Source organism: Candidatus Symbiopectobacterium sp. 'North America' (genome assembly GCF_015762685.1).
Taxonomy (GTDB): Bacteria; Pseudomonadota; Gammaproteobacteria; order Enterobacterales; family Enterobacteriaceae; genus Symbiopectobacterium.
The window spans coordinates 1-57,671 of sequence record NZ_PEHF01000011.1; the positions used below are offsets into that span (position 1 = coordinate 1).

A 57,671-nucleotide genomic window follows, 5' to 3' on the forward strand; every position below is an offset into this window, starting at 1 on the left:
AATACGTTAGCTACGAATAAGTCGCCCTGTTTCTGATTCAGCATGTTAACGATAACATTAAGTTTAAAATAGACCTCTTTCGTCGTATAGCCTATGCCTATCTTCTCGGCAACAACGACATGCACTTGCGTAATTTCGGCCTGATCCATCCGACGACAGGTGTACCTGAACTGGCCCCTGTCTATGATTTTGTCTCCGTGGCTCCGTATCAGGCCTATTTTTCCAGCTGCTATTTGGCATTGCCCTTATTGGCCAGTGAAGAAGGTGATAACGAACTCGCTCCAGGTTTTAAAACAGAGCATGGCGAGTATCTGGGGATGGATTTTTTAGCGTTTGCTCAACGTATAGGGCTGAGTAACTCGCTCACAAAAAAACTTCTGAAGGATTTATCCTAAGAGGCCGAACTTGTTGAGTCAACCTATCGAGACTCGTTTATGCCCGCCGATGCCATTGAGGCCACACTTCAGTGCTATCGCCATCGTCTGGCACGACTCCAGGTGATGAAAGCCGAGTTTATTTAGGGTTTAGCTATCGTGCACAAAAAACCGCGGCGGCGGCGCGACGCTTGCTGGCACGCATTTCCTGCGCCAGCGTGATAGCGGCGGTGATCAGCATGAAAATGACCGCAGACCAGAAAATGGCATGGGGATGACCATTATCCAATAACCAGCCGAACAGCACTGGACCTGCAGCCCCGCCGATATTGAACCCAGTGGACACGATACCGAACACCCGTCCTTCCGCGCCTTTCGGTGATGCAGCCCGCACCAGCATATCCCGCGAGGGTGCAATCATGCCGGAGAGGAATCCCTCTGCCGCCAGCAGTGGCACCAGCACCATCGCTGGCAACGGATAGATAGCGACAATCGCTACCAGTACGGCGGTGACGGCTAATGCGCCAGTGGCAACCAGACCGTGGCGCTCGGTTTTATCGGCCAGAGCACCGCCCGCCAGCACGCCAAAAGCGCTGGCAAACAAAAATGCGGTCAGCACCGCATTGGCATCGGATAAGGGCAGATCGTAGCCAGTAACCAATGCGGTAACCGAGAAGTTCTGGATCGAGTTAGTGCTCAGGTTCAGCATCAAAAAGAGACCCAGCAGCGCCAGGATAGGCAGCGAAAACAGTGCTTTGGCGCTGGTTTGTACCGGGGCGGCGCCGCTTTTAGGGGCTGCTGATTTAAGCCGCGCTGGCTCGTCTTTATGCATCAGCAGCATCACGACAACCAGTAATCCCACCACGCCAGACACAATGAAGGCGGCATTGATGCCGAGCCATGCTGCTACCGCGAGTAAAACCCCCGGCGTAATGGCGTTGCCTAAAAAGCCGGAGAAGGTGTGGATCGAGAACGCGCGCCCCATGCGTTTGTCATCAATGCCGCGCGAGAGCAAGGCGTAATCTGACGGGTGATACACTGCGTTAGCCACACCGGCAAACCCCATCGCGATCAGCAGCCAGAGGTAGTGCGGCGTCAGCCCAAACGACATAAAGCTCAGGCTACCGAGTGTCAGTCCGGCAACCAGCGTGCGTCGCGCACCGATACGGTCAACGGCAAAACCGATGGGCGTTTGCACGCAGGCGGAGACGATGTTGAAGACGCTGATCGCAAGCCCAAGTTCAACGAAGCTGATGCCGCGTTGGGCAGACAGCAACGGGATCAGCACCGGCAGCACCATAATGTGAAAATGGCTGACCAAATGCGCACAGAAGATCTGGGCGAGCAGAGGAAGTTTCATCGTTTTCATGTTTGCGTTACGACATCAATGCGGGCGTTGAGTGGCGCTGCTGAGTGGAAAGCGGCGAGATCACGTCCAGAGGGCGAAATTATGACAAGCGTAACATATTGTTTGCGTTTGTCGCACTTTCTCTCGTGTAGTTTTTGACCTCAGGCAGACCGAGGGATCTCGGCCTGCCTGTGTCAGATCAGGATAAACGAAACACTTTGACCGTGAGCGCCAGTTGGCGCGCCTGTTCATCCAGCGAGGCGGCGGCAGCGGTGGCTTCCTGCACCAGCGCAGCGTTTTGTTGCGTGACGCCATCCATTTCATATACGGCTTGCGTTACCTGGCTGATACCGCGTGATTGTTCATCGGATGCAGCAACAATGTCATCTATGATGGTTTTAACCGACGCGATGGCATCCAGCATCTTTTCCATGATGTGACCGGCATTTTGTACCAGTTCGACGCCGTTTTTAACGCGCGAAGAGGATTCTCCGATCAGTGTCGTGATGTCTTTCACCGCCGCGGCGCTGCGCTGTGCCAGATTGCGCACTTCACTGACGACCACGGCAAAGCCGCGCCCCTGCTCGCCTGCGCGGGCGGCTTCCACCGCTGCGTTCAGTGCCAAAATGTTGGTCTGAAAGGCAATGCCATTAATAATACTGGTAATGTCGGCGATTTTACGTGAACTGTCGTCAATATCACCCATAATTCTGACGACTTGCTCGACGATGGTATTCCCCTGCTGAGCGATGTCAGTCGCGTTTTGCGTCAGCTCGGTGGCGCTATGCGCATTGTCGGCATTCAGTTTTACCGTTGTGGTGATCTGCTCCATGCTGGCGGCCGTTTGTTGTAATGCGGCCGCCTGTTGTTCGGTGCGTGAGGCCAGATCGATATTGCCTGCGGCGATTTCTGTGGCGGCGAGGCTTACCGATTCGCTGGTGGTCAGCAATTGCTGAGCGATATCGCGCAACTGATTTTGCATAGTATGAATCGCATAGAACAGGCTGCTGGTATCTTTGGGCTACACCTGGATGGCGTTGGTGAGCTGCCCATTGGCAACGGACAACGCGATGCGTGCCACTTCTGCCGGTTCGCCACCGATGGGGCGCAACACCTTGCGCGTAAAGATGACGCCCAGTACGGCAGAGACCACGATAATGCTGATGACCATCAGCAGTAACGCGATATTGCGCTGATGCTCCGTTTCAGCAAGCACGACATCAATGGGAGCAGACAGGCCCTATATCCACGGCGTACCGGTGTTACCAATGGTCACCGGAATGGTGAGGTCGTAAGATGCAGTTTTCAGTACCGGTTTTTCAGCGCTGGTGCGTATCGATACTCCTTGAGACACCGCTTTTAGCAAACTGTCAGCGTGAGCAGCGGGTTTGGTCACCTGCGCCTGGTCGGGGTTGGCGATATAGGCGCCGGACTGCGATAACAGTTCAGCGTAGTCCGTGCCTTTATAGGGTTTGATGGCATTGATGAGTTGTTGAAGCGTATCCAGTGAAAAATCTGCCGTTACCGAGCCAAGAAAGGTGCCGTCAACCACGATGGGCACCGCAATGGAGGTGAGCAACACCTCTACGCCGTTATAGTAGGGGTAGCGGTAAGGCTCAAGAATCACTTCCTGTTTCATCTTGCGCGGCAGCAGATAGTAGTCGCCGCTGCCGGGAGTTTCATAATCCGTCAGATTGTGAAGCACCACGTTACCCGCCGTGTCACGGTCGACGTAGCGTACATAGCAGCCGTTCGGATCGTTCTCGGGTTGTCCGGCAAACTGCGCATCGTTGCCATCATAGGCGTTAGGCTCCCACGCCAGCGACATCGACAGGAAATCCGGGTTATTTTGCAGCGCATTTTTCAGCAGGGTGTCCGCCATGCCGCGATCGGCGTGGCCGCTATTACGCAGGCTGAGTACGTTTTGCCCCAGATTGCGCGCCACCGTTAACGCCAGATCCAGTTTGCGCTGCACCAGATAGCTATTGGTGTAAGCGGTTTGGGTCAGATACTGCTGCGCATCGTTTTTCTGTTGCTGTGTGGACTGCCAAATCAATAAACCGATGGTGATGGCAAAGCCAAGGCCGATAGTTACGATGCCTGCCAATAGCATGAGCATCTGCGTCGAGAACGTTTTTTTTTATTTTCAAAAGGGGTGTGCGATGTTTGAGCATGAAGCGCGGTGTGTGAAATCGGTGTAGAGGGCGCTGGTGGTGCATAAGGCTGTAGGGATTTAGACATGGTGGTTATCCTCCCAGGGATAGACATTGTGTCAAAAATCTAACTTAGTGTTCAAAAATCAATAAGTTAGTTTTCATTTTTGCGCTGTATCCCTTCATGAAAAAGTCTGTTTTGTGTGATAAGGATCACAGCATGATCATCGGCAGAACTCCGTAAATCTTTATCCTTCACTGGCTCACGGCGATAACTCGCGTTAGCATGCAAAAAAACCATTACGGTAGGATGAAGCATGACGATAAAGCTGATTGCAATTGATATGGATGGCACATTGCTTAACCCGCAACATCAGATTTCTCCCGTAGTAAGCGCGGCGATTGCGGCGGCGCGGAATCAGGGAGTGCACGTGGTGCTGGCGACCGGGCGGCCCTTTATTGGCGTAAAACGCTATCTGGAGATACTCGGGCTGGATAAAACCGGCGGCTATTGCATTACCAACAATGGCGCGTTGGTTCAGCGTACCGATACCGGAGAATGTGTGGCGCAAACGCCGATGAGCTTTGACGATTATCTCTACTGTGAAGCGCTTTCCCGCACCTTGAATGTGCACCTGCACGCGTTGGACTTCAACACCGTCTATACCGCCAATAAAGACATCAGTCGCTATACCGTTTATGAATCTCATCTGACAGGCATGCCGTTGAAATACCGGGCCGTTGAGCAGATGGACAGCACCCTGACCTTCCCGAAAGTGATGATGATTGATGAGCCAGAGCTTCTGGATAACGCGATTCGCCACATTCCTGACGAAGCACGAGCGCGCTACACCATTATCAAGAGCGCGCCCTACTATTTAGAAATTATGGATAAGCGGGTTAACAAAGGCGAGGGTGTGCGTTTGCTGGCGAAATATCTTGGACTGACCGCGGAAAACGTGATGGCGATTGGCGATCATGAAAACGATCTAGCCATGATTAGCTATGCGGGCACTGGGGTCGCCATGGGGAACGCCATTGATGAGGTCAAAGGGATCAGCCAGTTTGTCACCCGTCCCAATACGGAAGACGGCGTTGCCTACGCGATTGAAAAATTTGTCCTGAAAACATCGCATTGAGTTGTTCTGATTATAAAAAAACGGCGCTTTTCCTCACGGAGAAGCGCCGTTTTTTTGGCTACAGCGGGTAATTATTTGTAGATAATCGCCGTGCCGCGCAGCAGATCGCTACCGGTGGTGTTGTTGAAAGAGCATGTCTTTCGATGAAGGGAATGTTACGCCCATGCTAAAAAATTAAAAAACGGATGTTATTGAGGAAATCATTCAATAAATTTGAATGTTATTTATATTGTTTTTTTAATTTTATTGTTTTAAATCATTGTGTTGTATTTGTTGGTTTTTTATATTGATTTTATTTGTTATGGTTTTTTTGGTTTTGTTTTATATTGTTTTGTGATTTTTTGTACTGTTTCTATTGTTTTTGTCAGGTTTTTTATTTGTTTGGTTTTCTGATTTATATCTGTTTATCTTGTTTTGTTGTATTGATGTACAAGAGGGTTCAGACCTGTACATGACAGGTCTGAATATGGTTTTTTGATGGATAATTAACTATTTTATCAGAATATTTTGTTAAACTCTTTTACATAAACAAGTGTGTCTTTTATCTGCTGCGGGGTAAAGGTGAGGGGATGCTTACTTTGGAGCCCGTTGGTGTTTGCTGCATTCCGTTTTGCTAAAACAGCGTTGAGTTCACTCATAAGAGATACGGGCTGATGTGTTGTCGTTGGCCGTTTTTGTACTGGTGTTGGCGGCAGCGGCGCAGGTCGTAACAGGGGAGGTGATATTTTGCTACCCGATTTTGGTATTGCTGGAGTAACTACCCATTTATTGTAGGCCTCTGTCTGTGATAATTGAAATTCGCGTAGCGATTGTGTCAGAAGTTGGGAGAGATCATGGTGAGGCTCAGATAACGGTGGGTGATAACGATTTATTTTCAACGTCTTGTTTGTAAACCTATCTTGTGCGGTTACTCTCGATGAATGATTTTCTACCAGCATGCTGGGTAGATTTTTTCTTGAAATATTCACTGTATTTAATTCTTTGTTTTGTTTTCTCCAGTATTATTTGCAATTAATAATTTCTTTAAAAGTAATAGCGTATTTTTTGGGCTTACCTCTAATTGTGAGTAAACAGCAGAAAACCCTCTGACTAAATAATTTGTATTTATATTCATAATACAGGCTTTTAGGTAAAGAGAGTAGTCTACTAAAAGCGTGAGGAGGAGCATTCAAAAAAACACATACCCCCTAAGCTCTGTTTATAAAATGTCATTATTTTATATTTCAAATCACTCGAGCGCTTATTTTGTATTCTATCGCACAGAGGCGAGAGCCTACCTTATAAAAAACAGGCCGGATTTTGTTATCTAATTGTTAGCAGATGCCAAAATTAACCTGATTACTTTCAATCGGTTATTTTTTGTACCTCGATCAATCTCACAAATCAGGGAGAAACCCGTTGAGTCTGCGTTTACCTTGAAATAGATTACTAACTCGAGTTAGCAATGAGGTTAACGCAATGAATAACGCAGATTTCAGAGAAAAAATCGTTATCAAAAAAGGAGTTAACCCCTCTTCAGTGAGCTCCGCGTGCTTTATCGGCGTGGATGTCGGATCTGCCAGCGTCAGGGCCGGTGTCTTCGACAGTCACGGCCAGCGGTTAGCGTTTGCCGTCCACCCCATCAGCCAGTTCCATCCTCGCGCCAATGTGGTTGAACAATCTTCTGCTGAGATCTGACAGAACGTCTGCGCGGTTATCAAAGAAGCGGTAGCGCTGTCCGGTGTTGCGCCGCAACGCGTGCGTTCGATTGGCTTTGATGCCACCTGCTCGCTGGTGGTGGTGGGCGCAGGGAGAGAGTATTTCCGTTGCCGAAGACGTGGAAGCCGCGCGCGACATCATCATGTGGATGGATCACCGCGCCGCACAAGAAACCGCTGACATCAATGCGACCGGCGATGACGCACTGCGCTATGTTGGCGGTGAAGTCAGTATCGAGATGGAACTGCCAAAAGTGCTGTGGCTGAAGCGCCATTTCCCCGAGCGTTATCGCCAGGCCTGGCGGCTGTTCGATCTGGCTGACTATCTGGTATGGCGCGCCACCGGGGCCGATGTTGCCAGCGTATGTACCCTGACCTGCAAATGGAACTACCTGGCGCACGAGCAGCGTTTCAGCCAGCCGTTGTTACAGGCGGTAGGTCTTGATGATTTGCCGGAGAAAATCCCCGCCACCATTTTGGATCTGGGCTTTAAAGCCGGGCAGTTGCAGCCTGATGTGGCTCTGGCGTGTGGCTTGAGCACCGATGTTGCTATCGCAAGCGGCATGATTGACGCCCATGCGGGCGGGTTGGCGCTGGTGGGCAGCCAGCCCGAGGGCAGTCTGGCGCTGATCAGCGGCACGTCCAACTGCCACATGTTGATGAATCGTGAACCGGTGATGGTGCCCGGCGTCTGGGGACCCTACTGGGGTGCGATGTTGCCCAACGGCTGGCTGAGCGAAGGCGGGCAAAGCGCCGCCGGTGCGTTGGTGGAGTGGACGCTGCGTCAACATGCGGGCTGGATCGACGCGCAGCAGCAAGCGGAACAGCAGGGCATCAGCATTTATACCCTTTTTAATCAATGGGTTGATGATCTTGAGCAGAGTGAGCCCTTCCCGACCCGACACTTGCATGTGCTGGCTGACCATCATAGTAATCGTTCACCGCGCGCCAACCCACACGCGCGCGGCGCGGTCTACGGGTTGACGCTGGAACAAGGGCCGGATGCGCTGGCGCGGCTCTATCTCGCCACCTTGCAAGGCATTGCCTACGGTACGCGCCATATCATCGACAGCATGAATCAGGCCGGGCATCAGATTACCCGTGTGGTGATGTGCGGCGGGGCCACCAAGAATCCGCTCTGGCTGCGGGAATACGCCAATATCACCGGTTGCGATATTCATCTGGCGAGCGAAGAAGATGTGGTCACGCTCGGTGCGGCGTTGCTGGGGGCGGTGGCGGCGGAATGTTACCCGACACTACCGGAAGCGGCGGCGGCGCTGGTGCGCGCTGGCGCGACCATTGTCACAGACCCGCAGTACGGTGCGTTCCATGCGGCTAAATATGGCGTCTATCTCCAGATGTATGACGATGTGAAGCGCGCACAACGACTGATGCAGGATTAAGCGGGCGCTGCCGCGCGGCGGCAGCCTCGAGAGCGTTTATTTGAATCAGGAGCAGAACATGTTGAAATTACATCTCCCCCCTTCCCCGGCCACCCTTAGCGCACAGGAAAATGAGGTGCTGTTGGTGACCAACGCCGACCTGCGCGAGCCCGCTAATGTGACCTGCTGGCCGACACAGCGTGACTATGAAGCGCGTTTGGGGGTGACGTTGGAAAAACTGGGTTATCAGATGAAGCGTGCGCACGCGGTGAATAATGAGCGCGGTCACGGCTTTATCAGCAGCCAGAAAGAGGGGAGCGATCTGTTCGCCGCGATTGATCCGGACGCACCGGTGATTGTGCTACTGACGGCATGGCAGTATTCCCACCACATCGCGCCATCGCTGGTGCACCACCGTGGCCCGATTTTGCTGCTGGCAAACTTTGATGGCACCTGGCCAGGGCTGGTGGGGATGCTGTGCATGGCGGGATGCCTTACCAGTCTGGAGCGCCCGTTCTCACGCCTGTGGTCAGAAACCTTTGATGACGCGTTCTTCCATCAAGGTCTGGAAACCTGGCTGCGCGATGGTGCGGTCAGCCACAAAACCGGCTATCTGCCTCCGGTTGCGCCGACCCATCCGGTGGTTGCCAGAGAAGCGGGACAAATCGGTCGCCAGGTGGGTGAGCATATTTTACGTCACAAGGCGATTGTCGGGCTGTTTGATATCTTCTGCATGGGGATGATCAATGGGGTATTCCCGCTTAAAGCGATGGTGGATATCGGCATTCCGGTGGAATCGCTATCGCAGTCGGCGCTGTTGGTGGAGATGGCAAAAGTCCCGCCCGCGCTGCGTGAAGAATGTCTGGCATGGTATGAAGCGCGTGGCATGCAGTTCCAGTTTGGCGAAGACGGTCGCCGTGAACTGACGCGTGAGCAGGTGCTTGAGCAATGCGCCATGATGATCGCGATGGCACGTTTTGTGAAACGCTTTGGGCTTTCAGCCGTCGGCGTGCAGTATCAACAGGGTCTGAAAGACAGCTGCGCGGCCTCTGATTTCGCGGAAGGCGCAATCGGCAATCAGGAGCGTTTCCCTATCCCTGGTGAGAACGGTGACACCATTTGGCCCGATCGCGCTATTCCTTGTATGAACGAAGTGGATATGGGCAGTGCCATTCCGCTGGTGATGTTGGGGCAACTGCTCGAAGGTTTGGGACTACCGGCAGAAACCACGTTGCATGATATTCGCTGGGGAAGCGACTATCAGGGCACCTTCTACTGGGATTTGGAAATCTCCGGTGCTGTGCCGTTTGCTCAGCTCAAGGGCGGTATTGCAGGGGCTACCGGGTATCGTCAACCTGCCATGTTCTTCCCTTACGGCGGTTCGACCATTGCCGGACAGGGTAAAGCAGGGCGTTTTATCTGGGCGCCCGCGCACTATGAGGGCACCCAGGTGGTGATGCATATTGGCACCGGCACCGTTGTTGAACTGCCCGAAGGGGCGTTCGAACGCCGTCGCCGCGCGACCAACTATGAGTGGCCGCTGCTTAATGCCGTGTTGGATGGCGTGAGCCGCAATGACCTGATGGCTGGGCACCAGAGTAACCACCTGACCATCGCCTATGTTGACGAGGTGTTGCTGCCGGAAGTGCTGCAAGCCTTTGTTGCCCAGGCGCTGACGCAGAATATCAAGGTTTACACCGCCGGGCATGGCTGGTAGTTTCTGTCAAAATAACAGGTTGTCAGGCGAGAGTATGCTCGGCATTTGGCCCGTAATGCTGACGCCGTTTGATGAGAAGCGGGAAATTGATTACGACTCACTGGCTCGCCTGATCGAATGGTATCTCGCGGCGGGGGTTCACGGTCTGTTCGCCGCTTGCCAATCCAGTGAGATGTTTTTCCTGAGCGATCGTGAAACACAGCAGCTGGAGCGCTTTATTGTGCAACAAGTGGATGGGCGTGTGCCGGTGGTGGCCTCTGGCCATACGGCCAACAGCGTGGCACAGCAGGTTGATCAACTTAACGGCGTAGCCCAGAGCGGCGTGGATGGCCTGATTCTCATCAGTAACCGTCTGGCGTTGCAGGGGGAATCCGACGAGCAGGCATTGCAGGCGCTGCAAACCCTGACCTCGCAGTTACCCACGTCAGTGGATCTGGGGATTTATGAATGCCCGTATCCTTATAAACGCTTGCTGTCAGATGAAACGGTTGCCTGGTGTGTGCAGAGTCAGCGTTACACCTTTATCAAGGATACCTGCTGTGATTTACCCACCATCCGTCGCCGTCTGGCGCTGGCAGATGGCTGCCGCCTGCACCTGGCGAACGCCAATAGCCAGACACTGTTGGCCTCGTTCCAGGCAGGCTGTCAGGCTTACAGCGGCGTGATGGCGAATTTCCATCCGCAACTTTATGTCTGGCTGTATGAAAACTGGCGCAGGCACTGGCGGATTATCTGGCGACGGCGGCGTTGGCGGAACACCTTGATTACCCGGCCTGTGCCAAATATTTCCAGCAGCAGGTGGGGAATTTTGCGCCCCATGCTTGCCGAGTGCGTAACAGTGCGGGGTATGCCTCCACCTTCTTCCCAGCCGCCATTGATAGTATGATGCGCCAGGGAGAATCGCTGGGCCAGCGCGTGACGAAGCCATAAAAGGAGATGCTGATGCTGACCACACTGACGAGAGAAGCGCTGTTGCCTGCGGATCAACGCGATTTCTCCAATTGCCATGCTTCTACCCTGGCCCTGTTGCTGCAGGAGACAGTGGTAGTGGCCTACTTTGCGGGCACCAAAGAGGGCGCTGGCGACACCGCCATCTGGCTGTCACGCCGTGAGCAGGGCACGTGGTTACCGCCGCAGCGGGCGATTGCTGAACCGGGGCTGGCCCACTGGAATCCGGTGCTGCACTGGCAAGCCGGGCAGCTCTGGCTGTTTTATAAGGTGGGCCCGGATGTGCACCATTGGTTGACTCGGGTTGCTGTGTCTGACGATGGCGGCGTGAGCTGGTCCACGCAGGTGGCGTTAGTGGAAAACGATGCGTTACCGCGCGGTCCGGTGAAGAATAAGCTGCTGGTGATGTCGAACGGTGAGTGGCTGGCGCCGGGCTCGGTGGAAGATGAGCGTTATTGGGATGCTTTTGTCGATATCAGCGCCGATCGCGGCTTATCGTGGCATAAAGCAGCAATTCCTTTACAACATCAGGCTCCGGCCGCGAGCGAAGAACAGCAGCTTTGGCAGGGATTGCAGCAGAACGCGCTGTGGGAGAATGACCTGAACCGCGTGTTTCAGTAGAACGGCGTAATTCAACCGACAGCGTGGGAGTCGTCACCGGGCCACGTGCATGTGCTGATGCGCAGTACCCGAGGACAGGTTTACCGCAGTGATTCACAAGACTACGGCAGGCATTGGTGTTCCGCCTACGCCACCACGTTACCAAACAATAACAGCGGGATAGATGTGGTACGCACACCGGACGGAAGCCTAGTGCTGGTGTTTAACCCGATAACCGGAAACTGGAACCAGCGTTATCCGCTGTCAGTGGCGGTTTCCCACAATAACGCTGAGCAGTGGGAAATGGCGGGCGCGCTGGAAACGGATAACGGCGAATTTTCTTATCCGGCGATCGTTTGCCAAGAAAATGCGCTTCACATCACATATACCTGGAATCGAACCAACATCATTTATCAGAAAATCAACATTATGCAGTAAGTTATCCCTTTTTATCCGACCCTACCAATAAGAACGGAGAATACAATGAAGAAGACCTTGCTCCTGCTTTTGGCGTCAGTGATGCCGTTCTGCGCGAACCAGGCGTTCGCGGAACCCTCGACGATCAGCTATGCCAAGAAAAACATCGAAGTGGTTATTCCCAAAAACCCCGGCGGTGGTACTGACACCTCTGCCCGAACCCTGATCGAATTTTCCAAGGATCATTTACCGAAAGGTGTGATTTTTGTACCGGTAAACAAACCGGCAGGCAACGGTATCACCGGGCTGATTGAAGTCGCCAGAGCGAAACTGGACGGTTACAAGCTGGTGATGACCACGGTGGAACTGGCGATGTTCCCGCATCAGAACAAATCACCGGTCACCTACAAAGATTTCACCCCGCTGGTCACTACCATCGCCGACCCGGTGACTATCGTGGTGCGTGCCGATGCGGGCTTTGACACGCTGCAAGCGTTTATCGATTCCGCCAAACAGCAGCCGGGCAAGCTCAAGGTGGGTAACTCCGGCATGGGGGGCGATTTACCACCTCGCCGCGGTGAACATTGAGAAAACTACTGGCACTAAATTCAATCACATTCCTTATAACGAAGGCACCGGGCCGTCGATTGCCGCACTGATTGGTGGGCACATTGATGCCGTGTTAACCACGCCGGGCGCCGTGAAGTCGCAGGTTGACGCAGGCATTCTTAAAGTGCTGGCGGTGATGGATGAGAAACGCTTTGAACTGTTGCCTGACGTACCGACCATCAAAGAAGCGTTAGGGCTGGATGTGAACGTCAAGATGCGCGCCTGGGCAGTGCTGGCGACGACGGCGAAAGTACCGCCGGAAGTGGCCGAACAACTGGTTAAAGCCTTTACCGAAGTGGTCAATACCCCCGCCTATCAGGATGCGGTGAGAAAACAGGGCATCATGCCAGTGACTATTGTCGGACAGGACGCTTACAACATGATGCGTGAAGATGATGAGCTCTACAAACAGCTTATTGCCGATACGCTGAAGAAATAACGCTGTCGATACGCTTGTCGGCCCGGTGCCGACAAGCGGGAGAATTGCTATGCGCAAATATGATGTGTTAGTCGGCCTGTTCTCTTTTGGGTTTGGCCTGCTGATATTGTTCCTGTCCCGTGAAATGTCGATGTTTGATGAATATGGCCTTCCGGGCGAGCGTTATTGGCCCTTTGGGCTGGCGTGCCTGTTTATTCTGCTCGGTGTGCTGCAATGGAGCTTGGTGCTGAAAAACCGTCTGATGGCGGACAGAAGCATCGATTTCTCGTCGGTAAATGTGCGCAAGGCCTACCTGATCGGCGCGCTGGCTGTGGGTTATGGCATCGTGATGGCCTGGGCGGGATTCATTATTTCGGCGGTGATTTTTATTCCCTGCACCATGGTGCTGATGAAAGAAAAGCGTGTCTGGTTTGTTGCGCTCTCCACGCTGCTTATTGTCACTGCGGTCTACCTGTTTTTCACCTATCTGTTCAACTCGCCGCTGCCAACGGCAGAGTTCAGTGATTTGGGCTTCTAGCGTCAGGTCTTTTCAGCCAGATTCTCTACGTAGGCGCTGGCGTGTAGCAAACCTGTAGCGAACATAGCGAATATAAAGAAGGGCAGTATCATAAACGAAGTCCTTGCCGCGTTTTCCGTGGTATTCAGCTTTGACACGATTGCCGTGATTTTTCTCGGGGCGCTTGCGGGCATCCTGATCGGAATTATCCCCGGCCTGACGGTCAATATGGGTATCGCATTGTTATTACCGCTGACCTATTTCTTCCAGGGTGTTAGCGGGATTCTTCTTCTGCTAGGGGTGTATTCCGGTGCCGTTTATGGCGGCTCTATCACCGCGATACTGATCAGTACGCCGGGTACGTCCGCCTCTGCCGCTACCGTGCTGGATGGCTATCCAATGGCCAAGCGCGGCGAGGCCGGGCGCGCGTTAGGGCTGTCCACGATGGGATCGCTGTTCGGCGGCATATTCAGTACCATTGCGTTGATTGTGATAGCGCCGATGCTGGCGACCGTCGCGACCGGATTCTCTGCGCCGGAATACTTTGCGCTGGCAATTTTCGGTATCAGTATCATTACCAGCGTCTCATCACAGTACATAATCAAAGGGTTAATCGGCGGCGGTATCGGGCTGGCGATCGCCACGATAGGGCTGGACCCAATGACCAGCGGCATGCGCTTTACCTTTGACTCCATCTACCTGATGGGTGGTATCTCATTTATCCCAGTACTGGTTGGCTTGTTTGCTTTTTCCCAGGGGTTGCTCAGCACCGAGGAGCACTTCCGTGAAGGTGGCATCATGCAGAAACCGGTAGCGAAAATCACCCGCATTTTACCGAGCTGGGTTGATTTCAAACGCTGCCTGCCGACTTGGGTGCGTTCGTCTGTGATCGGTACCGGCATCGGCACCATTCCCGGCGTGGGCGGCGATATCTCATCCTGGATTGCCTATAACGAAGCGAAACGCTGGTCAAAACACCCGGAAGAGTTTGGTAAGGGTTCTCCGGAAGGCGTATCCGCACCTGAAGCCGGGGCCAACGCGGTCTCGAGCGGCTGTATGGTCCCGTTGATGACGCTGGGTATTCCCGGCGATGGCGCGACAGCCATCATCATGGGCGCGTTTCTGGTGCAAGGGTTGGCGCTGGAACCACAGTTGTTCACTGAGCATCCGGTTGAAGTCAATACCATTTTTATTGGCCTGATGATGGCGAATATCTTCATGGGATTGCTGGGTTTCATGGGCATGAAGCTGTTCGTGAAGGTGATGGACGTGCCGCTCAAGCTGCTGGTGCCAGTGATTTTGCTGCTGTGCGCCGTGGGGGCTTACACCGTTAACCACAGCATGATTGATGTTTTCGTCATGATGGGGGCCGGGCTGGTGGCCTACATCCTGATCAAGCTTGATTTCTCCATGTCGCCTATTGTGATTGGTATCATCCTTGGTCCGTTGACAGAAACCAACCTGCGGCGTTCATTAATGATGTCGCAAGGGGATGTGTCGATATTCTTTACGCGCCCGGTGTGTGCCACGTTCATTGTGATTGCGGTATTAACCCTGTTCCTGCCCATCGTTTCACCGATGTGGAAAAACTGGCGTCAAAAAACGCTGAAAAAAAAGCAGGATGCGCAGAGTAATCAGCCAGGGGTGTAAACCTTCGCGCATTATTGGTCGCGTAGCGGTGCGATGTTATACTACGAGCCGTGTTTCCCGTCGGGGAAACTCCCTTCGTGATGGAGTGTTATTCAGGATCTCACTATGGCAAAAACGGTCGAGCAGATCGCCAATGATTTACATATCTCCATCACCACCGTTCGGCTGGTGCTGAACGGTAAAGCCGAGCAATACCGTATCAGCGCCAAGACGCAGCAGCGGATAACCCACTATGTGACGGAGCATGGTTATACCGTTAACTACACGGCGCGCAGCCTGAAGTTAAATAAAACCGACACGTTGGGGCTGATTATTCCCCGCCTTTCCAACCCGTTTTTTTCCACGCTGGCGGAGAAACTGGAGATCCGCTGCCGGGCCGCAGGCTATCAAATGATGATCAGCTGTACCTACAGTGATGCAAAGTATGAAAACAAACTGGTAGACGCGCTGCTACAACGCAACGTGGACGGCTTGTTTGTTGTGCCCTCTTCGCGCCAAACACAACAGCACCATGTGAAAATGGTTAACCGCCCGCTGGTGGTGTTGGACCGTGATTTCGGCACGGAAGACGTTTCTCTGGTGGTGAGTGATAACTTGCAGGGCGGCGTTCAACTGGCGCAGGCGATGTTGGCACGCAACCTCGACAAGGGGATAACGCTCAGCGATGAGCCGCTTTATTTTATGGCGGGAGACACCCGGCAGCCAGCGATTAAGGAGCGCCTGAAAGGGTATCAGCAAGCGTTGCTGCGTCACGGTATCAAAGCCCCGGCTGAGTTGATCTTGCAGGCCGAGCACAACCGCCGCGAAGACGGTATCGCCATGATGCAAACCTTTCTCACGCGCCATGTCGAAGCGCCTAAAGCCTTTATTGCGTCATCCTTGCCCGTGTTGGAAGGGGTTTTGAGTGCGCTCCGTGAACGTTATGGCTCGATTCCCGCCGACATGAATATTGGCACCTTCGATGAGCACACCATGTTGGGCTTTCTTGCTAATAATCTCTGGTCAATGCGGCAGGATGAAGACGCCTGGGCGGAGCAGGCATTTACGTTGATGCAGCGTGCCTTGCACGGAGAAAATCAATTGGCACGAGCCATTATTCCCATGACGTTAATTCATCGGCGTCAGGCATTGGGTGACCTTTCCTCGTAAAAATCAGCTTGATATCGCGGTAATCACCGCGAAAATGCAAGAAAATCGTCATGTGATATGTGTATACTATTGATACTATTATACTTTTTTCATGGCTGCTGATTGGCAACCCCATCAGTTTTCGTGTTTGCGAGTACTGAACACACAGTGTAATACGCGATTAAAAAAACAAGAGGCACATTGCGTGAAGCGATCCTATTTTTTATATTTTGGCAGTAATAGAAATAAGGAAGATGTTAACGCGTTGTTGAGTCAATATTGGGATATCATTTGTGTGGCCCACGATAATTATTATTGTGGTTGTTACTATTTATATTCCGGTTTTTATGCCGACCGACTCACCGTGAAAGATAATAAAATTGCAGGGACGGAGGAGTGGCTTGATGAGGATAATCGTCACTACCGTACCCTTATCGAAGTGACGTTTATTCACGGACGTAATGCAGACAAATTGAACCGATGCGAATTTATTAAAGAAGCGTTCGCACAATTGAAAATTGCCGAGGTCATCGGCGATAAGTGTATTGAAGAGATTTAACGTCTACCCCCTTTGCACCTTGGGCTGAACCCGACAGTGCACGCGCTGCCCGCGTCCAAACGGGCTGCGCCAATAACGCCTACTGGAACCAGCCAATATTTATGTCTCGCTATCGTCACCGCTGAGTGCCAATTGCGCCAACGTGACGGGCTTAAGGGGAAAACGGGCGCGCACGTATCCGGTTTCTGATACGTGGCGCTGCTGCGTGTCGGCTAGAATAGCCGCCGCATTGTGTCCGCACATCCGTCCCTGACAGGGGCCCATGCCGCAGCGGGTAAACGCTTTCAACTGATTCGTGCCGATGCAACCCGCGCGCGCGGCCTGACGAATTTCCCCGGCACTCACCTGTTCACAGCGGCAGATGGTCACGTCGTCATGGGGTTTTTGTGCCTGTTTGGGAATGGGATAAAGCGCTGCCAAAAAGGGGCGCAGCGAACGCAGCTCGGCGCGCTGTTGCGGCAGTTCAGTACATTGTTGTGATAGTCATCTTCTGGGAGCTTACCCGCTGCATGCACAATGCTTAGTGCGGCAAGCTGCCCGCTGAGCATTGCCGCTTCTCCGCCCTCAATGCCGTCCGCGTCTCCTGCCAGATAGATACCGGGTTGGCTGCTTTCCTGGCGTTCGTCTACTTCCGGCTGCCAGTGGTGTTGCTCATCATCCCAAACCAGTTTGCAACCGAGGGCATTGGCGCACTGCGTGGCCGGAATCACCCCGATATGGCTTAATACCGTTGAGGTAACGCGCTGTATCGGATGGCCTCGATGGGAAAAGCGCACGGCGGTGACCTGCGTTTCTCCTTCGATGGCAATATCGGTCACACCGGAATAATAAGGCACTTTAGCACGTTGCAGTTCGCGCAGCAGCTTGATGCCTTTGAACAGATCGCGTGAGGTATGACGTAATGCCTTCGGCAAGCGTGGCAGTGCCCGCAAGTAATCCTGCGGGCGCGTGGTGTCCAGCACCGCTTGAATTCGGCCTCCCACGCGAATCACTTGTGCGGCGAACAGTAACAACAGTGGGCCGTTGCCCACCAGAATGCTGTCCGCAGGGGGCAATAATCCCGCTGATTTCATTAACAGCTGTGCGGCACCTACCGTCATCGCACCAGGTAATGTCCAGCCCGGCAGTGGAAAACTGCGTTCTTGTGCACCAGTGGCCAGCAGAATAAAACGCGCCTGCACCACACGTTGGCGCGGTGAATCGCCCTGTTCCAGCAGATAGGCCTGTTTCTCCGACGTCACCTGCCAGACGGCAGTACGCGCCAGATAGCACACGCGGGGTGAGAAGGCGACTTCTGCCAGGCTACGGCGTACGCTGTACTCTTCGCCGAACAGGGTTTGTGGGTTGGCAAACGGTGACTGGGTGACCTGTCGCAGCAGTTGGCCGCCCGGTAACGGATTTTCATCGGCCAGCCAGACGGATAAGCCTGCTGCGCTGGCGATCTGCGCGGCTTTCAGCCCGGCCAGGCCTGCGCCAATAATCAGCAGATCGCACGTATTCACTGTCCTGGTCTGGGGCATGATAGCACCCTCGCGCCCTGGGGCAGGGTCACTCTCATACCGTCACGCACTAGCGTCATGCAAGATTGCACGTTGGGAATATTATCTACCGTGACACGACATTCGAAGCAGACACCCATCATGCAAAACGGGCCGCGCGGTTGCTGATCAATGGCAGTATGGCGTGTGGTGGTGATGCCGTTTGCCAGCAGCGCGGCGGCCAGCGTCCAGCCAGCGCGTGCGGTAATTGGCTCATCGTTCACCCACAGGGTGATTTGCGGTGCATCAACCGTGGGTAGCATTTGGAACCGGGAAACGCTGGACATGAAATACCTCGAAAAGCGAAGGAAGTGCACCGCCTAAAACCCACGCCGGAAGCAGCTCACTATGCAGCGCTGCCAGCGTAACACCGCTGTGGCAGGTGACGGCAAAAGCGCCGGGGTAGCGACGGGATTCATCATAAACCGGCAAACCATCTGGCGTCATGATACGCAACGCCCCCCAGGTGCGTACAATCTGTGCGTGGGCCAGACAGGGGAAAGCGCGTATTGCCCGCTGGGCAATATGCTGTTGAACCTCGGGCTGCGTCCGGGTGTTAAACCCGACGTGCTCTTGCGAGTCCCCAATCATCACCGTGCCCTCCTGCGTTTGCCGTAGCAGGTTGGAGGGATAGCGCAGAAAAGGAGCCAGGCGTTCGGTCACCAATAACTGACCGCGCACCGGTTCAATCGGGATCGGGAGATCGACCTGTGCCCCAAGGCGCGCGTTTTCCAGCCCTGCGGCCAGCACGATACGTTTGGCGTGCCATTTGCCCTGTGGCGTGTGCAAGGTGAAACCGTCCTGATGGCTTTCAATCTCACTGACCGGATGGGATGGAAAATAGTGCCCGCCCTCCTGCTGAAAGGCGTAGGACAGTGCGTGCAGCGTCAGCAGCCGATTGACATGGCCGTCATGGGGAGAATAGATAGCACCGGCTATCTGGCGTGATGCTTCAGGCACATGTTGGCGCAGCGTGGCGTTATCCCATACCTCATAGCGAAAATCCGGGTTGCCCTGTTGCAGCTTGCTGACGTTGCGTATCGCGCTGTTCAGCGCATCGGATGTTAAGCAGAAATTGATGCCACTGGGCTGAGACAACCCGCAATCAATACCGGTTTCAGTGCGTAGGCGCTGCGCAAAGTCGGGCCAGCGCGTGGGTGCCAGACAGGAGAGTTGGCTGTAAGGCGGACAATTGACGCCTTTGCCCTGCACCCAAATCAGACCGAAGTTGCCGCGCGAGGCGCGAAAATCCGTACCACCCCCGTCGAGAATCGCGGTATGGGCGCGTTGGCGCTGCAAACCATAAGCGATGGCGTGGCCGACAATGCCTCCGCCGATCACGATAACGTCATAGCGTTGTGTCATGAAGGGGTTACCTGATGAAAACCTGTTACCGGTACCAATTATCTCCCCCATCATAAGCTCTCGGTTGCAGTGCGCCATAGAACCAGCGTACCAGCGACCGGCAAACCAAAGCGGGCATGCAGCGTGGCGCTGAAGGGGGCCAGGTTGATGCATTCGAGCACCAATGCCCCGGTTTGCGGGTAGCGCGCCAGCGCCTGCTGTGCGGTGGCTAGCACTTCTTGCTGTAAAATAGCATACGGGACGCTGTCGTCTCCGTCACGAATTGAACGCACAAACTCGGAATCCAGGGCCATCCCCACCACGTGCGCATCGCCGGGAATACCGACTTTTTCTAGATAATCGCCGCGCAGTGCGCGATCGTTGAAGGTCAAAATCAGCGGTGTTTTCCCGGTGGGAAGCAGGCGCTATACCAGCAGGTATTTTAGCAGGCTGCTGGTGACAATCGGCACCGGTGACCAGGCTGCCAACTCTTGCTGGTAGTAGGAGAGGAAGCCGCAACTGGTGGTCAGCCCATTAACGCCCTCGTCGATGAGGGCCTGCGCCGCACGTTTGAACGGCTCCAGCAAATCGTGTTGATCGAGGTGCCCCATCCGCTGTGGGATGGCCTCTTCCACCACCCGATAGCGTACCGGGAACGACCAGGTGCCGGGGTTACCAATATCGCCCAGATAGCGGCGAAAATGGTTTTTTACCATCAAAATACCGAGTGTGGCCGGTGGTATGGCTAAGCCAGTGTGAATGTCTGACATGGTTAGGGTTCCGTTAAGCGCGCCTTGAGGCGGCAATCACTGCGTCCAGAATTTGTTGCAGCAGCACCTTTGACGTGGCGAAGTTGAGGCGTGCGAAGGCTTCTGCGCCGGGGTTAAAGGTTTCACCCGCGCTGAGCGCCACTTTGGCATGCTCCAGATAATACGCGCCTGCGGCGCTAGGTAAGAGCAGATCGCTAAAATCCAGCCAGGCGAAGTAGGTTGCTTCGGGGGTGTGGACGCGAACCTCCGGCAGTGCGGTACGTACAGTGGTGATCACTTGCTCACGCAGCTCCAGCAGGTAATGGCGTACGCCTTCCAGCCAACTGTGGCCGCGATCCCAGGCGGCCACGGTAGCATCAATGCCGATACCGGAGGGATAGCCTAAAATCCGGGCGGGCAGACATTGGGTAAAGCGCTGTTTTAACACGCCGTCACCGAAGTACATCAGTGCACAGCGCAGTCCAGCGATATTGAAACTCTTACTGACTGAGTTCAGGGTGATGGTGCGTGCCGCAAGGCCCGGTGCCACCCTAGCAAACGGAATATGTTCCTGTCCGGGATACACCAGATCGGCATGAATCTTATTGGCAATCACGATCAAATCATGGGCTTCGGCCAGTGTGGCCAGCTTTTCCAGCTCATCACGCCGCAGTGCGCGACCGGTGGGGTTGTGTGGGTTACACAGCAGCAGGATGCGCGTGTTGGCATCAATCTGGTTGGCAAGATGATCGAAATCGATTTCATAGCCCTGACCGTTGTCCACCAGTGGGCTGGCCTGTAAGCGGCGGCCGGTGTCATTGATGGCATCATAAAAGGGCGGATAGCTGGGGGATTTGCAGCACAATACCGTCACCTGGCTCACTGAATGCCAGAATCAGCAAATAGACTGCCTGCACCAATTCGTTGAGCGCCAAGACGTTGGCAGGGTCAGTCTCCCAGTCAAACTCGCGTGCGGTATAGCGACTGAAGGCGCGCGCCAGCAGATGTTCCGCCCGGTCGCGTTGCCGGTAAGGGTAGCCGGTATCCTGAGCCAGATACCAGTGACGTAATACGTCAGCAACGGCAGGCGCTGGGGCAAAATCCATCTCCGCCACCCAGGCGGGGAGAATCTCCAGCGCGTGATACTGCCACTTCATGCTTTGGCGACGGCGCAACGTTTCCAGCGGCAGCGTGTATTGCTCGGCAAACTGTTGTGCGATACCGGCATCGTAATGCGTGCTCATGTTATACCACCTGCGGGATGCGTTTCGGCAAGGGCATTTTCAGCCAGGAAACCGACGTATCAATGCGCAGATGCATGAGGATTCCTTCTGTTTTATTTGCCGTTGACAAGCCAATCATGGTTGGCTAAGTTGCGGTCAAATTAACAAATATATATTTTATATTGTATAAACTTTATCAGCTATGCATTGCCATTTAACGCATATGGCAGTGTGGTTATCCTGGCCGATAAATCAGCAATGAGGGCGCTATGGATCAGACTGACGCAGCAAACCGGGCCAGCCCGGCCCCCCTTCCCGCTGTGGTGGTTGACCGGCGGCCTCTGACCGACCGCGTGGCGGACTATGTGCGCGATCTGATCGTGCAGGATATCCTGCAACCCGGCGATCCCATCAATGTGCAAAGCATTTGCAGTACCCTGCAAATTTCGCAAACTCCGCTGCGTGAAGCGCTGAAAATGCTGGCGGCCCAGGGGTTGGTGGATTTGCGCCCCAATAAGCGCGTGGTGGTGGCGTCTCTGGCGGCGTTGCAAGCGACACCAGACGATCTGCTCGCGTTGCAGCAGCAGTAACAGGCGCTGATGGCGGCGTTTCACGCAGGAGAATCGCTGCGCTATTTTCATGCCAACCAAGCCTTTCATCAGGCGTTGGTACACGCTTCGCACAATGCCACACTGATCGAGCTGCACAATAATCTCAATGCCCGTCTGTATCGCACGCGTTTCAAAGAAAATCAGTGGAATGCGCGCAGCGGCGACTGGCAGCGCGTGGCTGAAGAGCACAGTAAAATTCTGCGCGCCATTGAGACGCGCAACGGCGATCTGTGCGCGGAACTGCTGGCCCGTCACCTGAACGGTGCGCGTGCCTCCTTGCACGCGTACTGATCCGGTTAGCCTCCCCCGCTGATACAGCGGGGGGCCTCTTACGGCTTAGGTTCTACCCATACTCCCGCCAGATTCCCTTCAACACCATCTGCCGTTGGCGAATGGTCGTGAACGCGCGGGTTGTAAATGGTGATGAACTGCGGCGACAGCAGGTTAATGTCCGGCGCGTCATGCATCACGATGTGCTGGAACTGGCGGAACTGCGCGATGCGTTTGGCATTGTCGTTTCCTGTCTGCGCCGCTTCCAGCAGGCGATCGACTTCGGGGTTAACGTAGTGCGAGGTGTTGGAGAACGGCAACCCGACGCGGTAGTTCTTCGACCAGTAGAGACGCTGTACGCCTGCGGTTGAATCGTACAAGTTGGCGAACATGTTCAGCGCCAGCGCAAAGTCGCGATCGGTGTACACGCGTTTGGTGTGCGACGAAATGTCCGATGAACGCAGCGTTACCGCAACCCCGATTTTTGCCAGTGCCGCCCGTGTAAAATCGGCGATACGACGGAAAGCATCGTCATAGGTGTTGTAGTCCAGCGTGATGCTAAAGCGAGTGCCGTCTGCGCCGTGCGGGTATCCGGCTTCATCCAGCAGGAGGTTAGCGGCCGCCAGATCGAAGGGATACGGGGTCAGCGACGGATCGTGGAAGGTTTTCAAACCGGGGGCAACGGGAGATGCCGTGGGCGTCGCCAGGCCAAAGTAGGCAATGCGCACCAGTGCATCCCTGTCAATGGCGTGAGAAAACACCTGGCGTACGCGCAGGTCTTTGAAAATCTTGTCATCCAGATTGAATTGCAGCGATGTGACGCTGTAAGAGTAATTGTTCCCTTTGGTTTCAAAGCCCAGCTTGCCCTCTTTCTTCAATCGGGCAATTTCACTCAGCGCAACCGGCGTTCGGTAAGCGATGTCCGCATCACCGGTTTCCAGCGCCAGCGTTCGCACCACGGCATCCGGCGAGAACTTGACGATCAACTGGTCCAGATAGGGTTTTGGGTTATCCCAGTAGTAGGGATTGCGTTTGTAGACAATGTGGCTACCGCGTACCCATTCGCTGAAAATATACGGACCGGTGCCGACTGGCGCATTGTTATTGGCATTTTTCAGCGGATCGCTGCCCGGCACGTCATAGATGTGTTTTGGCAGAATCGGTGTTTCACCAGCGGCAAACGCGCGCAGCAAATAAGGGGCCGGGTGTGATAACTCAAAGACGGCAGTCAGCGCATCGGGGGTTTTAATGTCGTTAACGTTAGCAAAGGTGCTTCTGGCGCGTGGGTGTATTTGTTTCAGTAACTGAATGGAATAGGCCACGTCAGCGGAAGTAAAAGGCTGGCCGTCGTGCCATTTCACCCCCTGATGCAAATGAAAAGTATAGGTTTTTCCATCGGGGCTGATATCCCAGGACGTTACCAGTTGCGCCTGTGGATTAAGGTCGTAATCATAGGTCAGCAGCCCTTCCGTGACTTTGCCACTGACCGCAATCGCCGGTTGAGCGACGGTCGCGAGTGAAACTAATGTGGAGGGCTCACTGGACAGTATCAGCGTCAGTGCACCGCCACGCTGCGGCGTGGTGGCAGTGTGTGCGCTGGCAGCCAGCCATCCTGAAAGCAGCAGAGCGTTGCCTCCCCAGCGAGACAAACGGGTAAACCATGACATAAAACCCCCTGGTTGAAGATCAAAAAAGCAAAAGCGAGCGAATGAAATTCAACCTAACAAATATATATTTTATATTGTATAAACTTTATGGGATAACCAATTGCGTAAACTGGAAATGCACGCCACACGGCCTGTCTATGTCGACTATTAAACCTCTCACAGAGCTTTTTCTTCCTTCCCGAGCACAATCATTTTCTGAGAGGCGTGAAGCCACACGCTTTTCACTCGAGTCGGTTGGCGAAAGGCGACCGTACCCTCGGGGGCATCGGCATACGCTGGTAACGTGCCAATTCAATACCGTCGTTATCTATCTGATCGAGTTGGTTCAGGCGGTTAGGTTTTTGAAGCGCGTGGGGTATAAATTCCCCTTTACTGACGTGGAACACGCGGGAAAGACTGTCTAGCTTCATTAACATCATATCCATAGACGCTCAGGTGGCAATATGTCCCCAAAATAACGGCGCTATTATGCTGATAAATAAAGGTATGCCTGTCAAAAAACGGTCTGTTTGATAGACCGTATGGCAAACAGGCTACGGATGCGCAGTGCTGGATTGCACGGTACTCGCGGGGATGATGGGGAGTGGTTCATCGTGGTGGATGCGTGCGCGTAACGAATCGTCCGGCTTTTCTTTGCCCGAGCGAGAATAGTCATAAGGCAGCAGCAAGGTATCCATAACGGCAGAAAACGGCATATCGAGGATTACCAGTGGCGTCATGGCCCAACTGGCATCTTCACTGTGCAGTGCGTCCATATTGGCACGCGTACCGGAATAGTAACCTTGATGGGGACCGGTGTGTGTCATCACGCTGGAACAACCGCCAGTAAGCGCTAGCCCGCTTCCAGCTATCAACAAAGAGAGTGCAGTACGTCTCAGTACTTTCATATCGCTGTCCATTGAGAAATGGTCGGCTTACGCCAGGCCTTGCCACGGTATAACGGGCTCTAAATAAGATGTCATGTTTTGTGCTGTGATGGTAGTACTTCATTTTCCGATAAATTTTTCGGAAAAGGAAAAATTGCTTCGATCGCGGCCTTGAAAGTTTGAGCACGGTCCCCATCTTTATTGTAGCCCCAGATTATGACGCTACGCCGACAGGGTAGTTGATGGGGTGTGTGGCCTGTCTATCAAAGAAGGCTCATATCAATCCTCGCTGAATGTTTAGGAGGCTGTAATGCGCAATTTCGATTTTTCTCCCCTGTATCGTTCCGCTATCGGTTTCGATCGTTTGTTTAATCTGCTGGAAGCCGGACAAAGTCAGGGTAACGGTGGGTATCCTCCCTACAATGTTGAACTGGTGGATGACAACCATTACCGCATTGCCATCGCTGTCGCGGGTTTTGCCGAGCATGAGCTGGAGATTACCGCTCATGACAATCTGCTGATTGTGAAAGGCGCACACGGCGGTGAGCCGGTAACACGTAACTATCTCTATCAGGGCATTGCCGAGCGCAATTTTGAGCGTAAGTTCCAACTGGCTGAGCACATTCAACTTACTGGTGCCAATCTGGAACATGGCTTGTTGTACATCGACCTGGCGCGCGTGGTGCCGGAAACGATGAAGCCGCGCCGTATTGATATCAAGTAAGACGACGTTAACGTTTAACACCCAGTTTTAACGCCCGCCCGCCGTTAGGGGGCGAATTCGGTGGAGCCTGCCTGCTCATCTGAAGGCACACTCTCGCTTCAAAGAAGGAGTCACATTAAATGCGTAACTATGATTTATCACCTCTGCTGCGTCAGTGGATCGGTTTTGACAAATTGGCCAGCTCAATGCAGGGCAGTCAGGAGGCCGTTGAGTTTCCTCCCTACAACATTGAGAAAAAAGACGACAACCACTATCGCATCACGCTGGCCCTGGCCGGGTTTAAGCAAAGCGAACTCGCGATCGAAATGGAAGGGCCGCGTCTGACGGTAAGCGGTACGCCGACGCTGCCGGAGAAGAAAGTGAAATATCTGCATCAGGGTCTGGCGTTTAAACCGTTCACCCTGAGCTTTACGCTGGCGGAGCACCTGTCTGTCTCCGAGGCGAAATTTGAACTCGGTTTGCTGCATATCGATCTGGTACGTGAAGTACCGGCAGAACTGCAACCGCAGCGTATCGCCATTGGCGGTAGCCGCCCTGAGTTGACGCACGCACCTGAATCGGCCAGCGATGCTTAATCCGCAAAATAACGCGGTGAGTCTGTTATCCATCCCCGGTTTTGCCGGGGATTTTTATTTCCTCATCACCCATAAGGATTTGTGCTGGAAGGCACGGATTCTCGCTTCCCCTTCTGCCAGACTGCCTGTCAGTGGCGCTTTTGTCGCGTAGGTCTAGACTGATTTTCAAGCGAAAGACGGCTGCACAAGGATACGGCTATGAGTGATATCGCACTGACCGTGAGTATGCTGGCGTTAGTAGCAGTATTGGGATTGTGGATAGGCAATTGGCGTATCTACGGCGTTGGGTTGGGCATTGGCGGCGTGCTGTTTGGTGGCATTGTTGTGGGGCATTTTGCCCAATATTTCCAGTTCACCCTCAACAACGACATGCTGCACTTCATTCAGGAGTTTGGGCTTATCCTGTTTGTCTACACCATCGGCATTCAAGTGGGTCCCGGCTTCTTCTCTTCATTACGCGTTTCCGGCCTGCGGCTAAACGGCTTCGCGCTTCTGACCGTGCTGTTGGGCTGTATTGTCACCATCATCATTCATAAGCTGTTTGCCGTTCCATTGCCGATTATTCTGGGGATTTTCTCCGGTGCGGTGACTAACACGCCATCTCTGGGAGCCGGGCAGCAGATCCTGACCGATTTAGGCTCTAATCCGACGCAGGTCACCCTGATGGGCACGGGTTATGCGGTGGCTTATCCGCTAGGCATCTGCGGCATTTTGCTAGTGATGTGGCTGCTGCGCGTGGGGTTTCGCATCATGGTTGAGGCGGAAGCCAGGCAGTTCGATAATAGCAACGGCCATCACCATGAGCAGTTGCAAACCATGAACATCAAGGTGAACAACCCGAATTTGCAGGGGTTGGCCATTCAGGATGTGCCGATGCTCAATAGCGATGCGATTGTCTGTTCCCGCCTGAAACGCGGCGATACGCTGATGGTGCCCGCACCTGCCACCTTGATTCAATTGGGCGATTATCTGCATCTGGTGGGAGCCCGGCATGATTTGGATCAGGCTCGCCTGGTGATGGGCGATAAGGTTGATACGTCTCTCTCCACGCGTGGTACGGATCTGCACGTTGAGCGTGTGGTCGTGACTCATAACAAGGTGCTTGGGCGAAAAATTCGTGAGTTGAACCTGAAGCAGAACTATGACGTGGTGATCTCACGGCTCAACCATGCCGGTGTTGAATTGGTCGCCAGCAATAATGCCACCTTGCAGTTTGGCGATATTCTTAACCTGGTGGGACGCAAGGCGGCCATCGATGCGGTAGCGGATATTGTTGGCAACGCCCAACAGAAGCTACAGCAGGTACAAATGCTGCCGGTATTCATCGGCATTGGCCTTGGCGTGCTGGTAGGCTCAGTGCCCCTGTTTATTCCCGGTTTCCCCGTCGCTCTGCGGCTTGGATTAGCCGGGGGCCTTTGGTGGTGGCTCTAATCCTTGGGCGAATCGGTGGCATTGGGAAGCTCTACTGGTTTATGCCGCCCAGTGCGAACCTGGCGTTGCGCGAATTGGGCATTGTGCTGTTTCTTTCCGTGGTGGGACTAAAATCGGGCGGTGATTTTTTTGATACCCTGCTGTACGGCGAAGGTATCTGGTGGGTAGCCTACGGCGCGTGTATCACTATCATCCCACTGTTAATTGTTGGCGTGTTGGCACGAACGCTCGGAAAAATGAATTACCTGACGTTGTGTGGGATGTTGGCAGGCTCAATGACGGACCCGCCTGCGCTCGCCTTCGCCAACGGGTTGCACGCCAGCAGCGGGGCCGCCGCGCTCTCGTATGCGACGGTTTATCCTCTGGCGATGTTTCTGCGCATCATGTCCCCTCAACTGCTGGCGGTATTATTTACTGGGTTATTATCTTATTTCGCGCATCACTTTTTCTAATAACTTAATTTCCATTTATTACCCCGTGACTGATCACGCTTTTTTTCAGAACACATCATGATAAATGAAAAATATATTTAAACTATTAAATCTTTTTAGTAAGTAAAACAATGATCATTCAACTGCCGTTTGCTCTATTGTTCTACGTTAATCATACGATTTGATGGGGCGAGAAAAATACCCTGACCAATTGTTTTCTCGCCTTTTTTTCTGCTACTGATGTATCCGCTTTACAAAATATCCTTATTACCGAATTAGAATGACAATCAAGAGAATAAGATATTGGTAATCGGGGTGATGAAGGAAGAATAACGAAACACCGCTCCTCCGCACTTTATTGGGTGGAAAAAATGAATTCCGTTTTAATCTTCTAGCGTGGTGTTTTTATGTCTGCAAACAGTAGCAGGTTAGTTAAGCTCCTCATCATTATCGGTATTGCTGTCGCGTTATGGTTATTACCCGTGCCGGAGGGCGTCAAGCCTGATGCCTGGCATCTAATGGCTATCTTCATTGCCACCGTTATTGGTCTTATCCTCTCTCCGTATCCCCTCGGTGCCATGGCGATGTTCAGTTTGACGTCCGTGGCGATCCTTGGTTTGCTCTCGATTAAAGACGTATTGGCCGGGTTTAGCGATCCTACCATCTGGATGATCGCCTGTGCCTTCTTTATCTCGCGCGGCTTTATCAAAACCGGTTTTGGGCGCCGCATCGGTTTGCTGTTCATCAGCAAACTGGGTAACAGCTTGCTCGACTTGGCTTATGGTTTGGTGTTCACTGACCTGTTGTTTGCTCCGGCTATGCCTTCCACCTCGGCGCGCTGTGGCGGGATCATCACTCCGCTGTTCCGCTCTATCTCCGAGGTCTATGATTCTACGCCGGAGAAAGGCACCCAGCGCCGTATCGGGCCGTTTCTGGTGTAGTCCATTTTCCAGTGTAACGCCATTACTTCAGCCATGTTCATGACCTCCATGGCCGGTAACCCGATGGTGGCGAAACTGGCGGCGCAGCTCGGTATTCACATCAGCTGGACCGATTGGGCGCTGGCTACGCTGGTGCCGCGTATCCTGTCTCTGGCACTGAGCCCCTATCTCATCTATCGCTTCTATCCGCCTGAATTGAAACAGACCACGGAAATGCGTGCCATTGCCGTGGAGCGTTTGCGTGAGATGGGGCGCATGACGCGCGATGAATGGGTGGTATTAGGTGTATTCCTTGGCCTGGTCACCTTTTGGGTGTTGGGCTCCACGCTGAATATCGATGCGACCTTGACCGCGCTAGCGGGGCTGAGCGTGCTGCTGCTGAGCCGTGCGCTGAGCTGGGATGACGTGGTTGGCGAGAAAGAAGCCTGGCATACCGTGGTATGGTTCGCCGTGCTGATGACCCTGGCAGGGCAATTGAACAAAATGGGGCTGATTGCCTGGTTAGGTCAACTGGCAGGCAACGCTGTCAGCGGATTCCATTGGTTGCCGATGCTTGGCATCCTGCTGCTGGTTTACTACTACAGCCACTACCTGATGGCGAGTGCGATTGCCCATATCAGCGCCATGTATGCCATCTTCGTTTCCATTGCCTTAGCGGCAGGCGCACCGCCGATGCTGACCGTGCTGGCATTTGGTATCTTCAGTAACCTGTTCATGTCCACCACGCACTACTCAAGCGGTCCGGCACCGATCCTGTTTGGATGTGGTTATATGCTGCTGGCAACCTGGTGGAAAATTGGCTTCTTTATCAGCCTGGTCGTGATTCCTATCTGGCTGGGTATTGGCGGCATGTGGTGGAAGGTATTGGGATTCTGGTAATCCCCGTCAGACTGCGATTTTCATTGCCCCGTAGCGCGGGGCAATAACGCAGGACGATAAATACGGCAAAACAGGTTAAGATAAGGATATCCAAGGTGATTCCGGAGCAAGACATGAGCAGGACAAAAGCACCGATGAAGCTGGGAACATCCGTTTTTCTGATGGTCTCTGTCGTGCTAGGAGCAGTGTTGCTGGTGGTCTACGCTCTGCTGTTTTTCCGCATTAACCAACTCTCCGAAGACAGCCTGCGCAACAAGGCGTTTGCCATTGCGCGCACCTTTGCCGCTTCTCCGGTGGTGATTGATGAGTTGCAAGGATTGGGTAACCCCGAAGCGGTGCAGCGCGCCGCCGAGACCATCACGCACCGCAATCAGCTGCTGTTTGTCACCGTGACTGACATGGACACGGTGCGACATACTCACCCGGAACGGGAGCGTATCGGTGAACATTTTGCCGGGCACGACATTTATCCTGCGCTGTTTGGGCTGGAAAATACCTCGATCAACCGTGGTACGCTGGACCCGGCGCTGCGGGTGTTTACACCGGTTTTTAATAATGATGGCAAGCAGGTCGGCGTTGTGGCGTTAGGGATTGCGCTGACCAGCGTGCAGAAAGTGATCAGTGAAAACCGCTGGATGATCCTCTGGGCGTTGCTGGCCGGGGCGTTGGTTGACGGACTCGGAACGCTGGTGCTGGTGAAAATCCACAAGCGCATCATGCTGGGGTTTGAACCCTATGAGATTTCCAATCTGTTTGAGCAGCGCAACGCCATGCTGAAACAGATTAAGGAAGGGGTGATTGCCGTGGATGACAGCGGCCGTATTACGGTGATTAACGATGAAGCGCGCAGGCTGTTACGACAGGGCAATATGGCGGCCAATGCGTCGGCAGAAACCATCAGCGAGCAGTGGATGGAGTACCTTCGCCTCAGGCAAGTGCTGGAAAGAGGTATCGCTCAGCGTGATGAAGAGATCAATATCAACGGCAATTTGCTGCTGACTAATACCGTGCCAGTGACGGTGAAAGGTAACGTGATTGGTGCTATCGCCACGTTCCGCGACAAGACTGAAATTGGCCAGTTGTTGCAGCGCTTGGCGGGGATGTCCTATTACGCCGATGCGCTACGGGCACAGTCCCACGAGTTTATGAACAAGCTGCATGTGATTTTGGGCATGCTCCATTTGAAATACTACTCGCAGTTGGAAGACTATATTTTAAAAACGGCGAACAACTATCAGGCAGAAATTGGCTCGATTATTCGCAAGGTGAAATCGCCAGTGATTGCCGGGTTCTTACTGGGTAAAATCAACCGGGCGCGCGATCTTGGCATACAACTGTCGATAACCGAAGAGAGCCTGTTGCCTGAAACCGACGATATGGATGCCACCAATGAGTTGATCACCGTTTTGGGCAACCTGATTGAGAATGCCATGGATGCAATGAGTAACATGGAAAACGGAGAAATCAGCGTGAGTTTCCATCATCAGGATGGGCGCTTGCACTGCATCGTGGGCGATGATGGCCCCGGTATTACACTGGAAAATCAGCACCGTATTTATGAACAAGGATTCTCCACCAAGGGATCCGGGCGCGGAATCGGTCTTTACCTGACCAAGCAAAGCCTGGAAAAAGTGGGCGGCAGTATCGATTTTGAGTCGGAACCTGAGGTGTATACCCAGTTTTTCGTGAATATCCCTTATCAAGCCAAGGCTGTTTAACCATGATAAATGTACTGATTGTTGATGACGATGCCATGGTTGCAGAACTTAACCGTTCCTATCTGAGCCAGGTGCCCGGTTTCAACTGTTATGCAATGGTGCCAACCTTACAGCAGGCGCGAAATTTACTGATGCAGCCAGACTCTGAGATCGATCTGGTGCTGCTCGATATCTATATGCAGCAGGATGACGGGTTGGATCTGCTGCCGACCATTCGTGAGTTCAGCGAACCAACGGACGTGATTATCATCTCCTCCGCCAGTGATGTGTACACCATTAAGAAAGCACTGCACTATGGCGTGGTTGATTATCTGATCAAACCGTTCCAGTTCTCTCGCTTTGAACAGGCGCTGACCGCCTATCGCGAAGAAGCAAACCTGCTGAAACATCGAGAATTTGTTGCTCAGTCGGATATTGATAGCCTGATTCGTCGCACCAGCGGCGGTGTGGCCGGCGAGCGTAAAAAACTGCCGAAAGGGCTGACCAGCCTGACGCTACGCACCATCTGTGAATGGATTGAAGGTAACCAAGGGGCTGAATTTTCCACGGAAATGCTGGCAAACGCGATTGGCATCTCTCGCGTATCATGTCGTAAGTATCTGATATATCTTGCTGATACCAATATTCTCGCCACCAATATCCTCTACGGATCGACTGGTCGCCCTGTGTACCTTTACCGCCTGCTGCCCGAGAAGCAAGACGCGCTGCGCCAGTATTGCGAGTAGTATGCTGTTTCTCTCATCGCGCTATCGTATAGGCGATAGTGCGATGTTGTTACCATCATGTTCTTTCTATTTTATCCGCACATTATCATCGGTTTGGTCTTGGTATCTCCATACAGTCTTCTCCCTTTTTCGTATTTCAATCAAGACTCAATAAAGAAGTATTTTCTATAAAAAAATAATCACCGGTGATGCTAAGTTGACTCAGTAGTTGCTAAAGCTAATTCGTTTTTCAGAATCTGGTTTTGTGCAGTGACTATACGTTAAATATAGTGTAAGAAAATATAATAGTAGATGAGTATGGATGCGCTCTGACCTCAAGCTGTATGGCCTATTTGTCGGTTTAAATGTGACCATAATGGTAACCTGCGATACGCTTGTATATAAGGTTTACGAAATAGCTGATTTTAAAATAACAGCAAGCGGCATTATTTTTTCGTTTTGCTTTTTGTTTTCAACGCTTCTTACTGAGGTTTATGGATACAGACTGGCTGTCCGCTCTATATGGATCATGGTTTTTTGTCAGTCGTTATATGTCATTTTATTAAATATAAATGCATTGATTCAAATTAATAATAATGATATCTCAAAGCACTACTACGGGCTTTATCATGACTTTTGGCGAGTAATGATAGGATCGTGGCTTTCAGTCCCTATTTCTTATTTTATAAACGGCTTCATTATATCTAAAATGAAAGTGATATTCTCCGGCCAATGGTTTTTTGTCCGTTATGTTCTCGGTTCAATGTGCACTCAAGCTGCATTATTGCTGACATCTTATCCTATTAGCCTCTCTGGCAAGTATTCTTTTGATGAGTTAGTAAATATAATATCCACCACATGGAGTTATAAGGTGATTATTTCTATTTTGTTATTGCCTTTGGCAATATATTTGGTAGGGTTAGTGAAGAAAGTAGAAAAAATAAATCATTTTGATTTTAAAATATCATACAACCCATTTAATGTTTATGGTGCTCAAAAAGATAAGGAAGATTAAGTGCGAGTTTTACACATCACCGATACACATCTTTTTTCAAATGAAAGTAGCGTGCAGGCAAAAGTTCACTATGAAGGTTTTATAAATTCCATCAGTTATTTTAATGAAAATAGAAGAATATTTAATGTTGATCATATCATTGTCACAGGAGATATTTCTCATGATGGCGGCACATTAAGCTATAAACTGTTTTTTAAAAATATGGATAAGCTGAGTCTTCCTCATGCTGTTTTGCCCGGAAACCACGATGATATAGGGAATTTAGATGTTGCAATCAAAGTTGCCAAGAATGCAGTGACTGTAGAACAGCTATCTAGTGCATCATGGGCGTTATTTGGCTTAAACAGTGTTGTACCGGGGGAAGACTATGGGGTAATAAGAAAAGAGACATTGTATAAGCTGCGGGAGGGTTTAAAAGGCACGGCATGTGAGAATATTGCAATTTTCTTACATCATCATCTGATACCTGTTGGTACACCATTAGTTGATGTCTGTAAACTGGTGAATGCCGATGATTTGCTTAATATTTGTCATAATGGCCGAGTAAGATTTATCGGTACGGGTCATGTTCATACTTTGTTTCAGCGTAAGATAAATAACATTTTGATTTCTGTATCTCCTGCACTCTGCTCTCAGTAAGTAAATGGGACATCAACTGTCAATATTGTGAATAATTCTGGTTTCAGTATTATCGATTTTTATGAAAATGTATTTATAGAAACTCATTTTATTTAATAATGGTTAATGTCGGTGTACCTCTTTCTTTTTTTGTAAATTTGGGGTGGAAAGATATTCAGCGATCTCTCTGCCTTTTTTAAATTCGGTATGATAGGCTATTCTTGAGGCATCCATGACATCTGTGCAGTTTACAGTTTCGCGATCTTTGATAAATTATTGACCAGTGATAGTGATTTTTTTCCCTTTGCTGGTTAATGTCCATATATCCATTCTACTTTCTTTACTAATATAAAATTTATCGCTATTTATTTTTCTAATCGCTTCAATCTCAGCGATAAGCGCTATATCTCTTGGGTTTACCTGTCGTAGAAAGTCACCGTCTTTTAGTTGCGCCCAATTCTTTTTTACAAAAGTATGAGTGCCATACTCTTTAAAAACCCAGTTTATTTCAGTTGTATAGTTAATTGTTCTATCAAGCGTATAAATTAAGGCCGGAGAGAAAACACGCTTGATTTTTTATTATGAATAATAAATAAAATCCCATTCATTTTAACCTGTTTATTTTGTTAAGTAATACGCCGATGATGACATATTCGGTACATTCAGTAATGTTAATCTCTGACTCTAAGGAAATATTGCAGAACTGAAACCCATTAACACGAATAAAAACGCGGCGAAAGCATATGGGATATTCTTTGATTTTTACTAATACGATATCGCCATCACAAACATTTTCATTAGCTGATACAATGCAGATGATTCCTCTTTCAAACTCCGGTGATAGCGCATTGTTTGATATTTCTATGGAAAATAAAGAATCATCTTGCAGATTATCAATCTTCTGTGGAGTATGTTTTTGTAGCAAAGAAGGTCTTAGCGAGATATCCATCTATTTCATCATATCTTATCAAGGGTAATGATTTTACTTTTCCATGATAGCTGGATTCTTCTGAAAGATTGTTGTCAGTTAAATCCCATATGCTTACTTGAAAGAAATCGGCTATTGAAGACAGTGTCATAATTGTTGGTTTGCCATGCCCCTTCTTAAGGTTGTTAATGGTCGCAATGCCAACTCCTGTTCGATCGCTGATTGATTGTGTATCTGTATTTTTAGTGACATCAAATAATTTAATTTTTTACTAATATTTTTCAGATGATTATCTATTTATTCTTCAGCAATATCATTTTTTGATTGCATTATAATATTAGTGTTGATGATATATTATCCAAGAGGGTATTATCATAACATCGTAATTTATTATAACTAGGTTTGCTAGTTGAATTACACCTGATTTTTGGTATTCAGCACCAGGGATGTTTTTTTGAAAAATACCTTATAGTTACAATTAAATAGATGTGAATATAATATTTTAGTCAGATAAAATGAAACGCTTTGCTATTTAGTGTTTACGTGTGCGAATTAATCGCTTTCTTATGTGTGAAAGCGTCTTTGGGATAATGTGAGGTAATCGTTTTTTCAACCATGAATATTCTTTGCGGCGTTAGTGGTCAGCCAGGTTCTCTCTATCGTCTGCTGTTGGAGAAACAAGACGCGCTGCGCCAGTATTGTGAGTAATCAGTACGTTCACGTGAAATAAGAAAGGCCACGACAGATTGAGGCATCCCCACCGTGTCGCGGCCCTGTTTTATCTCAGCTTGCGTTCAACTATTATGCTTCCTCTTCAAGAAAACAGACCCTGAGTCGGTGTCCATCAGGATCGAGAACGGCAAAGGAATAACCAAAGTCGAGCTGGGCTGGTTTTTGGATTACGGTGACCTGATGCTGCGTCCCCCAGGTTTGATAAAGCGCATCAACCTCTGGTTTATCCTGCACCGTAAACACAATCTCACCCGACGGTATGTTGGCAATCTGGTTGACGTCAGGTTCTACGGTGTAGCATGACCATAGACCGAGCTTGAAGCCATTTTCAAACACAAACAGCGCAAAGGTAGGGCTTTTTTCTACGTGGTTGATGCCAAACAGCCCAGTGTAGGCGTCAGCGCTTTTTATTACGTTACTGACATAGAGAATTGAAATATCGGCGGATAGCATGGCAGTCTCCTTGGTAGTAGACCACCATGTTAATCAGGCGCAGTGACAGTTTTTGTCAGCAGCCTATACCCGTCATACTTCAAGTTGCAGGTGCGTTGGCTGCGCTCGTTATTCGGCCCATCCCTGGGTCTCACCTCTAACGAGGCCGCCGCACGCGGCGTTCAAATCTGCTCCCGGCAGATTTGTCACCCGAATCACTTACTTGAGTAAGCTCATCGGGATGAATGAACCTCATCCCTGAGGTTCACCCTACAGGCCAGCGCAGGCGCTGTTCAAAACGTAAACGTTTTGTCCTGCAACTCGAATTATTTAGGGTATGGATAGTGGGATTTCCTTACAGCAACCAGCCCATCAGCAGCGTCGCGCCGATCACGGTAGAGGCACCACCGATGCGCGTGGCGATTTGTGCAAACGGCATTAGCGACATACGGTTGGACTCCGAGAGAATGGCGACGTCTACGGTGCCACCCAGGTCGCTGTGGCAGGTGGTGACGATGGAGGCTTCAATCGGATACATGTTCAGACGTGGTGCAATCACGAAACTGACCAGCGCCATAGAAAGCACGACAGAGCCACATACGATAACGTAGCCAACGGCGACCACGGCGACCACGGCGACCACGGCGACCACGGCGACCACGGCGACCACGCTTTCCAGCGGAATATAGAGCATCCCCAAGCCAATCATCAACGGCCAGACCAGTGAGCTGGAGACGAATTTATAGACGCTGTGCGCGCCGGTTTCCATGCTAGTGGGAATAACGCGGCTGTATTTACAGAACACGGCAATCAGGATCATCAGTACCGGGCCAGGAATGTGTACCAGCTTCTCAAACAGGCCACCGACGATAAAGAAGGCGCAAATCATCAGCAGGCTGCCACCCATCAGATGAAAATCCACCGGTTTTGGTGTGTCGTTTACCGTGAACAGGTTCTGTTCTTCGTCACTGCGCACCAGACGCCCTTCGCCGTTCAGATCCTTACCACGCATGCCGAGGCGTGACAGGATACCTGCGCAGAAAATGGCGAAAATATTGCCCACCACTGCCGCAGGGGCCAGTTGCGCCACATATACATCCGGCGCCTGACCTAGCAGTGCGGAATAAGCCAAGGACAACGGTAAAATGCCTTCGCTAATACCGCCGCCAATAATGGGCACAATGATAAAGAAGAAGGTGTTATACAGGCTGTAGCCGCACAGTTTACCTACCAGCAGGCCCTTTACCACCGCGGTGACGGTACCGATGACCAGCGGCACAAACATGCGTACCATCCCTTGAATCAGGATCTTGCGGTTCATGCCTAAAATACTGCCGACTACCAGACACGCGATGACGAAGTAGAGAAAGTTCGCTTCCTTCATCAGCAGGTGCACAGTCTTCATGGTGTTGTCGTTAAACAGATAAAAATAGACCAGAATAGAGGGCACCATCAAACAGAGGATTGCCGGGCCGCCGATATCTTTAAATATCGGAATAGTATGGCCAATATGCGCCAGCAAAAAGCCCAGCGTCATAATAACAGCGAAGCCACCGATCATATTTCTCGGCAGATAGCTTTTATACTCAGCAGCAAAAACAACAGCCGCGATAGCAATAAATAATGCAACGGGTACGGCACCAATTTTAGTTTTTAAAAACTGGGTGAAGAACGACAGTTGCGACGTTGAGTCGGCAGCGAGCGTGCTCTCGTAGAGGACATCGGTTTCAGTTCTTTTCATTATGTTTACTCCACGTAAACGGGTTATATATTTACGGGTTGTTTTTATTGTTAGAAAGCTAAGTGTTTTACTATCAAAGAGTAAGGTAGTGCTTAAAGTGAATGATTGGGTCAGTGAATATATTATCCCTGAGTAACCTGTCATGATTAAATGTTAAATATAATAAAACATTCATGAGTAAATCAAGTAATTGTGAGGCTTGCGATAACTCTTTTTTAAATAACTTATCTCAAATTAATGTAATTAAATTTATTTTTTATTCTCAAGGGTGTTATTCGTGAATAATAAAACTAATTATTAAATTACTCTATCAGTAATATAATTAAATAAAGTAATTTAAAAACTACTATTTGTAGGGTTATTTCGGCATTGTTTGGCGTGCGTTTGCAGGCGCTTACCCAAGATCCGTCGCGAGAGGTTTTTTCATGTAACGTAACTAGTTAGCGCCAGGCTAATGATGCCTGTGATGGTTATCACTAATTCTTATGTTCTTTCGAAATTTTTACCTGACATTAACGTTTTTAACAAGCTTTGTTGCTCATTGATTCATCATTTGACATAAGATGTTTCATGTTTTTTTATGGTGATATTTTCTGCTTTAACAAAAATTTAAAGAATATTACCTGGCATAATGATTTAATTTTGTGATTTTGTTTAAATTTTTTTATAATTTTTCAGATTGTATGCTATTGTTGAAGAAGTAACGATTTTGTAAATCCACACCCATTATATTGACGTTAGGGTGATCTGTTGCCACATTGACGGGGTTGGAAGGGGGACAACGGATTGTCAGGCTGATGCCGGGTTCGCAAACCTATCCGCAGGCCACTCTCATTACTGCCTCGTCTCCCTCCTTATTAAGTGAATTATAGCCTTCGGGCAAAAAAGTACAGACCACAGCCACCACATGACGCGGTGCGTCGATGCTGATGAGAACGGCTTCTTGTCAGCGGCGAGTAAAAATATCCTGGTCTGACTTTCATCAACACACAACATCCACAATGGATGTACACGTAATGGAAAAATCCTTGGCAAAATCAAGGGTGCCCAAAATCGGACTCGGCTTGCTGGCCATGTCTGTGGCCGCCGGTCTCCAGGCAAAAACCCTGGTCTATTGCTCCGAAGGTTCTCCTGAAGGTTTTAACCCGCAACTGTTTACGTCCGGCACCACCTTTGATGCTAGCTCAATTCCTATTTATAACCGTCTGGTTGAATTCAAAAGCGGTACTACCGAAATTGAGCCGGGCCTGGCAGAAAAATGGGACATCAGCGAAGATGGCAAAACCTATACTTTCCATCTGCGTAAAGGCGTGAAGTGACAAGACGGCAAAGAGTTTAAGCCGACGCGTGAATTCAATGCGGATGACGTGCTGTTCTCCTTCCTGCGTCAGCAAGATCCGAACCATCCGTATCATAAAGTGTCTGGCGGCAGCTAAGAATATTATCAAGGCATGGGCATGCCGGAATTGATCAGCAAAATCGAAAAAATGGACGACTATACCGTTCGTTTCGTGCTGACCCGTCCGGAAGCGCCGTTCCTGGCCGACCTGGCGATGGACTTTGCGTCGATTATGTCCGCAGAGTACGATGCCAACATGTTTAAAGCTGGCACCCCGGAGAAGATCGACCTGAACCCGATCGGTACCGGTCCGTTCCAGTTGCAGCAGTACCAGAAAGACTCACGTATTCTCTACAAAGCGTTTGATGGCTTCTGGGGCAAGAAACCGGGCATCGATCGCCTGGTATTCTCCATCACGCCGGATGCGTCCGTGCGTTATGCCAAGCTGCAAAAAGATGAGTGCCAGATCATGCCGTATCCTAACCCGGCCGATCTGTCCCGCATGTAAAGAAGACAAAAACATCACGCTGCTGGAAAAACCCGGCTTGAACGTGGGTTACCTCTCTTTCAACGTGCAGAAAAAACCGCTGGATAACGTGAAAGTGCGTCAGGCACTGACCTACGCGGTAAACAAAGGCGCCATCATTGATGCGGTGTATCAGGGCGCAGGCCAGGCGGCCAAGAACCTGATCCCACCGACCATGTGGGGCTTTAACGATGACGTGAAGGATTACTCCTACTATCCGGAAAAAGCCAAAGCATTGCTGAAAGAAGCGGGCATGGCTGATGGCTTCACCGTGGATCTGTGGGCGATGCCGGTGCAACGTCCGTACAACCCGAACGCACGCCGTATGGCGGAAATGATCCAGTCTGACTGGGCCAAAGTTGGCGTGAAAGCCAAGATTGTCACCTACGAGTGGGGCGAGTATCTGAAACGCGCCAAAGCGGATGAACATCAGACGGTGTTGATGGGATGGACCGGCGATAACGGGGATCCGGATAACTTCTTCGCGACCCTGTTCAGCTGTGACGCAGCAGAAAAAGGCTCTAACTACTCCAAGTGGTGCTACAAACCGTTTGAAGACTTGATTCAGCCTGCGCGCGAAACGTCCGATCACCAGAAACGTATTGATCTGTACAAACAGTCACAGGTTGTGATGCACGATCAGGCTCCTGCACTGATTGTTGCCCATTCCACGGTCTATGAGCCTATCCGTAAAAACGTGAAAGGTTATGTGATCGAGCCGCGTGGCGTACACAGCTTCAATAACGTGACCCCGTAAAAATCTAGCTGTGAGCATTGATAATGCCTGTCAGCCTATGAGCCGTCAGGCACTTATATACAGAGAGTTCGGGATATGTTTCAGTTCATACTCCGGCGTTTGGGGCTGGTTATCCCAACGTTTATTGGTATTACCCTACTGACGTTTGCCTTTGTGCACATGATCCCCGGCGACCCGGTGATGATTATGGCAGGCGAACGCGGCCTTTCTCCTGAGCGCCATGCGCAGCTGCTGGCTGAGCTGGGGCTTGATAAGCCGCTATGGCAGCAATATGTCACCTATATCAACGGTGTGCTGCACGGCGATCTGGGTATTTTCCTCAAGAGCCGCATCCCGGTGTGGGATGAGTTTGTGCCGCGCTTCAAGGCCACCTTGGAACTGGGTGTCTGCGCGATGCTGTTTGCCGTGGTTGTCGGTATTCCGGTTGGCGTGCTGGCAGCGGTTAAACGCGGTTCCATTTTCGATCACACGTCTGTCAGTCTGGCACTGACCGGCTACTCCATGCCGATTTTCTGGTGGGGCATGATGTCGATCATTCTGGTGTCGGTCAACCTCAATCTGACGCCAGTCTCGGGCCGTATCAGCGATACAGTGTTTCTCGACGACAGTCTGCCGCTGACCGGCTTTATGCTGATCGATACCCTGTTCTTCGGTGAGCCGGGCGATTTTATCGATGCCGTGATGCACATGATTTTACCCGCCGTGGTGCAGGGGGGCGTACTGCTGGTGGCGACTATGATCATTCTGGTCAACCTGCTGGTCGATCTGTTGTACGGCGTGGTGAATCCGCGCATTCGACACAAGAAATAAGGGGAGAGGCGAAGATGACTCAACTCACTGAACCGGCTGTTGATAATGCGCCCGTGCCGATGACCCCGCTACAGGAATTCTGGCATTACTTTAAACGTAACAAAGGCGCGGTGGTGGGCCTGGTGTATGTGGTGCTGATGTTGATTATCGCCATTGGCGCCAACGTGCTGGCATCGCATGCGCCCGCCGAGCAGTTCCGCGATGCGCTACTGCGTCCGCCGGTATGGCAGGAAGGCGATAGCTGGCAGTTTCTGCTTGGCACCGACGATGTGGGCCGCGATATTCTTTCGCGCCTGATGTACGGCGCACGCTTGTCGCTGCTGGTCGGCTGTCTGGTGGTGGTGCTGTCACTGATTATGGGTGTGGTTCTTGGTTTGCTGGTGCTGGTGGCGGTGTTCGGACCGTCCATCGTCAATGCGTCGCTGACGCTGACCTTCGTGGCGCTGCCGCACTATGTGCGCCTGACGCGCGCGGCAGTGCTGGTTGAGGTCAACCGCGATTACGTTACCGCTTACCGCGTGGCGGGGGCTGGCGCGATGCGTCAAATGTTCATCAATATCTTCCCCAACTGTCTGACACCGCTCATCGTGCAGGCGTCATTGGGCTTCTCCAACGCCATCCTCGACATGGCCGCATTGGGTTTCCTCGGCATGGGCGCACAGCGGCCAACGCCGGAGTGGGGCACCATGCTGGCCGACGTGTTGCAGTTTGCGCAAAGTGCCTGGTGGGTCGTGACCTTCCCTGGCCTTTCGATCCTGCTCGCGGTGTTGGCGTTTAACTTGATGGGGGACGGCTTGCGTGACGCTCTCGACCCCAAACTCAAGCAGTGATCCGGGGGAAGAGATGGCATTACTCAATGTAGAAAAACTGTCGGTTCATTTTGGCGAAGGGAATAACCCGTTCCGCGCCGTTGACCGCATCAGTTACCAAGTAGAACAAGGGCAGGTGGTCGGCATTGTCGGCGAATCCGGCTCCGGTAAATCGGTCAGTTCGCTGGCTATCATGGGGTTGATTGATTTCCCCAGCAAGGTAATGGCAGACAAGCTGGAGTTCAACCAGCGCGATCTGAAAAGCATTTCGGAAAAAGAACGGCGTCAGTTGGTCGGCTCCGAAGTGGCGATGATCTTTCAGGACCCGATGACCAGCCTTAACCCCTGCTACACCGTAGGCTACCAGATTATGGAAGCCATCAAGGTGCATCAGGGCGGTAATCGCACAACGCGCTATCAGCGTGCTATCGATTTGCTGACGCAGGTGTGCATCCCCGATCCGGCTTCGCGGTTAGACGTGTATCCGCACCAACTGTCAGGTGGGATGAGCCAACGCGTGATGATCGCAATGGCGATTGCCTGAGCAGCTGATCGCCGATGAACCGACTACCGTACTGGACGTGACCATTCAGGCGCAGATCATTGAACTGCTGCTGGAATTGCAGCAGCGGGAAAACATGGCGCTGATCCTGATCACCCACGATTTGGCGTTGGTGGCGGAAGCGGCCCACCACATCATCGTGATGTATGCCGGTCAGGTGGTGGAATCCGGTAAAGCGGCGGATATCTTCCATGCGCCGCGCCACCCGTATACTCAGGCGTTGCTACGTGCGTTACCGGAATTTGCGGTTGATAAATCACGTCTGGCCTCGCTGCCGGGCGTAGTACCGGGCAAATATGACCGACCGTTGGACTGCTTGCTTAACCCTCGCTGTCCCTACGCCAGTGCGCGTTGCCGTGAAGCAGAGCCCGAATTGCATGACATTCCGGGCCGTCAGGTGAAATGTCATACACCGCTCGGTGATGAGAGGAGGCCCGTCGCATGAGCCAGAGCATGAATGCCGCCGGGCAGCATTACCTGTTGCAGGCGATCGATTTAAAGAAACACTACCCGGTAAAAAAAGGGTTCTTTGCCCCTGAACGCGCGGTGAAAGCGCTGGATGGTGTCCTTCACCCTGGAGCGTGGCAAAACGCTGGCGGTGGTGGAGGAATCAGGGTGAGGTAAATCGACCCTTGGCCGCTTGCTGACCATGATCGAAACCCCATCTGAGGGCGAGCTTTACTATCAGGGGCAGGATCTGCTGAAACCGGATCCTGCCGCGCAGAAGTTGCGTCGCCAGAAGATCCAGATCGTGTTCCAGAATCCTTACGGATCGCTCAACCCGCGCAAGAAGGTGGGGCAGATCCTGGAAGAGCCGTTGCTGATCAATACCGAACTGTCCAAGGCAGAGCGCCGTGAAAAAGCACTGTCGATGATGGCAAAAGTTGGCCTGAAAACCGAGCATTACGATCGCTATCCACACATGTTCTCCGGCGGCCAGCGTCAGCGTATCGCCATTGCGCGTGGCCTGATGCTAGACCCTGACGTGGTGATTGCCGATGAAGTGATGGTGATGTACTTGGGTCGCTGCGTGGAGAAGGGTAGCAAGGAGGCGATTTTCAACAACCCGCGCCACCCTTACACCCAAGCGCTGCTGTCAGCGACACCGCGCCTGAACCCGGCGTTGCGCCGCGAGCGTATCAAGCTGATTGGGGAACTGCCCAGCCCGCTCAATCCGCCACCGGGCTGTGCGTTTAACGCGCGCTGCCAGCATCGTTTTGATACTTGCGTCCAGTTCCAGCCGTCGTTGAAAGCCTATGGCGATCAACTGATTGCCTGCTTTGCCGTCGACAGGGATGAAGCCGGTTCACGGTGAGTTCGCTTGAGATGAAAAACGCGTTCTATTCGTTAAAGAATATCGTCGACCACACCGCCATCGACGCGCAACGCCGCGCCCGAGGTGGCAGACGCCTGCTGCGAGCAGATGTAGACCACCATGTTGGCGACCTCTTCCACGCTGGCGGCACGCTGGATAACTGAACTGGGGCGATGCGCCATCACGAATTCCCGCGCCAGCACCTCAAGGGATTTGCCGGTGCGTGCCACTTCATCTTGCATCATGGTGGCGAAGCTGTCAGAAATCGTAGGGCCCGGCAGCACACTGTTCACCGTTACGCCAGAGCCGGCAACCCGTTTTGCCAATCCGCGCGCCAGCGCCAACTGCGCCGTTTTCGATACGCCGTAGTGGATCATGTCGGCAGGAATGTTGCGTGCGGATTCCGAGGAGATAAACACCACACGCCCCCACTGTTTCGCCACCATGCCCGGCAGGAAAGCGCGTGACAGACGAACGCCCGACATTACGTTGGTTTGCCAGTAGTTTTCCCACACCGCATCGTCGGTGTCATAGAAATCACGCGGACCGTAAATACCGGCGTTATTCACCAGAATATCCACGAACGGCACCTGATCCAGCAGTGCTGTTACCCCTTCGGCACTGCCCATATAGGCCACGGCACCGCGAAGACGGGCCTGCGGGAACTGCTGTTGCAAACGGGACAGCGTCGCATCAACCGACGAACTGCTGCGGCCATTCACGATCACTTCGGCATGACTTTCCACCAGCCCTGCCACAATCGCATACCCAATGCTGCCGCTGGACGCGGTGACCAACGCCGTTTTTCCTGACAGATCAATATTCATACAGAAACCTTCCTCCGAGGAATGGACGCCGTGCCTTGCGCGGCGTTAGCGACGACCAAAAACCCGGCCGCCAACCGGAAACCGTTCCCCATTGTAGGCCACTCTGTTCTCTTTTTTTATCCCCACGCAGGCGAAAGACCTTTGCTAAAACGTTGATAACCCCCCACTCAGCCAAGGGCAAGGCGCTGTAGCCATAAAATTCGCTTACTTGTGTTTTTGTGAGTGATGTTTCATTTTAGGATGATGAAAGAGCGCTAGCGAAGCTGTCGTTCATCCGCTGGGGAATGAAATGTCTGTAAAAGATTGGTTGTTGGCGCTGTGCGTGGTGGTTGCCTGGGGCGTTAATTTTGTGGTTATCAAAGTCGGGTTGCAGGGGATGCCACCGTTTTTGCTGGCAGGTCTGCGTTTCACACTGGTGGCGCTGCCTGTGGTCTTTTTTGTGCCGCGCCCGCGTTTGCCGCTGCGCTGGCTGATCGCCTATGGCATGACCATCAGTTTCGGCCAGTTTGCCTTTCTGTTTCTAGCGATAAAACTCGGCATGCCAGCAGGCATCGCCTCGCTGGTGCTGCAAGCGCAGGGCTTTTTCACCCTGTTGCTGGGGGCGCTGCTGCTGGGTGAAGCGCTGCGTTGGAACCATTTCCTTGGCATTGCCATCGCTACGCTGGGCATGTTTGTACTGGCAGAAGGCGGCATGCTGAACCAGACCACCACCGGGTTGACGCTGCTCACGATGCTGCTGACGTTAGGCGGCGCACTCTCCTGGGCGTTCGGTAATATCAGCAACAAAGTCATCATGAGCCGCCACGGTGCGGGATTGAATGTGATGTCGCTGGTGGTGTGGAGTGCGCTGGTGCCGATTGGGCCATTCTTTCTCTGCTCCTGGCTGTTCGACGGTCAGGAGGCGATCGTTGCCAGCCTGACCAACATACATATGACGACGGTGCTGGCGTTGGGCTATCTGGCGTTTGTTGCCACCATCATGGGATTTGGTATCTGGAGCAGTCTGCTCGGGCGTTATGAAATCTGGCGTGTCGCCCCGTTGACGCTGTTGGTGCCAGTGTTTGGCATGCTGAGCGCTGCGCTGTTTCTTGACGAACACATGACCCTGCTTCAAGTGGCTGGCGCGCTGCTGATCATGGTTGGGTTGCTGGTCAATGTGTTTGGTGGACGTCTTGCTTTGCTGGCGCGGGCGCGCAGCGCATCTTAACGAAACCTCATCACACCCTGTTGTTATGCCGCTTTTCTGCAATCCGATATCGGAGGGACGATCGTAAAATTGCCGAAAAGCAGCAATGTCTGTGGTTCTAGATATGGCAGGACAATTTTCTCCCGTGCGCTCAGGCAGAAACCGAGATTTGCCGCGCTGGGCATTGGTAGTGCTACGCTGCTCAAGGCGTATCGCCGCACCATTGAAATTCGTGCATTGCAGGTAAAAGCGTTGCCACCCGTGCATTGAGTGTGGCTCTGTGTGTCTGACGCTGCATTTCCCCAACCGCTTAGCGTGTAATTCTAACCGCTTAATACGCTATGCCACCGTCGATACAAATTGGTTCTGCGCGCTCGCTCGTATTCCCGTATCGTCGCGCCATCACCACACCCCACACAGTCAACGATTCCTGCCTTGTCCAACATGGACGCCAACGGCGTGGTGGATGCTCGATATTGTTCGATAAAGATTAAAAAACAGACCATTAAGACTTAATTTGCCTGAAGGATGTCTTATGAAAAGCAGTATCATACTCAAACACATTCCCTGGATGATGCTTGCCGTCATCGGGGCATCTTGCCTTGGCGTGGTTGCACTGCGCCGTGGCGAACACGTGAGCGCACTGTGGATTATCGTCGCTTCCGTGTCCGTCTATCTGGTGTCCTATCGCTACTACAGTCTCTATATTGCACAGAAAGTCATGCAGTTGGACCCGACCCGCGCAACACCTGCGGTGGTTAACAACGATGGCCTGAACTATGTGCCCACCAACCGCAACGTTCTGTTCGGTCACCACTTTGCGACTATCGCAGGCGCAGGCACGCTGGTAGGGCCGGTATTGGCGGCGCAAGTAGGCTACCTGCCGGGCACGCTGTGACTGCTGGCGGGTGTGGTGCTGGCCGGTGCCGTGCAGGATTTCATGGTACTGTTCCTTTCCGTTCGTCGTAACGGTGCGTCACTGGGTGAGATCGTCAAGAAAGAGCTGGGTCCGGTTCCAGACACCATCGTGCTGTTCGGCTGCTTCCTGATCATGATCATCATCCTGGCGGTGTTGGCGTTGATCGTGGTGAAAGCGCTGGCAGAAAGCCCGTGGGGCGTGTTCACTGTATGTTCTACGGTACCGATCGCGCTGTTTATGGGCATCTACATGCGTTACCTGCGCCCAGGCCGCGTAGCGGAAGTGTCCGTTATCGGTATCGGTATCGTGATCCTGGACCCGGATCTGAAAATGCCTGCGGTAACGCAGTTCGTTGACGGCACCGGTCCGGTATGGAAAGGCACCCTGTTCCCGTTCCTGTTTATCACCATCGCGTGTGGTGCCGTGTCTGGTTTCCATGCCCTGATTGCTTCCGGTACTACCCCGAAACTGCTGCGCGCTTTATCGGTTACGGCGCAATGCTGATGGAATCCTTTGTCGCGGTCATGGCGCTGGTGGCCGCGTCCATCATTGAACCTGGCCTCTACTTTGCCATGAACACCCCGCCGGCGGCGTTGGGCATCACCATGCCTAACCTGCACCAGTTGGGTACGGCGGATGCGCCGATGATCATGGCGCAACTGCAAGAAGTCTCTGCGCACGCCGCAGCGACCGTTAGCTCCTGGGGCTTCGTTATCTCTCCTGAGCAGATCATGCAAACGGCGAAAGATATCGGCGAACCTTACGTGCTGAACCGCGCAGGCGGTGCACCGACACTGGCAGTCGGTATTGCACACGTGTTCCACCAGATTATTCCTGGTGCCAACATGGGCTTCTGGTATCACTTCTGTATCCTGTTCGAAGCGTTGTTTATCCTGACAGCACTGGACGCAGGCACCCGTTCTGGTCGCTTCATGCTGCAAGACCTGTTGGGTAACTTCGTTCCGTTCCTGAAGAAAACCGATTCACTGGTAGCGGGTATCATCGGTACGGCGGGCTGTGTCGGTCTATGGGGCTACCTGCTGTATCAAGGCGTGGTCGACCCGTTGGGCGGCGTGAAGATCTCTAAAGGTCACTAATACGCGAATACCCGCATCTTTACCGCCGCAGAGTGTGGCGGTAAAGATGACGAGTCGCCATACACCGTATAAGATATATACGGGGTAGTTTTTTAGGAGACCAGCTATGTTTGGCAACCTTGGCAAAGCGGGAAAGTATCTGGGACAGGCAGCGCGCATGCTGATTGGGATTCCGGACTATGAAACCTATGTTCAGCACATGCAGACCAACCATCCCGATCAACCACCGATGACCTACGAAGAGTTCTTCCGTGAGCGGCAACAGGCTCGCTACGGTGGTGATGGCAAAGGCGGCATGCGCTGCTGTTAACCTCGTCCAGCACAGGAAGAAAACGCATTATTATCAGGAGCCGCGATGACGCAGCCAATTCATGTCACCATTCTGTCCGGGTTTCTTGGGGCAGGAAAAACCACCCTACTCCGGCATATTCTCAATGCCGACCATGGTTATAAAATTGCCGTCATTGAGAATGAGTTCGGCGAAGTGCCGATAGATGATGCGCTGATTGGCGAACGTGCCAGCACCATTACCACGCTCAGTAACGGTTGTATCTGCTGCACCCGCGCCAATGAACTGGCGGATGCGCTGCTCGACCTGGTGGACGGTATCGATAAAGGCCCGCTGGATTTTGATCACGTCGTGATTGAGTGCACTGGCATGGCCGACCCCGTCCCGATCACCCAAACCTTTTCTCTAACAAGCTGATTTTAAAACGCTTTATTCTGGATGGCATCATCACGTTGGTGGATGCGGTGCACGCGCAGCAACAGCTCGATCAGTTCACTATCGCCCAATCGCAAATTGGTTACGCCGATCGCATCTTGCTGACCAAAACCGACGTGGCAGGTCAGGATGACGCGCTGCTACAGCGTTTACAGCATATCAACGCGCGCGCACCGATTTACACCGTGGTCAACGGCGAGATCGATCTTAGCCTGCTGTTCAACGTCGATGGCTTTATGCTTAACGACAAACTGACAGTAAAAGCGCCGCTGTTCCGTTTCGTGGCACCGCAGCAGAAACAACGTAGAGTCTATCGTGGTGGAACTGGATCACGCGGTGGATTTCGCAGCGCTGTCTGACGTAATGGAAGGCTTCTTGCTCAGTTACGCTGATAACCTGCTGCGTTACAAATGCATACTGGCCATCAACGGTGACGATCGTCGTCTGCTGTTTCAGGGCGTGCAGCGTCTGTACAGCGCGGATTGGGACAGAGAGTGGCTGCCAGACGAAAAGCGCGGCTGCATCATGGTCTTTATCGGGCAGGACTTGCCCGAGCAGGAAATCCGTGACGGTTTTGCCCATCTGATGTGACTTATCATCAACATTCGCCTCTCCACTGCTCGCGAGAGGCGGGGTGTTGAATACGCTAGGCCGCACTGGCCTCCTGCGCAGGTTCGTTATGCAACCGCTGACGCTGGCGCAGTGACGGGAACCATTTCATCCACAGTGCCACCACCAACAGCGTGCCAATGCCGCCGAGCACCGCTGCGGGCACCACACCCAACCACGCTGCCAGCAGACCGGATTCAAACTCGCCCAGTTGATTCGACGTATTAATAAAAATGGAATTGACCGCACTCACGCGACCGCGCATGTCGTCTGGGGTATCAAGCTGCACCAGCGAGCCACGAATCACCATGCTTACCATGTCAAATGCCCCGAGGGCAAACAGCGCCAGTAACGACAGCCACAGTTGAGTGGACAGCGCAAACACCTGCGCCGCGACACCAAAACCGGCCACGGAGGCGAACATAATCTTGCCTACGTTACGTTCCATCACATGCCGGGCGAGTCAAAAGCCCATCAGCAGTGCCCCAACGGCGGGCGCGCCGCGCAGCAGCCCCAGCCCCCACGGGCCGGTGTGCAGGATATCCTTGCCAAAGATGGGCAACAGCGCCGTCGCTCCGCCAAGCAATACGGCAAACAGATCGAGAGAAATCACGCCCAACACATCCGGTCTGGCACGGATAAAGCGCACTCCAGCAAACAGTGTGGCGAAACTGGCTGGAGCGCGCCGCACTGGCTCTTGCACATAGCGCAGTCGGCTGACCATCAACATGGAGATCAGATACAGCAGCGCGGCGGCGAGATACACCGTGCCTGCGCCCGCCACGTACAGCAGGCCGCCCAGCGCCGGGCCAACCATCATGGCGGCTTGTCCCGCCGCCGAGTTTGCCGCCATGGCGCGCGCCAGCATGTTGGGTCGCACCAACGCAGGCAGCATGGAAAGCAATGCCGGGGTTTCCAGGGTTTTGGCGATGGCGATGAGCAGCACCAGTCCAAGAATGGTTAACTCATCCGGCGGCTGGGTAAAAACCAGTATCGCCAACAGCCCGATGGCGAACCACTCCACGAACTGGCCGATTAACACGATACGTCGACGGTCAAACTGATCGGCGATATGCCCAGCGGGCAGAGCCAGCAGTACAGAAGGTAAAAACTGCGCCAGACCAATCAGGCCCAGATCGAACGCGCGGCCGGTGACAGAGTAGATTTGCCAGCTCACCACGATGTTAAGCATCTGAAAACCAAACATAGACGCGGTGCGGGCCAGCCAAAATGCAACGAAAGAACGTTGACGCAGCAGCGAGTCTGCGCCCGGTGAGGCAAACAAAGCCATGGTGAATCGCGGTGTTAATCCAATACGACTATTCCCCGTTGACGGGGTTTAGGGGGGAGTGACGTTATTTTTCTTACCATCCATGGCTTGGCGCAGGCAAGGTATTTTCGTGCTGGTCGAGCGCATTGCGCACGGTATGCGCTCGACCGGCACGATGATGGTTTAACGAGAATTCGCCAGCGCGGTGGTGCGTTTCACGGCCGCCAGCACGCTGCGCTGGAGTCCGGCAGCAAAATCGCTGTTGTTCAGTTCATACAAACCGTGCATACCTACACCAGCGGGCGAGTTATTGATATCCAGCAGTTGGCGTGGATGCTTTCCGCTCAGGCGCAGCATTTCCACTGCGCCTAGCAGATTTTCCTGCACCACTTTGGTTGCCAGCGGTCGCAGCAGCCCTGCCAACACGCCGGCATCGGTCAGCGATTCGATAAAGTAGTAAATATAGTTTGGCCCGGCCACTCCAAAACCGGTGAAGACATCGATCAAACGCTCTTCCAGATACAGCACTTTGCCGAACTCGGTGAAGAACCCATCGAGCTTTTCGGCCTGAGCATGTTGATTCAGCGTCACACCGCTATAGCCGTAGCCAGTGTCCGTCAGGGTATTCGGGATCACGTGGGCGATGGCGCGCGTTTCACCCAACAGTGCCGTCAACTGTGCCAGCGTAACACCGGCCACAATGGAGATAACCGTGCTGTGCGCTGAAGCAAGCTGGTTAATGCGCTGCGCCACGGCAGGAATATCATCCTGCGGGCGAACGGCAATCACCACCAGGTCTGCGTGTGCCAACGCGCTATCCGGCGTTTGAGCGGGCAGCGCATAGGTGTGAGTCAGGGTGGCGACGCGTTCGGCATCGATATCTTCAATGCTGAACTGCGCATCCGTCAGCGCCGGATTGACCCGTGCGGCGCGGATAATGGCTTCTGCCATTTGCCCCGCACCAATAAAATGAATGTGTGCCATAGCTTTTCTCTCGATCGAATGAACATCAGGCCGGTTTGGTGTCTTGCGACAGGCGCACTGACTTCGAGGTGCTGGCGCGCACTGCCTGATAAATGGCCGCGCGGAAGCCTTTGTCTTCCAATACCGCGACGCCTTCAATGGTGGTACCGCCGGGGGAGCAGACGTTGTCTTTCAACGCTCCGGGATGCAGCCCACTTTCCAGCACCAGCTTGGCGGAGCCCAACACGGTTTGTGCAGCAAACTGATACGCCTGTTTGCGCGTCAGGCCGCCGGCAACTGCGGCATCGGCCATCGCCTCAATCAGGATAAACACAAAGGCAGGGGCCGAACCGCCGACGCCCGTGACGGCGTGGATCAGGTATTCTGGCACTTGTTCGTAACGACCAATGCTGCCGATCAACGTGTTGACCTGTTCCAGCTATTCGGCGGTCACCTGTGCGTTGGGTGTCACGGAACAGATGGCTTCACGCACCAGCACCGGGGTGTTCGGCATGACGCGTACCACCTTGCGCTCCGCGCCTACCACGGTACCGATTGCCTCAAGCGAGATACCGGCGGCGATCGAAACCAGAACCTGATTGGGGTTAAGCAAATCGGCAATGTCGTGCAGCGCGCGATTCACCACATCCGGTTTCACTACCAGAAAAATAATATCTGCCTGAAGCGCCAGATCGGCATTGCTGGTTGCGGCAATAATTCCGTGTTGGCTGGCAAGCCCAGCGGTAATATCAGAAATGATGTCGTAAGCAATAATCTGTTGCGGTGAAACCACGTGGCTGGAAATTAACCCTAACAGAATGGAGCGGCCCATATTACCGCAGCCAATAAAACCAATTTTCTTATTCATGGTGCTGTTTTTTAATGTGATAATCATTTAATCGGATGCGTGAATATTAAACAAATTGATATTCGCCGCCGCCCAGAATCACCGACGTTCCTTTAACGGCGTCATTATCCGTGGCGATTTGCAATGCCGTTAGACGGTTCTCTTCACCCGGTTGGAAAGTAAGTTGTTGTTCACCAATATACAGGGTGGTCGGTGTGTGTTCACTGGCGGAGAACTGGAATAATCGTTGCCAATGCTGTGCCACCTGCTCTGGATGCTGCACCGTGAAGACCGCCGCCTGAAGGAGAGCCTGACCCACCGGATGCGGTCTGTCGATGTTGTTGGTACGCAGGAAATCGAGGCGGGCAGCGTCATTGGTTTTCCATTGCAGGACAAAGGGATAAGGCACACCCTGCAAATCACCGCTGATGGTGAAGATGCGCCACTCGATCAGATTACCCTGCTTGTCATGGCGTTTGCCCTCCACAATCGGCGACAGCGTTAACCCCTGCTCCAGCAATGCCTGATGGGTGGCATCAATATCGTCGCTGCGCAATGCCACGCGGTAGAGTACCTGTTGTTGCGGGAGCAGGCGTTTTGCATCCTGAGACAGCAGAAAATCTTGCGCCTGTTCCAGTTCCTGTGCATCACGAATGCTCAGGAATTCGAGGTAGGTCAGGCCAAAATAACTGAGCGCATTGTGGGTGCCCCAACCGGGGTGCGCGCCACCGGGAAAAGCAACCAACTGGTTATCGGTAAACGTAGCAATCGCGTCATCCAGATGGTTGACATAATGTACGGCATGATCCCAGCGTAATGTAGCCATTATTTTCTCACCAAATAAAAACAGTATTCGAGTATTAAAAAGAGATTAACTAGCGTTAGGTAGTGATTTTTTATCTTTGCTTTTCTGAAAAATGAATATAGCGATGCAAAAAATGATATATGCCAATTTCCTATTTCGATATGACGAAACACCATTTACGTAATAATTATTACTGACTTTATGCTCTGCGCTATTCTCCTATTAATTCGAGTGACGATTCATGAATATTACCCACAGACGCTTATTGCTTTCGACTGCCGCCGTGACGGCAACCCTGCCCTTTACGTCTTATTTATCTGCCGCGCAGGGAACGGGGGCGACGGCAGCGGGCACCCCGGTGAAAGGGGGTACGCTTAGCGTTCATTTGGCTTCTGAGCAACGTATTCTTAACTCGGCGCTGCGCGCATCGACCGGGGTATACATCGTCACCAGCAAGATTATTGAATCCCTGGTGGATCTGGATGCACTGGGCAACGTGGTGCCGCAGTTGGCAACCGGGTGGCAAACCTCGCCGGACGGCAAACGCATCACCTTTACGCTGCGGCAGGGCGTTAAATGGCATGACGGCAAGCCGTTCACCGCCAGCGACGTGCAGTACAATGCGCTGGAATTGTGGAAAAAACACCTGAACTACGGCACCGCCGTGCAACAGTATCTGGAAACCGTAGACGCGCCGGATGACCACACCGTGGTGTTCAACTATTCACGCCCGATGCCGATTGGCTTGGTGCTGCGCGCCTTGGCGGATCTCGGTTATGTGGTGCCACGCACGTGTACGAAAACACCAACGTGCTGGAGAACCCGGCCAACACGGCGCCTATCGGCACCGGCCCGTTCAAGTTTATGCAGTACGAACGCGGCTCCGGTAAATCGACGCTGACGCGCTACATCGTGCGGTTATATCAGCCGGATTCCGGCGAAATTCACTTTGACGGACACGATCTGGCCCGACTGAAATCTCGCGCGCTGCGTGAACAGAGTCGGGATATTCAGATGGTGTTTCAGGACCCGTTTGCCTCACTGAACCCGCGCCAAACGGTGGGCGAGATCGCTGCCAAAGGACTGCTGATTCGCGGTGTGCCGCGCGCACTGGCGGTGGAACCGAAGATCCTGGTGGCCGATGAACCAGTATCGGCGTTAGATGTCTCTGTGCAAGCGCAGGTGCTGGCGCTGCTAGCGAATTTACGGCAACACCTGGGCTTGTCGCTGATTTTTATCACCCACGATCTGCGCGTGGCAGCGCAAGTGTGCGATCGCATTATCGTGATGAAATTCGGCAAGATTGTGGAGCAAGGGCCGACCTATCAGGTGTATCAGCAGCCGCAGCATGCCTATACCCGGCAACTGTTGGAGGCGATTCCGGGGCGTGAGTGGCAGGTGTCGGCGGCTTGATAGTCATAATACCCATGCGCTGAGATGAATAACCGGATCTGATCAGCGGGTGACTCGGTGATATAGTAAACACAGACAGTCACTTAGCAGTGATAAATTTGCATGCACTCACATCCGTTACGCCACATCGTTGAATCCTGTGATGTGGCAATCTCCAAGAGAGATTTTGACTCACTGATGGATAACTATTCTGAAGACGCCGCTCTGGTGGTGAAGCCAGGCATGATCGTTAAAGGAAAATAGAATATCAGGAAAGCCTTTATTGCCATCTCTGATTACTTTCAGGATCAACTTGTCGTGAAACAAGGAGAGATGCAGGTGATTGAAGGTGGCGGAAATGCGCTGGTTATTATGGAAACATTGCTTCGTTTCCCCGACGGACAAGGCGGTACGCTAGAGACAACGCGTCGTGCTACCTATGTCTTTCGCCAGGAAAGCGATAACCGTTGGCTGTGCACCATCGACAACTTTTACGGTACCGATCTATTGAATGCGGAAATCGTCTAAAGCGGTTGCTTGAATCACTACTGGTAGTACCGCTGCTTTCGTATCCCGGTATTGCCGAAAGATAATGCATCAGGCAATGACGCCTGACGCATATCTGAATGGCTTATCACGCTTTGTTTTGCAGCGCGCTGACGACAGCCTCGCCCAGTGCTTTCGCATATGCCGGATTTTGCCCAGTGATCAGTCGCCCATCAACGACCACTTTATTTTCAAAAATAGGGGCTTCCTCGAAAATCGCACCATCCTTTTTCAACGCCGCTTCAAGCCCAAACGGAACAATCTTGTCATAGTGACGAGACGCCTCTTCTTCAGCGGTAAACCCGGTAATATGACGACCCTTGATTAATAGGTCACCATTGCTGAGTTTCACATTGAGCAACCCGGCCGGGCCGTGACAGACTGCGCTGATAATTTTTTTGCTTTCATACAGGGTTTTTACCAGGTTAATTAACTGGCGATTATTCACAAAATCCCACATTGGGCCATGCCCGCCGACAAGCAGGATCGCGGCGTATTTTTCAGGCTCAACGTTATCAAGTGAGAGGGTGTTGGCTAACTTGTTACGGTGTTCTGCACTGGTCCAGAAATCAAGCGTCGCCCGATCTTTCAGATCGAATCCATCAAAAGGCGGTAGCCCACCTTTGGGGCTGGCAATATCGTAATCCACCTCAGCTTTATCAAAGACTTCAACCGGGTGCGTTAATTCCGGAAACCAAAATCCCCCCACCAGTGACGGTGTTTTTTTATCGAGACTTGATACCACAATAAGCACCTTATCCGCCTTCTGATGACTTTGCGCAAAAGCGAAGGATTACGTTACAAGTAGGAATAGGGCGGCGCTAACGCTTGCGCAGAATTTGGACATCGACATAGCAAACCTCTTCAGTAAGTGGGGTATGGCTGACTCTATCTGAAAGGAAGGGGGGTAAAAAGACGGTACAAAAAGGACATGGTGTTTAAAAAAACGATGTAATCTTTTCTCGTTACGATGGATAAATTAGGTAATCTACAGTGAATCGACAACGGTACGGTTAGAGGGTTATATGAGAAAGACCGACAGCTTTGACGGCCTGGCGGAATTCCTGGCCATCGCAAAGCGACTCAGTGTGCGTAAAGCCGCTCTCGATTTAGGGATGACGCCGGGGGCCGTGAGCCTGGCTCTCCAGCAGTTGGAACAGCGTCTTGGTGTGCTGCTTTTCCATCGTACCACACGCAAGATGTCGCTCACCGAGCCCGGTCAGCAGTTGCTTGAACGAATACAACCCGCTGCACAAGCGATTACCTCCAGTTTTGAGGATATCGCGCAATCATCACAAAAGCCCTCAGGGACGTTGAAACTGATTGTTGAACGCCTTGCCATTCCTCATGTGATAGAACCCCTGTTACTCGCCTTCCGTCAGGCATGGCCAAACCTGAATATTGATATTACGGTGAGCAATCGCCACGAAAATTTTATTTCAGAGGGTTATGATGCCGGTATTATGATCGGTTCGTATATTGAACAAGATATGATTGCGATACGGCTTTCTCCGCCGTTTAAGTGGGCCGTTTTTGGATCGCCTGAGTATTTCAGTAAGCATGGAAAACCAAACGTCATCAGCGATTTGGCGCTGCATGAATGTATTCGCTTTCGCCGCCCTGAAAAAGGGGATATCTACCTCTGGGAGTTTATCAATAATAAAGAGCTTATAAGAATTGAGCCAACGGGATTAATTACTGTCAATGACGGTGAGTTGATGCGCAGCCTCGCCGTTAAGGGCATGGGGTTAATCTATTCATCGACGTTTCATACCTCACACGAACTGGCAAACGGCACGCTTGAAGCTGCGCCTCTCGACTTTTCCCCCGGACATGACGGTCTCTTCCTCTATTTTTCGAAGGCCTCAAGAAATCAACCTAAATTGCGTGCTTTTATCGACGTATGTTCAAAAATAATAAAAAACTGAATGACCACATAGCCCGATAGCAACGTTACGGTAGTCACTGCAACGATGCGGCGAAGAACCTTGTTATGATATTTTGGATGCTTCATAACCCATCACCTGTGTGTGAATGTTCAGCCATGATACACAAATTGGTTAACGGCGTTAACTAGTTTGTGTATCATCTGCCATAGTCATTCAAGGCTGGCCACATCTATGAAAAAAAATGAAGTACGTCAGTTCCGTGCAGCCTTGCGCGAAATGGTCAGAGAGCTGGGTATGCTCAGCCGTAAAAGCAGCGGAACGGAGTTATCCCCCCTTCAGAGTCACATTCTGATTGAATTGAACAGTAAACCTTTCGGCGCAACCGAGCTGGCTACAAGACTCTGCGTTGAAAAGGCCAGCATGAGCCGTGCGCTTCGAAGCCTGATGGAGACAGGGTATCTGCTGAGGGAACATGACGATCAGGATGGTAGAGCGTCAACCTTCCGGTTGAGCGAAACCGGAAAGCAGCGGCTCTTATTTCTGGAAGAGAATGCTGACCGGTTCACTGAGGAAGCCCTTGCTTCATCCGCAGAGGAAGAGGTCGCGGAATTTTTGGAAACTATCACGCGATTATCTGGCAGCTTGCGCAATGCTCGCTGCCAGCGTGAAGCCGGAATGCGATTCCG

At 52.3% G+C, this 57,671-nt stretch carries 46 protein-coding genes and 14 pseudogenes (1 of these 60 running past the window's edge); 36 read left to right on the plus strand and 24 right to left on the minus strand.

Annotated features, from left to right (window positions below):
• The first annotated feature begins 68 nt into the window (after positions 1–68).
• Positions 69–395, plus strand: coding sequence for a HipA domain-containing protein (locus tag CS369_RS22880; RefSeq protein WP_280514702.1), 327 nt, complete (start codon positions 69–71; stop codon positions 393–395).
• A 133-nt stretch (positions 396–528) separates the two neighbouring features.
• On the opposite strand, the gene CS369_RS02230 is transcribed toward CS369_RS22880, so the two are convergent.
• Together CS369_RS02230 and CS369_RS02235 are read right to left on the minus strand one after the other, a co-directional pair.
• Positions 529–1,743, minus strand: a complete 1,215-nt coding sequence (locus CS369_RS02230) for an MFS transporter (RefSeq protein ID WP_196905826.1) — start codon at positions 1,741–1,743, stop codon at positions 529–531.
• Positions 1,744–1,921: 178 nt separating this feature from the next.
• Positions 1,922–3,841, minus strand: a pseudogene (locus tag CS369_RS02235) (methyl-accepting chemotaxis protein).
• Between the two features lie 351 nt (positions 3,842–4,192).
• Here CS369_RS02235 and yidA point away from each other — a divergent pair.
• Positions 4,193–5,014 carry a sugar-phosphatase gene (gene yidA / locus CS369_RS02240; RefSeq protein ID WP_196905827.1) on the plus strand — a complete coding sequence of 274 codons (822 nt, stop codon included), beginning with the start codon at positions 4,193–4,195 and terminating at the stop codon, positions 5,012–5,014.
• A 497-nt stretch (positions 5,015–5,511) separates the two neighbouring features.
• Here yidA and CS369_RS02245 read toward each other — a convergent pair whose 3' ends face one another.
• Complete coding sequence (locus CS369_RS02245) at positions 5,512–5,982, minus strand: hypothetical protein (RefSeq protein WP_196905828.1); 471 nt, start codon at positions 5,980–5,982, stop codon at positions 5,512–5,514.
• Positions 5,983–6,532: 550 nt separating this feature from the next.
• On the opposite strand from CS369_RS02245, the pseudogene CS369_RS02250 reads away from it, so the two are divergent.
• The 10 genes and pseudogenes from CS369_RS02250 to CS369_RS02290 all read left to right on the plus strand — a co-directional run bounded on the left by CS369_RS02250 (position 6,533) and on the right by CS369_RS02290 (position 16,656).
• Positions 6,533–8,114 (plus strand): annotated as a pseudogene (locus CS369_RS02250) (FGGY-family carbohydrate kinase).
• Between the two features lie 58 nt (positions 8,115–8,172).
• A complete protein-coding gene (locus CS369_RS02255) occupies positions 8,173–9,810 on the plus strand; it encodes a signal transduction protein (RefSeq protein WP_196905829.1) in 1,638 nt (545 codons plus the stop codon).
• Positions 9,800–10,740 (plus strand): annotated as a pseudogene (locus CS369_RS02260) (dihydrodipicolinate synthase family protein). Before CS369_RS02255 ends, CS369_RS02260 begins: the two are co-directional and overlap by 11 nt.
• Positions 10,741–10,749: 9 nt before the next feature.
• Positions 10,750–11,796 (plus strand): annotated as a pseudogene (locus CS369_RS02265) (exo-alpha-sialidase).
• Between the two features lie 45 nt (positions 11,797–11,841).
• A complete protein-coding gene (locus tag CS369_RS24365) occupies positions 11,842–12,363 on the plus strand; it encodes a tripartite tricarboxylate transporter substrate-binding protein (RefSeq protein WP_280514699.1) in 522 nt (173 codons plus the stop codon).
• Entirely contained in the window at positions 12,353–12,823 is a 471-nt protein-coding gene (locus tag CS369_RS24370) for a tripartite tricarboxylate transporter substrate-binding protein (RefSeq protein WP_280514700.1), read from the plus strand. Before CS369_RS24365 ends, CS369_RS24370 begins: the two co-directional genes overlap by 11 nt.
• A gap of 49 nt (positions 12,824–12,872) precedes the next feature.
• Positions 12,873–13,340, plus strand: a complete 468-nt coding sequence (locus CS369_RS02275) for a tripartite tricarboxylate transporter TctB family protein (protein ID WP_196905830.1) — start codon at positions 12,873–12,875, stop codon at positions 13,338–13,340.
• A gap of 117 nt (positions 13,341–13,457) precedes the next feature.
• On the plus strand, positions 13,458–14,969 hold the full coding sequence (locus CS369_RS02280) for a tripartite tricarboxylate transporter permease (protein ID WP_244664722.1): 1,512 nt from the start codon (positions 13,458–13,460) through the stop codon (positions 14,967–14,969).
• Between the two features lie 105 nt (positions 14,970–15,074).
• On the plus strand, positions 15,075–16,118 hold the full coding sequence (locus tag CS369_RS02285; RefSeq protein ID WP_196905831.1) for a LacI family DNA-binding transcriptional regulator: 1,044 nt from the start codon (positions 15,075–15,077) through the stop codon (positions 16,116–16,118).
• Between the two features lie 184 nt (positions 16,119–16,302).
• Positions 16,303–16,656 carry a hypothetical protein gene (locus tag CS369_RS02290; RefSeq protein ID WP_196905832.1) on the plus strand — a complete coding sequence of 118 codons (354 nt, stop codon included), beginning with the start codon at positions 16,303–16,305 and terminating at the stop codon, positions 16,654–16,656.
• Positions 16,657–16,755: 99 nt separating this feature from the next.
• Here CS369_RS02290 and CS369_RS02295 read toward each other — a convergent pair whose 3' ends face one another.
• From CS369_RS02295 to CS369_RS02325, 8 genes are read right to left on the minus strand one after another with little or no spacing between them, the layout of a single operon-like run.
• A complete protein-coding gene (locus tag CS369_RS02295; RefSeq protein ID WP_244664723.1) occupies positions 16,756–17,025 on the minus strand; it encodes a (2Fe-2S)-binding protein in 270 nt (89 codons plus the stop codon).
• A complete protein-coding gene (locus CS369_RS02300; protein WP_196905833.1) occupies positions 17,022–18,176 on the minus strand; it encodes an FAD/NAD(P)-binding oxidoreductase in 1,155 nt (384 codons plus the stop codon). The genes CS369_RS02295 and CS369_RS02300 overlap by 4 nt, the downstream gene beginning before the upstream one ends.
• Positions 18,155–18,457, minus strand: a complete 303-nt coding sequence (locus CS369_RS02305; RefSeq protein ID WP_244664724.1) for a (2Fe-2S)-binding protein — start codon at positions 18,455–18,457, stop codon at positions 18,155–18,157. The genes CS369_RS02300 and CS369_RS02305 overlap by 22 nt, the downstream gene beginning before the upstream one ends.
• Entirely contained in the window at positions 18,441–19,559 is a 1,119-nt protein-coding gene (locus CS369_RS02310; RefSeq protein ID WP_196905835.1) for an FAD-binding oxidoreductase, read from the minus strand. The genes CS369_RS02305 and CS369_RS02310 overlap by 17 nt, the downstream gene beginning before the upstream one ends.
• Positions 19,560–19,609: 50 nt before the next feature.
• Positions 19,610–19,930, minus strand: a complete 321-nt coding sequence (locus CS369_RS22885) for a hypothetical protein (protein WP_244664725.1) — start codon at positions 19,928–19,930, stop codon at positions 19,610–19,612.
• Positions 19,931–19,963: 33 nt separating this feature from the next.
• On the minus strand, positions 19,964–20,308 hold the full coding sequence (locus tag CS369_RS22890) for a hypothetical protein (protein ID WP_244664726.1): 345 nt from the start codon (positions 20,306–20,308) through the stop codon (positions 19,964–19,966).
• 13 nt (positions 20,309–20,321) lie between these two features.
• Positions 20,322–21,152 carry a MalY/PatB family protein gene (locus CS369_RS02320; RefSeq protein WP_196905836.1) on the minus strand — a complete coding sequence of 277 codons (831 nt, stop codon included), beginning with the start codon at positions 21,150–21,152 and terminating at the stop codon, positions 20,322–20,324.
• Entirely contained in the window at positions 21,115–21,531 is a 417-nt protein-coding gene (locus CS369_RS02325) for a hypothetical protein (protein ID WP_196905837.1), read from the minus strand. Before CS369_RS02325 ends, CS369_RS02320 begins: the two co-directional genes overlap by 38 nt.
• A gap of 248 nt (positions 21,532–21,779) precedes the next feature.
• On the opposite strand from CS369_RS02325, the gene CS369_RS02330 reads away from it, so the two are divergent.
• Both CS369_RS02330 and CS369_RS02335 read left to right on the plus strand, forming a co-directional pair.
• Positions 21,780–22,100 (plus strand): GntR family transcriptional regulator, encoded by a 321-nt coding sequence (locus CS369_RS02330; RefSeq protein WP_196905838.1) that lies wholly within the window; start codon positions 21,780–21,782, stop codon positions 22,098–22,100.
• Positions 22,101–22,109: 9 nt separating this feature from the next.
• Complete coding sequence (locus tag CS369_RS02335) at positions 22,110–22,412, plus strand: FCD domain-containing protein (RefSeq protein WP_196905839.1); 303 nt, start codon at positions 22,110–22,112, stop codon at positions 22,410–22,412.
• Positions 22,413–22,450: 38 nt separating this feature from the next.
• Here CS369_RS02335 and CS369_RS02340 read toward each other — a convergent pair whose 3' ends face one another.
• The 3 genes from CS369_RS02340 to CS369_RS02350 all read right to left on the minus strand — a co-directional run bounded on the left by CS369_RS02340 (position 22,451) and on the right by CS369_RS02350 (position 24,945).
• Entirely contained in the window at positions 22,451–24,058 is a 1,608-nt protein-coding gene (locus CS369_RS02340; protein ID WP_196905840.1) for an ABC transporter substrate-binding protein, read from the minus strand.
• Between the two features lie 221 nt (positions 24,059–24,279).
• Complete coding sequence (locus tag CS369_RS02345) at positions 24,280–24,483, minus strand: hypothetical protein (RefSeq protein WP_196905841.1); 204 nt, start codon at positions 24,481–24,483, stop codon at positions 24,280–24,282.
• Between the two features lie 108 nt (positions 24,484–24,591).
• Positions 24,592–24,945 (minus strand): YceK/YidQ family lipoprotein, encoded by a 354-nt coding sequence (locus CS369_RS02350; RefSeq protein WP_196905842.1) that lies wholly within the window; start codon positions 24,943–24,945, stop codon positions 24,592–24,594.
• Positions 24,946–25,234: 289 nt separating this feature from the next.
• On the opposite strand from CS369_RS02350, the gene ibpA reads away from it, so the two are divergent.
• The 8 genes and pseudogenes from ibpA to CS369_RS02390 all read left to right on the plus strand — a co-directional run bounded on the left by ibpA (position 25,235) and on the right by CS369_RS02390 (position 33,981).
• Positions 25,235–25,648, plus strand: a complete 414-nt coding sequence (ibpA, locus tag CS369_RS02355; protein ID WP_196905843.1) for a small heat shock chaperone IbpA — start codon at positions 25,235–25,237, stop codon at positions 25,646–25,648.
• Positions 25,649–25,767: 119 nt separating this feature from the next.
• Positions 25,768–26,223 carry a small heat shock chaperone IbpB gene (gene ibpB, locus CS369_RS02360; RefSeq protein ID WP_196905844.1) on the plus strand — a complete coding sequence of 152 codons (456 nt, stop codon included), beginning with the start codon at positions 25,768–25,770 and terminating at the stop codon, positions 26,221–26,223.
• Between the two features lie 198 nt (positions 26,224–26,421).
• Positions 26,422–28,106 (plus strand): annotated as a pseudogene (locus CS369_RS02365) (putative transporter).
• Between the two features lie 386 nt (positions 28,107–28,492).
• Positions 28,493–29,905, plus strand: a pseudogene (locus CS369_RS02370) (anion permease).
• Between the two features lie 113 nt (positions 29,906–30,018).
• Positions 30,019–31,623 carry a sensor histidine kinase gene (locus CS369_RS02375; protein ID WP_196905845.1) on the plus strand — a complete coding sequence of 535 codons (1,605 nt, stop codon included), beginning with the start codon at positions 30,019–30,021 and terminating at the stop codon, positions 31,621–31,623.
• Between the two features lie 2 nt (positions 31,624–31,625).
• Positions 31,626–32,348: a two-component system response regulator DcuR gene (gene dcuR / locus CS369_RS02380; RefSeq protein ID WP_196905846.1), complete on the plus strand. Its 723-nt coding sequence runs from the start codon at positions 31,626–31,628 to the stop codon at positions 32,346–32,348.
• Positions 32,349–32,649: 301 nt separating this feature from the next.
• Complete coding sequence (locus CS369_RS02385) at positions 32,650–33,342, plus strand: VUT family protein (RefSeq protein ID WP_196905847.1); 693 nt, start codon at positions 32,650–32,652, stop codon at positions 33,340–33,342.
• Positions 33,343–33,981 (plus strand): metallophosphoesterase, encoded by a 639-nt coding sequence (locus tag CS369_RS02390; protein ID WP_196905848.1) that lies wholly within the window; start codon positions 33,343–33,345, stop codon positions 33,979–33,981. It begins immediately after the preceding gene.
• A gap of 583 nt (positions 33,982–34,564) precedes the next feature.
• On the opposite strand, the gene CS369_RS02395 is transcribed toward CS369_RS02390, so the two are convergent.
• From CS369_RS02395 to CS369_RS02410, 4 genes are all read right to left on the minus strand, one after another.
• Complete coding sequence (locus CS369_RS02395; protein ID WP_196905849.1) at positions 34,565–34,909, minus strand: S24 family peptidase; 345 nt, start codon at positions 34,907–34,909, stop codon at positions 34,565–34,567.
• The gene (locus tag CS369_RS02400; protein WP_307833640.1) at positions 34,854–35,153 is read right to left on the minus strand and encodes a helix-turn-helix transcriptional regulator; all 300 of its coding nucleotides are present in this window, start codon (positions 35,151–35,153) and stop codon (positions 34,854–34,856) included. The genes CS369_RS02395 and CS369_RS02400 overlap by 56 nt, the downstream gene beginning before the upstream one ends.
• A gap of 536 nt (positions 35,154–35,689) precedes the next feature.
• Positions 35,690–36,073 (minus strand): VOC family protein, encoded by a 384-nt coding sequence (locus tag CS369_RS02405; protein ID WP_196905850.1) that lies wholly within the window; start codon positions 36,071–36,073, stop codon positions 35,690–35,692.
• Between the two features lie 334 nt (positions 36,074–36,407).
• Positions 36,408–37,793: a 2-hydroxycarboxylate transporter family protein gene (locus CS369_RS02410; protein ID WP_196905851.1), complete on the minus strand. Its 1,386-nt coding sequence runs from the start codon at positions 37,791–37,793 to the stop codon at positions 36,408–36,410.
• 1,016 nt (positions 37,794–38,809) lie between these two features.
• Between CS369_RS02410 and dppA the strand changes: the two are divergent.
• The 5 genes and pseudogenes from dppA (at position 38,810) to CS369_RS02435 (ending at position 43,911) form a co-directional block, all read left to right on the plus strand.
• Positions 38,810–40,415, plus strand: a pseudogene (dppA, locus tag CS369_RS02415) (dipeptide ABC transporter periplasmic-binding protein DppA).
• 75 nt (positions 40,416–40,490) lie between these two features.
• Positions 40,491–41,225: a hypothetical protein gene (locus tag CS369_RS02420; protein ID WP_196905852.1), complete on the plus strand. Its 735-nt coding sequence runs from the start codon at positions 40,491–40,493 to the stop codon at positions 41,223–41,225.
• A gap of 14 nt (positions 41,226–41,239) precedes the next feature.
• On the plus strand, positions 41,240–42,055 hold the full coding sequence (locus CS369_RS02425; RefSeq protein WP_196905853.1) for an ABC transporter permease subunit: 816 nt from the start codon (positions 41,240–41,242) through the stop codon (positions 42,053–42,055).
• Positions 42,056–42,068: 13 nt separating this feature from the next.
• Positions 42,069–43,041 (plus strand): annotated as a pseudogene (gene dppD, locus CS369_RS02430) (dipeptide ABC transporter ATP-binding protein).
• 8 nt (positions 43,042–43,049) lie between these two features.
• Positions 43,050–43,911 (plus strand): annotated as a pseudogene (locus CS369_RS02435) (dipeptide ABC transporter ATP-binding protein).
• A 32-nt stretch (positions 43,912–43,943) separates the two neighbouring features.
• Here CS369_RS02435 and CS369_RS02440 read toward each other — a convergent pair.
• On the minus strand, positions 43,944–44,738 hold the full coding sequence (locus tag CS369_RS02440) for an SDR family NAD(P)-dependent oxidoreductase (protein WP_196905854.1): 795 nt from the start codon (positions 44,736–44,738) through the stop codon (positions 43,944–43,946).
• A 289-nt stretch (positions 44,739–45,027) separates the two neighbouring features.
• Between CS369_RS02440 and CS369_RS02445 the strand changes: the two genes are divergently transcribed.
• The 4 genes and pseudogenes from CS369_RS02445 (at position 45,028) to yjiA (ending at position 49,255) form a co-directional block, all read left to right on the plus strand.
• Positions 45,028–45,945: an EamA family transporter gene (locus CS369_RS02445; protein ID WP_196905855.1), complete on the plus strand. Its 918-nt coding sequence runs from the start codon at positions 45,028–45,030 to the stop codon at positions 45,943–45,945.
• 514 nt (positions 45,946–46,459) lie between these two features.
• Positions 46,460–47,922 (plus strand): annotated as a pseudogene (locus CS369_RS02450) (carbon starvation CstA family protein); the annotation flags it as partial.
• A 124-nt stretch (positions 47,923–48,046) separates the two neighbouring features.
• Positions 48,047–48,250, plus strand: a complete 204-nt coding sequence (locus CS369_RS02455; RefSeq protein WP_195313178.1) for a YbdD/YjiX family protein — start codon at positions 48,047–48,049, stop codon at positions 48,248–48,250.
• 45 nt (positions 48,251–48,295) lie between these two features.
• Positions 48,296–49,255: pseudogene (gene yjiA, locus CS369_RS02460) on the plus strand (GTPase).
• 55 nt (positions 49,256–49,310) lie between these two features.
• Here yjiA and CS369_RS02465 read toward each other — a convergent pair.
• From CS369_RS02465 to CS369_RS02480, 4 genes and pseudogenes are all read right to left on the minus strand, one after another.
• A pseudogene (locus CS369_RS02465) lies at positions 49,311–50,564 on the minus strand (MFS transporter).
• A gap of 162 nt (positions 50,565–50,726) precedes the next feature.
• Positions 50,727–51,527, minus strand: coding sequence for a pyrroline-5-carboxylate reductase (locus tag CS369_RS02470; RefSeq protein WP_196905856.1), 801 nt, complete (start codon positions 51,525–51,527; stop codon positions 50,727–50,729).
• Positions 51,528–51,552: 25 nt separating this feature from the next.
• Positions 51,553–52,374: pseudogene (proC, locus tag CS369_RS02475) on the minus strand (pyrroline-5-carboxylate reductase).
• 46 nt (positions 52,375–52,420) lie between these two features.
• Positions 52,421–53,179 carry a VOC family protein gene (locus CS369_RS02480; protein ID WP_196905857.1) on the minus strand — a complete coding sequence of 253 codons (759 nt, stop codon included), beginning with the start codon at positions 53,177–53,179 and terminating at the stop codon, positions 52,421–52,423.
• Between the two features lie 220 nt (positions 53,180–53,399).
• Between CS369_RS02480 and CS369_RS24375 the strand changes: the two genes are divergently transcribed.
• The 3 genes and pseudogenes from CS369_RS24375 to CS369_RS02495 all read left to right on the plus strand — a co-directional run bounded on the left by CS369_RS24375 (position 53,400) and on the right by CS369_RS02495 (position 55,078).
• Positions 53,400–54,059 carry an ABC transporter substrate-binding protein gene (locus CS369_RS24375; protein ID WP_196905858.1) on the plus strand — a complete coding sequence of 220 codons (660 nt, stop codon included), beginning with the start codon at positions 53,400–53,402 and terminating at the stop codon, positions 54,057–54,059.
• On the plus strand, positions 54,023–54,571 hold the full coding sequence (locus CS369_RS02490) for an ABC transporter ATP-binding protein (RefSeq protein ID WP_196905859.1): 549 nt from the start codon (positions 54,023–54,025) through the stop codon (positions 54,569–54,571). Before CS369_RS24375 ends, CS369_RS02490 begins: the two co-directional genes overlap by 37 nt.
• 102 nt (positions 54,572–54,673) lie before the next feature.
• Positions 54,674–55,078, plus strand: a pseudogene (locus tag CS369_RS02495) (nuclear transport factor 2 family protein).
• A gap of 106 nt (positions 55,079–55,184) precedes the next feature.
• Here CS369_RS02495 and CS369_RS02500 read toward each other — a convergent pair.
• Positions 55,185–55,850 carry a type 1 glutamine amidotransferase domain-containing protein gene (locus CS369_RS02500; RefSeq protein ID WP_244664727.1) on the minus strand — a complete coding sequence of 222 codons (666 nt, stop codon included), beginning with the start codon at positions 55,848–55,850 and terminating at the stop codon, positions 55,185–55,187.
• Positions 55,851–56,121: 271 nt separating this feature from the next.
• On the opposite strand from CS369_RS02500, the gene CS369_RS02505 reads away from it, so the two are divergent.
• Together CS369_RS02505 and CS369_RS02510 are read left to right on the plus strand one after the other, a co-directional pair.
• The gene (locus CS369_RS02505) at positions 56,122–57,024 is read left to right on the plus strand and encodes a LysR family transcriptional regulator (protein WP_196905860.1); all 903 of its coding nucleotides are present in this window, start codon (positions 56,122–56,124) and stop codon (positions 57,022–57,024) included.
• Between the two features lie 192 nt (positions 57,025–57,216).
• On the plus strand, positions 57,217–57,671 hold the 5' portion of the coding sequence (locus tag CS369_RS02510; protein ID WP_196905861.1) for a helix-turn-helix domain-containing GNAT family N-acetyltransferase. 466 nt of this gene lie beyond the right edge of the window; the window shows 455 of its 921 coding nt (coding positions 1–455); its start codon is at positions 57,217–57,219; the stop codon falls past the right edge of the window.

Coding starts and splice junctions, on each gene's coding strand:
- CS369_RS02230 (WP_196905826.1), bottom strand. CDS start 1,743: ATGAAAACGATGAAACTTCCTCTGCTCGCCCAGATCTTCTGTGCGCAT.
- yidA (WP_196905827.1), top strand. CDS start 4,193: ATGACGATAAAGCTGATTGCAATTGATATGGATGGCACATTGCTTAAC.
- CS369_RS02255 (WP_196905829.1), top strand. CDS start 8,173: ATGTTGAAATTACATCTCCCCCCTTCCCCGGCCACCCTTAGCGCACAG.
- CS369_RS24365 (WP_280514699.1), top strand. CDS start 11,842: ATGAAGAAGACCTTGCTCCTGCTTTTGGCGTCAGTGATGCCGTTCTGC.
- CS369_RS02275 (WP_196905830.1), top strand. CDS start 12,873: ATGCGCAAATATGATGTGTTAGTCGGCCTGTTCTCTTTTGGGTTTGGC.
- CS369_RS02285 (WP_196905831.1), top strand. CDS start 15,075: ATGGCAAAAACGGTCGAGCAGATCGCCAATGATTTACATATCTCCATC.
- CS369_RS02300 (WP_196905833.1), bottom strand. CDS start 18,176: ATGCCCCAGACCAGGACAGTGAATACGTGCGATCTGCTGATTATTGGC.
- CS369_RS02305 (WP_244664724.1), bottom strand. CDS start 18,457: ATGCTACCCACGGTTGATGCACCGCAAATCACCCTGTGGGTGAACGAT.
- CS369_RS02310 (WP_196905835.1), bottom strand. CDS start 19,559: ATGACACAACGCTATGACGTTATCGTGATCGGCGGAGGCATTGTCGGC.
- CS369_RS22890 (WP_244664726.1), bottom strand. CDS start 20,308: ATGTCAGACATTCACACTGGCTTAGCCATACCACCGGCCACACTCGGT.
- CS369_RS02325 (WP_196905837.1), bottom strand. CDS start 21,531: ATGAGCACGCATTACGATGCCGGTATCGCACAACAGTTTGCCGAGCAA.
- CS369_RS02330 (WP_196905838.1), top strand. CDS start 21,780: ATGGATCAGACTGACGCAGCAAACCGGGCCAGCCCGGCCCCCCTTCCC.
- CS369_RS02335 (WP_196905839.1), top strand. CDS start 22,110: ATGGCGGCGTTTCACGCAGGAGAATCGCTGCGCTATTTTCATGCCAAC.
- CS369_RS02340 (WP_196905840.1), bottom strand. CDS start 24,058: ATGTCATGGTTTACCCGTTTGTCTCGCTGGGGAGGCAACGCTCTGCTG.
- CS369_RS02345 (WP_196905841.1), bottom strand. CDS start 24,483: ATGGATATGATGTTAATGAAGCTAGACAGTCTTTCCCGCGTGTTCCAC.
- CS369_RS02350 (WP_196905842.1), bottom strand. CDS start 24,945: ATGAAAGTACTGAGACGTACTGCACTCTCTTTGTTGATAGCTGGAAGC.
- ibpA (WP_196905843.1), top strand. CDS start 25,235: ATGCGCAATTTCGATTTTTCTCCCCTGTATCGTTCCGCTATCGGTTTC.
- ibpB (WP_196905844.1), top strand. CDS start 25,768: ATGCGTAACTATGATTTATCACCTCTGCTGCGTCAGTGGATCGGTTTT.
- CS369_RS02375 (WP_196905845.1), top strand. CDS start 30,019: ATGAGCAGGACAAAAGCACCGATGAAGCTGGGAACATCCGTTTTTCTG.
- dcuR (WP_196905846.1), top strand. CDS start 31,626: ATGATAAATGTACTGATTGTTGATGACGATGCCATGGTTGCAGAACTT.
- CS369_RS02385 (WP_196905847.1), top strand. CDS start 32,650: ATGCGCTCTGACCTCAAGCTGTATGGCCTATTTGTCGGTTTAAATGTG.
- CS369_RS02395 (WP_196905849.1), bottom strand. CDS start 34,909: ATGGATATCTCGCTAAGACCTTCTTTGCTACAAAAACATACTCCACAG.
- CS369_RS02405 (WP_196905850.1), bottom strand. CDS start 36,073: ATGCTATCCGCCGATATTTCAATTCTCTATGTCAGTAACGTAATAAAA.
- CS369_RS02410 (WP_196905851.1), bottom strand. CDS start 37,793: ATGAAAAGAACTGAAACCGATGTCCTCTACGAGAGCACGCTCGCTGCC.
- CS369_RS02420 (WP_196905852.1), top strand. CDS start 40,491: ATGTTTCAGTTCATACTCCGGCGTTTGGGGCTGGTTATCCCAACGTTT.
- CS369_RS02425 (WP_196905853.1), top strand. CDS start 41,240: ATGACTCAACTCACTGAACCGGCTGTTGATAATGCGCCCGTGCCGATG.
- CS369_RS02440 (WP_196905854.1), bottom strand. CDS start 44,738: ATGAATATTGATCTGTCAGGAAAAACGGCGTTGGTCACCGCGTCCAGC.
- CS369_RS02445 (WP_196905855.1), top strand. CDS start 45,028: ATGTCTGTAAAAGATTGGTTGTTGGCGCTGTGCGTGGTGGTTGCCTGG.
- CS369_RS02455 (WP_195313178.1), top strand. CDS start 48,047: ATGTTTGGCAACCTTGGCAAAGCGGGAAAGTATCTGGGACAGGCAGCG.
- CS369_RS02470 (WP_196905856.1), bottom strand. CDS start 51,527: ATGGCACACATTCATTTTATTGGTGCGGGGCAAATGGCAGAAGCCATT.
- CS369_RS02480 (WP_196905857.1), bottom strand. CDS start 53,179: ATGGCTACATTACGCTGGGATCATGCCGTACATTATGTCAACCATCTG.
- CS369_RS24375 (WP_196905858.1), top strand. CDS start 53,400: ATGAATATTACCCACAGACGCTTATTGCTTTCGACTGCCGCCGTGACG.
- CS369_RS02490 (WP_196905859.1), top strand. CDS start 54,023: ATGCAGTACGAACGCGGCTCCGGTAAATCGACGCTGACGCGCTACATC.
- CS369_RS02505 (WP_196905860.1), top strand. CDS start 56,122: ATGAGAAAGACCGACAGCTTTGACGGCCTGGCGGAATTCCTGGCCATC.